The sequence below is a fragment of the Bradyrhizobium barranii subsp. apii genome (assembly GCF_011516635.5).
Lineage (GTDB): Bacteria > Pseudomonadota > Alphaproteobacteria > Rhizobiales > Xanthobacteraceae > Bradyrhizobium > Bradyrhizobium barranii.
The window spans coordinates 7183709-7241379 of record NZ_CP096255.1; the positions used below are offsets into that span (position 1 = coordinate 7183709).

Annotated in this window: 52 protein-coding genes and 1 pseudogene (1 of these 53 cut by a window edge); 25 read left to right on the forward strand and 28 right to left on the reverse strand. The window is 63.7% G+C overall.

Annotation, left to right across the window (positions count from 1 at the left end; translation table 11 throughout):
- The 4 genes from HAP41_RS34480 to HAP41_RS34495 all read right to left on the reverse strand — a co-directional run.
- On the reverse strand, positions 1-43 hold the beginning of the coding sequence (locus HAP41_RS34480; RefSeq protein ID WP_166088906.1) for an FAD-dependent oxidoreductase. It extends 1688 nt beyond the left edge of the window; 43 of the gene's 1731 nt are visible here — the first part of the coding sequence; its start codon is at positions 41-43; its stop codon lies beyond the left edge, outside the window.
- Positions 44-102: 59 nt separating this feature from the next.
- Entirely contained in the window at positions 103-1143 is a 1041-nt protein-coding gene (locus HAP41_RS34485; RefSeq protein WP_248577137.1) for a S1C family serine protease, read from the reverse strand.
- Positions 1144-1226: 83 nt separating this feature from the next.
- Entirely contained in the window at positions 1227-1676 is a 450-nt protein-coding gene (locus HAP41_RS34490) for a hypothetical protein (protein ID WP_166088885.1), read from the reverse strand.
- 7 nt (positions 1677-1683) lie between these two features.
- Positions 1684-3282 carry a GMC family oxidoreductase gene (locus HAP41_RS34495; protein WP_166088872.1) on the reverse strand — a complete coding sequence of 533 codons (1599 nt, stop codon included), beginning with the start codon at positions 3280-3282 and terminating at the stop codon, positions 1684-1686.
- A gap of 201 nt (positions 3283-3483) precedes the next feature.
- Between HAP41_RS34495 and HAP41_RS34500 the strand changes: the two genes are divergently transcribed.
- Positions 3484-4272: a thermonuclease family protein gene (locus HAP41_RS34500; RefSeq protein ID WP_166088847.1), complete on the forward strand. Its 789-nt coding sequence runs from the start codon at positions 3484-3486 to the stop codon at positions 4270-4272.
- A 214-nt stretch (positions 4273-4486) separates the two neighbouring features.
- On the opposite strand, the gene cyoD is transcribed toward HAP41_RS34500, so the two are convergent.
- Genes cyoD through HAP41_RS34520 form a run of 4 tightly spaced genes read right to left on the reverse strand, consistent with a single transcriptional unit; the run spans position 4487 to position 8337 of the window.
- The gene (gene cyoD, locus HAP41_RS34505; protein ID WP_028150137.1) at positions 4487-4876 is read right to left on the reverse strand and encodes a cytochrome o ubiquinol oxidase subunit IV; all 390 of its coding nucleotides are present in this window, start codon (positions 4874-4876) and stop codon (positions 4487-4489) included.
- Complete coding sequence (locus HAP41_RS34510) at positions 4873-5514, reverse strand: cytochrome (ubi)quinol oxidase subunit III (protein ID WP_028150138.1); 642 nt, start codon at positions 5512-5514, stop codon at positions 4873-4875. The genes cyoD and HAP41_RS34510 overlap by 4 nt, the downstream gene beginning before the upstream one ends.
- Positions 5514-7514, reverse strand: a complete 2001-nt coding sequence (gene cyoB, locus HAP41_RS34515) for a cytochrome o ubiquinol oxidase subunit I (RefSeq protein ID WP_166088827.1) — start codon at positions 7512-7514, stop codon at positions 5514-5516. Before cyoB ends, HAP41_RS34510 begins: the two co-directional genes overlap by 1 nt.
- Positions 7504-8337 (reverse strand): cytochrome ubiquinol oxidase subunit II family protein, encoded by an 834-nt coding sequence (locus HAP41_RS34520; protein ID WP_166088820.1) that lies wholly within the window; start codon positions 8335-8337, stop codon positions 7504-7506. The genes cyoB and HAP41_RS34520 overlap by 11 nt, the downstream gene beginning before the upstream one ends.
- Before the next feature lie 233 nt (positions 8338-8570).
- On the opposite strand from HAP41_RS34520, the gene HAP41_RS34525 reads away from it, so the two are divergent.
- The 3 genes from HAP41_RS34525 to HAP41_RS34535 are packed head-to-tail and all read left to right on the forward strand — an operon-like array spanning position 8571 to position 10751.
- Positions 8571-9383: an SDR family NAD(P)-dependent oxidoreductase gene (locus HAP41_RS34525; RefSeq protein ID WP_166088797.1), complete on the forward strand. Its 813-nt coding sequence runs from the start codon at positions 8571-8573 to the stop codon at positions 9381-9383.
- Between the two features lie 11 nt (positions 9384-9394).
- Positions 9395-9949 (forward strand): carboxymuconolactone decarboxylase family protein, encoded by a 555-nt coding sequence (locus tag HAP41_RS34530; RefSeq protein WP_166088760.1) that lies wholly within the window; start codon positions 9395-9397, stop codon positions 9947-9949.
- 1 nt (position 9950) lies between these two features.
- Positions 9951-10751, forward strand: coding sequence for an SDR family NAD(P)-dependent oxidoreductase (locus tag HAP41_RS34535; protein ID WP_166088753.1), 801 nt, complete (start codon positions 9951-9953; stop codon positions 10749-10751).
- A gap of 46 nt (positions 10752-10797) precedes the next feature.
- On the opposite strand, the gene HAP41_RS34540 is transcribed toward HAP41_RS34535, so the two are convergent.
- Positions 10798-12138, reverse strand: coding sequence for a PQQ-dependent sugar dehydrogenase (locus HAP41_RS34540; protein ID WP_166088724.1), 1341 nt, complete (start codon positions 12136-12138; stop codon positions 10798-10800).
- 236 nt (positions 12139-12374) lie between these two features.
- On the opposite strand from HAP41_RS34540, the gene HAP41_RS34545 reads away from it, so the two are divergent.
- The 3 genes from HAP41_RS34545 (at position 12375) to HAP41_RS34555 (ending at position 14927) form a co-directional block, all read left to right on the forward strand.
- Positions 12375-13565 (forward strand): urate hydroxylase PuuD, encoded by a 1191-nt coding sequence (locus tag HAP41_RS34545; protein WP_166088717.1) that lies wholly within the window; start codon positions 12375-12377, stop codon positions 13563-13565.
- A 152-nt stretch (positions 13566-13717) separates the two neighbouring features.
- Positions 13718-14575 carry a VOC family protein gene (locus HAP41_RS34550; RefSeq protein ID WP_166088708.1) on the forward strand — a complete coding sequence of 286 codons (858 nt, stop codon included), beginning with the start codon at positions 13718-13720 and terminating at the stop codon, positions 14573-14575.
- A 79-nt stretch (positions 14576-14654) separates the two neighbouring features.
- A complete protein-coding gene (locus HAP41_RS34555; protein WP_166088680.1) occupies positions 14655-14927 on the forward strand; it encodes a hypothetical protein in 273 nt (90 codons plus the stop codon).
- A gap of 158 nt (positions 14928-15085) precedes the next feature.
- Here the strand turns inward: HAP41_RS34555 and HAP41_RS34560 are convergent, their stop codons facing one another.
- The 5 genes from HAP41_RS34560 to tnpA form a co-directional block, all read right to left on the reverse strand.
- Positions 15086-16060 (reverse strand): Bug family tripartite tricarboxylate transporter substrate binding protein, encoded by a 975-nt coding sequence (locus HAP41_RS34560; protein WP_166088670.1) that lies wholly within the window; start codon positions 16058-16060, stop codon positions 15086-15088.
- A 433-nt stretch (positions 16061-16493) separates the two neighbouring features.
- Positions 16494-17096 (reverse strand): plasmid pRiA4b ORF-3 family protein, encoded by a 603-nt coding sequence (locus HAP41_RS34565; protein WP_166055583.1) that lies wholly within the window; start codon positions 17094-17096, stop codon positions 16494-16496.
- Positions 17093-18658 (reverse strand): IS66 family transposase, encoded by a 1566-nt coding sequence (tnpC, locus tag HAP41_RS34570; RefSeq protein WP_166086948.1) that lies wholly within the window; start codon positions 18656-18658, stop codon positions 17093-17095. The genes HAP41_RS34565 and tnpC overlap by 4 nt, the downstream gene beginning before the upstream one ends.
- 51 nt (positions 18659-18709) lie before the next feature.
- Complete coding sequence (gene tnpB / locus HAP41_RS34575; protein WP_166065968.1) at positions 18710-19063, reverse strand: IS66 family insertion sequence element accessory protein TnpB; 354 nt, start codon at positions 19061-19063, stop codon at positions 18710-18712.
- Positions 19057-19479, reverse strand: a complete 423-nt coding sequence (gene tnpA, locus HAP41_RS34580; RefSeq protein WP_166055731.1) for an IS66-like element accessory protein TnpA — start codon at positions 19477-19479, stop codon at positions 19057-19059. Before tnpA ends, tnpB begins: the two co-directional genes overlap by 7 nt.
- 126 nt (positions 19480-19605) lie before the next feature.
- Here tnpA and HAP41_RS34585 point away from each other — a divergent pair, with 126 nt between their 5' ends.
- The 3 genes from HAP41_RS34585 (at position 19606) to HAP41_RS34590 (ending at position 22256) form a co-directional block, all read left to right on the forward strand.
- Positions 19606-20277 (forward strand): hypothetical protein, encoded by a 672-nt coding sequence (locus tag HAP41_RS34585; protein ID WP_166088630.1) that lies wholly within the window; start codon positions 19606-19608, stop codon positions 20275-20277.
- A 29-nt stretch (positions 20278-20306) separates the two neighbouring features.
- Positions 20307-20696 (forward strand): HGGxSTG domain-containing protein, encoded by a 390-nt coding sequence (locus tag HAP41_RS50425; protein ID WP_321576689.1) that lies wholly within the window; start codon positions 20307-20309, stop codon positions 20694-20696.
- Positions 20697-20867: 171 nt separating this feature from the next.
- Entirely contained in the window at positions 20868-22256 is a 1389-nt protein-coding gene (locus tag HAP41_RS34590) for a hypothetical protein (RefSeq protein ID WP_063984876.1), read from the forward strand.
- A 476-nt stretch (positions 22257-22732) separates the two neighbouring features.
- Here HAP41_RS34590 and HAP41_RS34595 read toward each other — a convergent pair whose 3' ends face one another.
- From HAP41_RS34595 to HAP41_RS34605, 3 genes are read right to left on the reverse strand one after another with little or no spacing between them, the layout of a single operon-like run.
- Positions 22733-23839 carry an FUSC family protein gene (locus HAP41_RS34595; protein WP_166088615.1) on the reverse strand — a complete coding sequence of 369 codons (1107 nt, stop codon included), beginning with the start codon at positions 23837-23839 and terminating at the stop codon, positions 22733-22735.
- A gap of 17 nt (positions 23840-23856) precedes the next feature.
- Complete coding sequence (locus tag HAP41_RS34600; protein ID WP_166088612.1) at positions 23857-24351, reverse strand: HlyD family secretion protein; 495 nt, start codon at positions 24349-24351, stop codon at positions 23857-23859.
- Positions 24317-24961: an HlyD family secretion protein gene (locus tag HAP41_RS34605; RefSeq protein WP_166088594.1), complete on the reverse strand. Its 645-nt coding sequence runs from the start codon at positions 24959-24961 to the stop codon at positions 24317-24319. Before HAP41_RS34605 ends, HAP41_RS34600 begins: the two co-directional genes overlap by 35 nt.
- Positions 24962-25068: 107 nt before the next feature.
- On the opposite strand from HAP41_RS34605, the gene HAP41_RS34610 reads away from it, so the two are divergent.
- The 4 genes and pseudogenes from HAP41_RS34610 (at position 25069) to HAP41_RS34625 (ending at position 30200) form a co-directional block, all read left to right on the forward strand.
- On the forward strand, positions 25069-25938 hold the full coding sequence (locus tag HAP41_RS34610; protein WP_166088569.1) for a LysR family transcriptional regulator: 870 nt from the start codon (positions 25069-25071) through the stop codon (positions 25936-25938).
- A gap of 142 nt (positions 25939-26080) precedes the next feature.
- Complete coding sequence (locus tag HAP41_RS34615) at positions 26081-26398, forward strand: SdpI family protein (protein ID WP_166088553.1); 318 nt, start codon at positions 26081-26083, stop codon at positions 26396-26398.
- Between the two features lie 293 nt (positions 26399-26691).
- Positions 26692-27527, forward strand: a pseudogene (locus HAP41_RS34620) (IS5 family transposase).
- 135 nt (positions 27528-27662) lie between these two features.
- Positions 27663-30200, forward strand: a complete 2538-nt coding sequence (locus tag HAP41_RS34625; protein WP_166088546.1) for a hypothetical protein — start codon at positions 27663-27665, stop codon at positions 30198-30200.
- A gap of 190 nt (positions 30201-30390) precedes the next feature.
- On the opposite strand, the gene HAP41_RS34630 is transcribed toward HAP41_RS34625, so the two are convergent.
- From HAP41_RS34630 to HAP41_RS34640, 3 genes are all read right to left on the reverse strand, one after another.
- Entirely contained in the window at positions 30391-33549 is a 3159-nt protein-coding gene (locus HAP41_RS34630) for an efflux RND transporter permease subunit (protein WP_166088539.1), read from the reverse strand.
- 1 nt (position 33550) lies between these two features.
- Complete coding sequence (locus HAP41_RS34635) at positions 33551-34771, reverse strand: efflux RND transporter periplasmic adaptor subunit (RefSeq protein WP_166088528.1); 1221 nt, start codon at positions 34769-34771, stop codon at positions 33551-33553.
- A gap of 408 nt (positions 34772-35179) precedes the next feature.
- The gene (locus HAP41_RS34640; protein ID WP_166088524.1) at positions 35180-35548 is read right to left on the reverse strand and encodes a hypothetical protein; all 369 of its coding nucleotides are present in this window, start codon (positions 35546-35548) and stop codon (positions 35180-35182) included.
- 58 nt (positions 35549-35606) lie between these two features.
- On the opposite strand from HAP41_RS34640, the gene HAP41_RS34645 reads away from it, so the two are divergent.
- The 10 genes from HAP41_RS34645 to HAP41_RS34690 all read left to right on the forward strand — a co-directional run bounded on the left by HAP41_RS34645 (position 35607) and on the right by HAP41_RS34690 (position 47595).
- The gene (locus HAP41_RS34645) at positions 35607-36851 is read left to right on the forward strand and encodes an MFS transporter (RefSeq protein ID WP_166088518.1); all 1245 of its coding nucleotides are present in this window, start codon (positions 35607-35609) and stop codon (positions 36849-36851) included.
- Between the two features lie 282 nt (positions 36852-37133).
- The gene (locus tag HAP41_RS34650; protein ID WP_166088503.1) at positions 37134-37898 is read left to right on the forward strand and encodes an outer membrane protein; all 765 of its coding nucleotides are present in this window, start codon (positions 37134-37136) and stop codon (positions 37896-37898) included.
- A gap of 178 nt (positions 37899-38076) precedes the next feature.
- Complete coding sequence (locus HAP41_RS34655) at positions 38077-39270, forward strand: M20/M25/M40 family metallo-hydrolase (protein ID WP_166088500.1); 1194 nt, start codon at positions 38077-38079, stop codon at positions 39268-39270.
- A 90-nt stretch (positions 39271-39360) separates the two neighbouring features.
- Entirely contained in the window at positions 39361-40122 is a 762-nt protein-coding gene (locus HAP41_RS34660; protein ID WP_206706250.1) for an alpha/beta fold hydrolase, read from the forward strand.
- A gap of 163 nt (positions 40123-40285) precedes the next feature.
- Positions 40286-41374, forward strand: a complete 1089-nt coding sequence (locus HAP41_RS34665; RefSeq protein WP_166088486.1) for a mandelate racemase/muconate lactonizing enzyme family protein — start codon at positions 40286-40288, stop codon at positions 41372-41374.
- Positions 41375-41603: 229 nt separating this feature from the next.
- Positions 41604-42752: an amidohydrolase gene (locus HAP41_RS34670; protein WP_071916026.1), complete on the forward strand. Its 1149-nt coding sequence runs from the start codon at positions 41604-41606 to the stop codon at positions 42750-42752.
- A 294-nt stretch (positions 42753-43046) separates the two neighbouring features.
- Entirely contained in the window at positions 43047-44474 is a 1428-nt protein-coding gene (locus tag HAP41_RS34675; protein WP_166088480.1) for a sodium:solute symporter family protein, read from the forward strand.
- Complete coding sequence (locus HAP41_RS34680) at positions 44471-45685, forward strand: sialidase family protein (protein WP_166088478.1); 1215 nt, start codon at positions 44471-44473, stop codon at positions 45683-45685. The genes HAP41_RS34675 and HAP41_RS34680 overlap by 4 nt, the downstream gene beginning before the upstream one ends.
- 4 nt (positions 45686-45689) lie before the next feature.
- Positions 45690-46370: an SDR family NAD(P)-dependent oxidoreductase gene (locus HAP41_RS34685; protein ID WP_166088475.1), complete on the forward strand. Its 681-nt coding sequence runs from the start codon at positions 45690-45692 to the stop codon at positions 46368-46370.
- A 37-nt stretch (positions 46371-46407) separates the two neighbouring features.
- Complete coding sequence (locus tag HAP41_RS34690; protein WP_166088473.1) at positions 46408-47595, forward strand: caspase family protein; 1188 nt, start codon at positions 46408-46410, stop codon at positions 47593-47595.
- Between the two features lie 94 nt (positions 47596-47689).
- Here HAP41_RS34690 and HAP41_RS34695 read toward each other — a convergent pair whose 3' ends face one another.
- The 4 genes from HAP41_RS34695 to HAP41_RS34710 all read right to left on the reverse strand — a co-directional run bounded on the left by HAP41_RS34695 (position 47690) and on the right by HAP41_RS34710 (position 52642).
- Positions 47690-48622 (reverse strand): dihydrodipicolinate synthase family protein, encoded by a 933-nt coding sequence (locus HAP41_RS34695; protein ID WP_166088471.1) that lies wholly within the window; start codon positions 48620-48622, stop codon positions 47690-47692.
- 93 nt (positions 48623-48715) lie between these two features.
- The gene (locus tag HAP41_RS34700) at positions 48716-50074 is read right to left on the reverse strand and encodes an ABC transporter substrate-binding protein (RefSeq protein ID WP_166088469.1); all 1359 of its coding nucleotides are present in this window, start codon (positions 50072-50074) and stop codon (positions 48716-48718) included.
- Positions 50075-50287: 213 nt separating this feature from the next.
- Positions 50288-51343, reverse strand: a complete 1056-nt coding sequence (locus HAP41_RS34705; protein WP_166088427.1) for a LacI family DNA-binding transcriptional regulator — start codon at positions 51341-51343, stop codon at positions 50288-50290.
- A gap of 105 nt (positions 51344-51448) precedes the next feature.
- The gene (locus HAP41_RS34710) at positions 51449-52642 is read right to left on the reverse strand and encodes a CaiB/BaiF CoA transferase family protein (protein ID WP_166088423.1); all 1194 of its coding nucleotides are present in this window, start codon (positions 52640-52642) and stop codon (positions 51449-51451) included.
- 172 nt (positions 52643-52814) lie between these two features.
- Here HAP41_RS34710 and HAP41_RS34715 point away from each other — a divergent pair, with 172 nt between their 5' ends.
- Complete coding sequence (locus HAP41_RS34715; RefSeq protein ID WP_166088393.1) at positions 52815-53702, forward strand: VOC family protein; 888 nt, start codon at positions 52815-52817, stop codon at positions 53700-53702.
- A gap of 54 nt (positions 53703-53756) precedes the next feature.
- Here HAP41_RS34715 and HAP41_RS34720 read toward each other — a convergent pair whose 3' ends face one another.
- The 4 genes from HAP41_RS34720 to HAP41_RS34735 all read right to left on the reverse strand — a co-directional run bounded on the left by HAP41_RS34720 (position 53757) and on the right by HAP41_RS34735 (position 57645).
- Entirely contained in the window at positions 53757-54041 is a 285-nt protein-coding gene (locus HAP41_RS34720; RefSeq protein ID WP_135215059.1) for a hypothetical protein, read from the reverse strand.
- Positions 54042-54239: 198 nt separating this feature from the next.
- Positions 54240-55004 carry an ATP-binding protein gene (locus HAP41_RS34725; RefSeq protein ID WP_248577138.1) on the reverse strand — a complete coding sequence of 255 codons (765 nt, stop codon included), beginning with the start codon at positions 55002-55004 and terminating at the stop codon, positions 54240-54242.
- Between the two features lie 26 nt (positions 55005-55030).
- A complete protein-coding gene (locus HAP41_RS34730; protein WP_248577139.1) occupies positions 55031-56722 on the reverse strand; it encodes a DAHL domain-containing protein in 1692 nt (563 codons plus the stop codon).
- Between the two features lie 14 nt (positions 56723-56736).
- Positions 56737-57645: a cytochrome-c peroxidase gene (locus HAP41_RS34735; RefSeq protein ID WP_224580660.1), complete on the reverse strand. Its 909-nt coding sequence runs from the start codon at positions 57643-57645 to the stop codon at positions 56737-56739.
- Positions 57646-57671: the final 26 nt, after the last annotated feature.

Here is a 57671-nt window from a genome sequence, read left to right on the forward strand (position 1 = left end):
CGCCGACGACAATGACATCGTAGGTCTCATGCGCCGGCATCATGCGGCAAGGGTCCGGGAACGAGGCATGACACCGTCATACCTCGCCCGGAGGCACCAACGCTAGCGCGCCGGCTTGCGCTCGATCGGGTCGATATCGATCGCCCGCAAGCGGCCGAGCCGCAGCACGTCCATGGCGAGCCGCCGGCCGATCCGGTCGCGGTCGAGCACGCGGATCAGATCATCGACGCCGTTGATATCGACACCATCGAGCTTGATGACGACGTCGCCGGGCAACAGGCCCGCCTTCGTCGCCGGTCCGTCCGGCTCGATCTGCATCAAGAGCGCGCCCATCTTGTTGTCGACGCCGGCCAGTACCGCGTGCCGCCGCGGGACCGGTGCAGTCTGCCCGGCGACGCCGATAAAGGCGCGGCGGACATAGCCGTGGCGGATGATCTCCGACAGCACGAACTGCGCGGTGTTGCTGGCGACCGCGAAGCAGATGCCTTGCGCGCCGTTAATGATGGCGGTGTTGATGCCGATCACCTCGGCATTCGACGACACCAGCGGACCGCCGGAATTGCCGGGGTTGAGCGCGGCATCGGTCTGGATCACGTCCTCGATCGTGCGCCCGCTCACCGAGCGGATCGAGCGCCCCAGCGCCGAGACCACGCCCGCGGTCACGGTCGATTCGAAGCCGAGCGGATTGCCGATCGCGATCACGAGCTGGCCGCGGCGCAGGGTCTTGGAGTTGCCGAGCGCGGCATAGGGCAAGTCGCGCACGCCGTTGGCGCGGAGCAGCGCCAGATCGGTGTCGGGATCGACGCCGAGCACCCGGGCCTCACCGACGTTACCCTCGACGTCCCGCAGCCGGATCTCCTTGGAGGAACCGACCACGTGGCTGTTGGTGAGGACGAGCCCGTCCGGCGAGATGACGATGCCGGAGCCGAGTCCGCCGCGCTCGCGGCCGTTCGGCACCTTTGGCCCGGTCTCGACGCGCACGACGGCGGGACCGACACGGTCGGTCACGTCGATCACGGCATTGGAATAGGCGTCCAGCAGGGCCCGGTCGTCGACCGGAGCAGACGCTGTCGCTCGCGATGACGCGGCGTCATCGACGATGTCTGAGGTAAAATCCGCATGGCAAGAGTCCTTGAGGCTCACACAGATGGTGGCCTGTTCCTGCCAGCGCAAGGGACCCGCCTGGGGCGCAAGGCTGGGCTGCCAGCGCTTGACGACCAAGGTGGCTAGGGCGCCCGCCGCAGCGTGCCCGCCCTCGCCTTGACCGGGTCGAGCAGCGACCAGTCGCCGTCCGGGAGCACGTAACCCTTGGGGAACGGCGCGCGCAGCTCGAGCCCGAGCGAGCGCAGCACCCGATCGTCGCGGTAATAGCATTGCAGGACGACGCGGACGAGCGTTGCGGCAGCCGCGCCGCCGGAACTACGAAACTCCTGCGCCACCGCATCGCGCCTGGCGGCACCGAGCTCGGCGAGCGGTTGCCCTGCGAGCCGGGCCAGATGGTCCAGCGCCGCCGCCACCAATTTGGTGTCGCGGCCCAGCGTCGTCAGGATGTCGGTCTGGACCGCGGGATCGTCGGCGCCGGGCACCTTGTACTCATCGCTGGCGGGCACGATCATCGCAGCAATGGTGCGGAGATCGTTGCATTGGGCGCGGGTGAGTTGATTGTCTGCGGACATGACGGCCTCAGTCGAACAAGTTTGCGAGGCGCTGCTTCATCTGGTCGGCGATGTAGAGCGCGAGGGCCTGGATGGTAGACGTCGGGTTAACGCCGCCCGAGGTGACGAAGATGCTGCCGTCGACGATGAAGAGATTTTTCACGTCGTGCGTGCGGCCCCATTCGTTGACGACGGAGCGTTCGAGGTCGGTGCCCATCCGCGCGGTGCCGAGCAGATGCCAGCCGCCCCACGGGATCGGCGAGTTGACGCAGATGTCGGTCGCCCCCGCCATTTCCAGAACCTCGCGGCCGCGGGCAAGCGCATGCTCCATCATCTTCCGGCTGTTCTCGCTGATCGTGTAGTCGATCTTCGGCGCTGGAATGCCGTGGCTGTCCTGCAGGACAGGATCGAGCGTGACGCGATTGTGCTCTTCCGGCAGGTCCTCGCAGATCGCGGAGAATCCCAGCCGATGGCCATTGAGCTTGCGGAAGACGCGGTGATGATCCGCGCCCCACGGCAAAATGCCCCTCTGCTCGCTCACGACAGCCTCGAACACCGGCCCTGCCCCGCGCACGAACTGGACGCCGTAGCCGCGCACGAAGCCGCGCGACAGGTCGGTGTCATACCATTCCTTGCTCCACAGGCAGGTCGGCGGCGCGCGGTTGCTGTCGGTCGGCTCCTTCACATAGCCGTAGATCTGCGCATAGGGATGGAACATCAGGTTCTTGCCGACGAGGCCCGACGAATTGGCAAGACCGTGCGGGAAGCGGTTGGATGCCGAGTTGAGCAGCAGCCGCGGCGTGCCGACGCCGTTGCAGGCGATGATGACGACATGCGCCGGCTGGAACTGCTCGACGCCGTCCTTGTCGTAATAGACCACGCCCGAGGCCATGCCGTTCTCGTCGGTGGTGATCTCCCGCACCCGGCAATGCGTGCGCAGCTCGACGCCGGCGCGGATCGCGTGCGGCCAATAGGTAATGTCGGTCGAGGATTTTGCGCCTTGGGCGCAGGCCGGCGTGCAATGGCCGAGATTGATGCAACGCGCGCGGCCCTCATAGTCCGTGGTCGCGACTGTCGTGTCCGACGGCCACCAGTGCCAGCCGAGCTCGTTCATGGCCTTGCCGATGATGGCGCCGGACAATCCCATCGGCTGCTGCGGCATCGGCGGATGCGTCAGCGGCGACAGCGGATCGCCCGATAGCCCAGACGTGCCCATGATGCGGTCGTTCTCTTCGAAGAACGGCGTCAGCGCGTCGTAGTCGATCGGCCAGTCGTCGGCGACACCGTCGAGCGTCTTCACCTTGAAGTCGGAGGGATGCAGCCGCGGCCAGTGCGCGGTGTACATCACCGTCGAGCCGCCGACCGCGTTGTAGTTGACGACCTTGATCGGCGAATTGTCGTCGTTGATCGGATAGTCCTCGGGCCGGCCGCGGACATTCGGGCTCGACGACCACTCCCCGTAGAACTTGGCCTCCCAGTCGCGGCCCGTGCTGGGATATTCCGCCGGGTTCATCCAGCCGCCCTGCTCCAGGCAGAGGATGTGCATCTTGGTCTCGGCCAGCGACCACGCGATCGCGGCACCTGAAGCGCCGGCGCCGATGATCAGGACGTCCACGGGGTCTTTCATCGAACTTTCTTCCTCCCGCCCTCGCCGCTTCAAGGGCGATTCGGTCTACGCAGGTTTTTGATCGTGCCGAACGATAGGGGCAGACCGGCCGGTCAGTAAAGGCTGGCCCGCGAATGTCGCGCTTCGCAGGGCGCAGACCATTGGTATCGCGACCTCCGGATGCTAGGAACGAGGCGCCAGAGCAATCGATAGCGAGACGTTATGTCCCTTAGGAATTCATTTGCCGCCGCCCGCGCCTTCGCGCTTGTTTCGTTTCTCGCTCTCTCCGGGTTTCTGGCCTCTTCCGGGCCGGCCTCCGCGCTGACGGCGGCGGCGACCGTCCGGGACGCCAATTCGATCCAGCTCGGCGACGTCACCTACCGCCTCGACGGCGTCGACGCGCCCGAGCTGGACCAGGTCTGCATCGACGATCACGCCGATCCCTGGACCTGCGGCATCGAGGCCCGCGACCAGTTGGCGAAGCTGATCAACAAACGCAGCGTGCGTTGTGACGATGTCGGGCCGGAAAAGAGCTTCGGCAAACGGCACCGGGCGATCTGCACCGCCGAGGGCGACAAGGTCTCGTTGAATGAGCAGCTGGTCAAGCTTGGCTATGCCATCGCCCGCGAGCCGATCAAGGCGAACGTCAAGGCTGCCGCGGCCGATGCCAAAACCGCGTCAGCCGGCATCTGGAAGGGCTGCTTTGTTGCACCGCAAGAATTCCGCATGGGCAAGAAGGACGGCACGCTGCTCGGCGCCGCCTGCCGCGCCGACCGCGACAAGGAAATCCGCGCGGCGCTGTTTCCGGAGGAGCTGACCATGCCGCCGAGTTGCAGCATCAAGGGCAAGCTCGCCGTGCGCGCCCGTGTCACCGGCAATATCGGCATCTATCACTTGAGGGGCTGCCCGAGCTATCCAGCGACCACCAAGCCGGACCGCTGGTTCTGCTCGGAGGACGACGCGCAGGCCGCCGGCTTCCGCAAGGCCTACAATTGCCGCCGGCCGAAATGAGGAAGCCCGTCACGAGCATGTGAGCGGTAGCCGGAGACAGTATTGATCCGGAATTGAACTCTCTCGGTGGTTGCTACATCTAATATGTACGCAAGCGCTTTGCGCGAGCGTTCCTTGGCAGCAATCCGGCTTCGGTCCGATTGCTTTGCTCGGGCGTTTCCTCCCTAGACTTGGGCCGCTTGTCACAACAAGCGGCTCTTCTTTTTTGTGCGCCCTATTTCCGCATCGGCATGATCTGGTCCATCGGCGGCATGTTCGCGTTCAGATGGCCCATGATCCAGACGGTGCCGCCGACGACCAGGAAGACGACCAGAAGGCCGAAGGCGAGCGCCAGCACGTTGTTGGTGTTGTCAGGCCCCGTCGTGATGTGCAGGAAGAACACGAGGTGCACGCCCATCTGCGCGATCGCCAGCACGATCAGAGCGACGGGGATGGATGGCTGCCAGACCAGGTCGGTTCCGGCGATGAAGAATGACGTTGCCGTGAGCAATAGCGCGAGGCCGAGACCAACGACGTAGCCGAGCACCCGCTCGCCGACGCTGTGTTGCTCTTCCTCGCCCGGTGCGAGATCGTGTCCGGTCCGCACATGCGTCTGATCGCTCATACGGCACTCCCAAGCAGGTAGACGACGGAGAAGACCCCGACCCAGACGATGTCGAGCGCATGCCAGAACAGCGCAAAGCACATCATCCGGCGCAGGACGTCGGCGCGAAAGCCTTTTGCAAAGACCTGGGCCATCATGGTGAGCAGCCACAATATGCCGGCCGAGACGTGCAGGCCGTGGCAGCCCACCAGAGAGAAGAACGAGGTCAGGAACGCACTGCGCGACGGGCCATAGCCGCGTGCGACGAGGTCGGCGAATTCGCGGAACTCGATGGTGAGAAAGATCAGTCCGAGCACGCAGGTCACGGTCATGCCGAGATAGAACCAGAACCGGTTGCGCACGTCGGCAGCAATACTGGCCATGCCGCAGGTGAAGCTCGACAGCAGCAGGCAGACCGTCTCGATCGCGACGTTCCTCTGCTCGAAGATCTCCGAGCCGCTGGGGCCGCCGGCGGTCTGGCCGGACAGCACCGCATAGGCCGCGAAGAAGCAGGAGAACATCACGATATCGGAGAGCAGGAAGACCCAGAAGCCGTAGGCGGTCACAATGCGCTTCGATGCCGGGCCGGGGTGCTCGACGACGAGCCCGATGTGGTGGGGGTCGGCATGCGCGCGGCCGGCGGTCGCCGTCATCGACATCAGAGCGCTCCCGCCATGCTGACGAGGCTGCGCCGTTCCTCGAGATTGATACGGTCGATCGCTGCGACCTCGTCGGCCGGAATGACGTATTCGTCATGGTCGCGCCAGGCGAACACGACGAAGGTCGCGAATGCGCCGATGCCGCCCAGGATCACCATCCACCAGATGTGCCAGATCAGCGCGAAGCCCATGATGGTGGCGAAGAACGCGCACACGAAGCCGGTCGGCGAGTTCCTGGGCATCTCGATATCCTGATACTCCGGCCGATCATGCTCGAGCTGCTGCTGCTTGGCATGGGCCTTCTGATCCCAATAAGCATCCTCGCCGCGCACATCCGGATAGAAGGCGAAGTTGAACACGGGCGGCGGCGACGAGGTCGCCCATTCCAGCGAACGGCCGTCCCAGGGATCGCCGGTGCGGTCGCGCAGGGCCTCGCGGTTGCGGATGCTGACCACGAGCTGCACGATCTGGCAGATCACGCCGATCGACAGCACCGCCATGCCGGCGGCGGCCACAAACATCCATGGCCGCCAGTCCGCGACGTCGTAGTGCTGCATGCGCCGGGTCATGCCGAGCATGCCGGCGATATAGAGCGGAATGAAGGTGACGTAGAAGCCGAGGAAGGTGAACCAGAACGCCGCCTTGCCCCAGCGCTCGTCGAGACGAAAGCCGAACGCTTTTGGGAACCAGTATTCGAAGCCGGCGAAGGCGCCGAACAGCACGCCGCCGATGATGACGTTATGGAAGTGCGCCACCAGGAACATGCTGTTGTGGAGCATGAAGTCGGCCGGGGGCACCGCGACCAGCACGCCCGTCAGCCCGCCGATGATGAAGGTGACCATGAACCCGACCGCCCACAGCATCGGCGTCGCAAAACGGATGCGGCCGCCATACATCGTGAACAGCCAGTTGTAGATCTTCACGCCCGTCGGAATCGCGATGATCATGCTGGCGATGCCGAAGATGGCGTTGACGTCGGGGCCGGCGCCCATCGTGAAGAAATGGTGCAGCCAGACCATGAAGGAGATGACGCAGATCGCCATGGTCGCGAGCACCATCGAGCGGTAGCCGAACAGCGCCTTGCCCGAGAAGGTCGACACCACCTCAGAGAAGATGCCGAAGGCCGGCAATACGAGGATATAGACCTCCGGGTGCCCCCAGGCCCAGATCAGGTTCATGAACATCATGACGTTGCCGCCGGCTTCATTGGTGAAGAAGTGAAAGCCGAGGTAACGGTCGAGCAGCAGCATCGCCAGCGTGGCAGTGAGGATCGGGAACGCCGCGACGATCAGGAGGTTCGAGGCCAGCGTGGTCCAGCAGAACATCGGCATGCGCAGATAGTTCATGCCCTTGGTGCGCAGCTTCAGCACGGTGGTGACGAGGTTGATGCCGGCGACCAGCGTGCCGACGCCGGAGATTTGCAAAGACCACGCGTAATAGTCGACGCCGACGCCCGGCGAATAGGACAGTTCCGACAGCGGCGGAAAGGCGAGCCAGCCGGTGCGCGCGAACTCGCCGACCACGAGCGAGATATTGACCAGCAGCGCGCCGGTCGCGGTCAGCCAGAAGCCGACGGAATTGAGCGTCGGGAAAGCAACGTCGCGCACGCCGAGTTGAAGCGGCACGATCAGGTTCATCAGCCCGATCACGAACGGCATCGCCGTGAAGAAGATCATGATGGTGCCGTGCGCCGAGAAGATCTGGTTGTAGTGCTCCGGCGGGAGATAGCCTTGTGACTGGTAAGCGACCGCTTGCTGGAGCCGCATCATGATGGCGTCGCTGCCGCCGCGCAGCAGCATGACCGAAGCGAGCAGGATGTACATCACGCCGATGCGCTTGTGATCGACGCTGGTGATCCATTCGTGCCAGAGATACGGCAAATGCCCTTTCACGACGACCCAGATCAGCACGCCGAGGATCGCGACCAGCACCACGGCACCCGCGACGAGGGGTATCGGCTGGTCGAACGGAATCGCCGACCAATCGAGCTTACCGAGCATCGTGGCCTCCACTATGCGGCCTGCCGGCATCGGAGAGCAGCTCCGGGCCGGGCCCTGGCGGAATGTGCTGGGTTGCGATCAGGTCGAACAGACGGGGATCGTCCAGGCGAAAGGTCAGCCTGTTCTTCTCGATGCCCTGCTGCATCAGCTTCGTGTAGCTCTCCTCGTTCAGCACGGCATCGGTCTTCGCCGTGGTCGCGACCCAATCCGGGAAGGCGAGCGGCGAGATCACGTTGACGTCGAACATCATGTCGGGAAAGCCGTCGCCGGAGAAATGCGCCGACAGCCCCTGCAGCTTGCCCTCATTGTCGGCACGCAGGTTCAGCTTCGTCACCATGCCGTTCATGGTGTAGATCATGCTGCCAAGCTGCGGGATGAAGAACACGTTCATCACGCTCGACGACGTCAGCTGGAAATTCAGCTCGGCACCGGCCGGCACCGTCAGCGTGTTGACGGTGGCGATGCGCTGGTCCGGATAGATGAAGAGCCATTTCCAGTCGAGCGAGACCGCCTGGATGCGGACCGGACTGCCGGTGCCCGGCACGGGCGCGGCGGGATCGAGCTGGTGCGAGCCGATCCATGCGACGCCGCCGAGCAGGATCACGGTGAGCGCTGGGATCGCCCACACCACCATCTCGACGCGGCCGGAATAGACGAAGTCAGGCTGGTAACGTGCTCTCGGATTGGACGCGCGAAACCAGAACGCAAAGGCCAAGATCGCGAAAATGGTCGGCACCACGATCACGAGCATGATGAAGACGGAATCGACCAGGATGGTGCTGTTGGCGGCAGCCACCGGCCCTTGTGGATCGAGCAGATTCATCGGCAAGCCACTGACGATTGGGAAACCCCAGGCGAGAGCCTAGCGCGGAAAAGCCCCCGCAACAAACGCAAGCTCGGCAGAACAGTTCCGCGATATGCCCGCTTAATCGCGCGCCGTGCCGCCCGGCGGCATGCAATTCCATGCGATGTCAATGACATCTGCGCGGGACCATCGGCCTTCTCTCCTGCCAGGGCGATTGCTAATCTGCACGAAAATAATTGGGATGAAACGACATGCAGGGCCCCGAGGACGATGCCGGCCTCGCCGGCAAGGTGGCGCTGATCAGCGGCGGTGGCGCCGCTGGCGACGGCATCGGCAACGGCCGCGCTGCAGCAATTCTGTTGGCCCGCGCCGGCGCAAAAGTGCTGGTGGCCGATCGCGACCTCAGGCTCGCCGAGCGCACGGTGGAGATGATCATGGCCGAGGGCGGCACGGCAGCAGCACATGGCGGCGACGTCACCAGCGAAGCCGATTGCAAGACACTGGTCGAGGCAGCGCTCGACCGCTGGGGCCGGCTCGATTTCCTCGACAACAATGTCGGCATCGGCAGCCGCGGCAGCGTGGTCGACGAGACGCCCGAGCAGTATCGCCGCGTCATGCAGGTCAACGTCGAGACCTTGTTCCTGCTCTCCAAGCACGCGATCCCCGCGATGATCAAGACCGCCAAGGGCGGCGCGATCGTCAATATCTCCTCGATCTCGGCGCTGCGGCCGCGCGGGCTCACGACCTACACGACCTCAAAAGCTGCGATCATCGGCCTGACCCGCGCGATGGCGGTCGATCACGGTCGCGACAACATCCGCGTCAACTGCATCTGCCCCGGACCGATGTACACGCCGATGGTCTATGCCCGCGGCATGAGCGAGCAGGCCCGCGCGAACCGCGCCAGGGCTTCCCTGCTCAAGACCGAAGGCACCGGCTGGGACGTCGGCCACGCCGTCAAATTCCTGCTCAGCAACTTCGCGCGCTACATCACCGGCCAGGTGCTGGTGGTCGACGGCGGCGTGACGCTGCAAGCGCCGGAACGTGAATCACAGGAACACTGAAAGGAACACGGATGGCCCGCCTGCCCTATCTCGAGGCCGACCAGGTCGCGCCCGACTATCGCGACATGCTCAAGCGCAACACCAACCTGCACAAGCTGCTGGTCAACTCGCCGGAGATGGCGCGCGCCTTCAACGGCATCGGCGGCTATATCCGCTTCAAGAGCAAGCTCGACCCGCGGCTGCGGGAGCTCGCGATCCTCCAGGTCGGCTGGATGGAGAAATCGGAATACGAATTCACCCACCATGTGAAGATCGGCAAGGAGTTCGGCGTCACCGACGAGGACATCGCAGGCCTGATGGCGGAGACCGAGGGCACGCCGTCGAAGCTGGAGCCGCTCGCCAGGGCGATCCTGAAAGGCGCCCGCGAGATGGTGCGCGAGCTCGCGATGTCGGATGGCACTTTCGCCGAGATCAGGCAGCATCTCTCCGACGAGCACATGGTCGACCTCGTACTCACCATCGCCTTCTATTGTGGTGTGGTGCGCGTGCTCGCCACTATGAAGATCGACAACGAACCGTATTACAAAGAGGTACTCCAGCAGTACCCGATCCCGGGAGTGAAGTGACATGCGCTTGAAGGACAAGGTCGCGATCGTCGTCGGCGCCGGCCAGAGCCCCGGTGAAGGCATGGGCAACGGCCGCGCCACCGCGCTGACCTTCGCGCGCGAGGGCGCGAAGGTGCTGTGCGTCGACCATCACCTGGAATCGGCGCAGGAAACCGTCGATCTGATCGTAGCGGAACAAGGCACCGCCGCGGCCTTCAGGGCCGACGTGACCAAATCCGCGGACATCAAGGCGATGGTCGCGGATGCGCAGGCGCGCTGGGGCCGCATCGACGTGCTGCACAACAATGTCGGCGTCAGCCTGTCCGGGGGCGATGCCGAGCTGCTTCAGATCACCGAAGAGGCGTTCGACCGGGTCGTCGCCATCAACCTGAAGAGCTGCATTCTCGCCGCGAAGGAAGTGATCCCGATCATGCGCGCGCAAGGAAGCGGGGCCATCATCAACATCTCCTCAATGGCCGCGATCACGACCTATCCTTACGTCGCCTACAAGGCGACGAAGTCGGCGATGATCGCCTTCACCGAGCAGCTCGCCTACCAGAACGCCGAATACGGCATCCGCGCCAACGTCATCCTGCCCGGCCTGATGAACACGCCGATGGCCGTCGACACCCGCGCCCGCGAATGGTCCAAGCCCCGCGCTGAAGTCGAAGCCGAGCGCGACAGCAAGGTGCCGCTGCGCAGGAAGATGGGCACCGGCTGGGACGTCGCGAACGCAGCGCTGTTTCTGGCGTCGGACGAGGCGAATTTCATCACGGGCGTGACGCTGCCGGTGGATGGTGGCGCGAGTGTGAGACGGGGGTAATTCGAGCGCGCTGCTTACCCTCCCCTGGAGGGGGAGGGTAACAGCGTCACTGCGGCGCGCGCGTCGCCCGCCAGATGGTGCCATTGCCGTCCTCCGACACCAGCAGCGATCCATCCTTCGCCACGGCGACACCAACCGGCCTTCCCCAGACCTCCGTGTCACTCACGACAAACCCCGTGACGAAATCCTCGTACTCGCCGGTGGGCTTGCCGTCCTTCATCCTGATACGGATCACCTTGTAGCCGGTGCGCTTGGAGCGGTTCCAGGAGCCGTGCTCAGCGGCGAAGGCATCGCCTTGATAGTCGGACGGAAACTGCGTGCCCTGATAGAAAGTCATGCCGAGCGAAGCCGAGTGCGGCTGGATCAGCACGTCGGGCACCGTCACCTTGTCCTTGAGATCCGGCCGCGCGCCGGCGTGACGCGGATCTTCGTTGCCGCCGATATAGAACCACGGCCAGCCGTAGAACGCGCCCTCCTTCACGCTGGTGACGTAATCGGGCACGAGATCGTCGCCGAGCCCGTCGCGCTCATTGGTCGAGCACCAGGGCAGCCCGCTCTGCGGCTCGATCGCAAGACCGACGCAATTGCGGATGCCGGTGGCATAAATCTTCCGGTCCTTGCCGTCAGGCGTGAAGGCCATCACGGTGGCGCGCTCGAGCTCACTGGCCCAGGCCGCGCCGAGCGGCTGCGTCTTCGACCAGCCATCCAATCCGCCCGGCGGCGTCCCCATGCCCTCGGCGACGTTGCTGAGCGAGCCGACCGAGACCAGCATGCGCTTGTTGTCGGGCGTGAAGACGATGTCGCGGGTGGAATGGCTGCCGTCCTGCGGCAGGCTTGCCACGATCGTCTCCGCCCTGCCGCGCGCCTTGAGATCGCCGGCCTGATAGGGAAACCGGACGACGCTGTCGGTGTTGGCGATATAGACCCATTGCGGATTGTCGCCGTTCGGAAAGAAGGCGATGCCGAACGGCCGTCTCAATCCGCTGGCAAACACCTCGTTGGTCGCGGCCTTGCCGCCATCCCCGGCGCGCAGCACGCGGATGGCGTCGGCCCGCGTCTCCGCGACGAAGACATCGCCGTTCGGCGCAACCCTCACGATGCGCGGCGCGCGCAAGCCTTCGGCGAACAGCTCGATCTTGAAACCCGTCGGCACACGTGGCATGGCCTCCGGCGGCCGCGACGCCACGCGCGCGGTGCTCGCAACCGACCGTGTCGCGCCGGGCCTGACGAGATCCTGCGGCCGGATCAACCTGACCGTGCCGGGCTTGTCGGCCTGCCAATCGCCATAGGCGTCCTTGCCCTGCAGAACCGGATCGGCCTGCGCGCAGGCAGCAGCCGCGACCAGCAATCCCGCAGCCGTTGCTGCGGACGAGATCCTGCTTTTCACGTCGTCTTCCTCCCAGCCTGCGCGTCCTGAACGTCGACGCTTATAGGTCCGCAAATGTTCTGCGGCAGTACAAACACCTGCCGAATCCCACGTCAGCTCATGCCCGCACGATGTGCATCAGCCGGAGCCCATCGTACTGGAAAATGCGGCAGATCGGTGCGACACATTGTAAGGGCGCGACCGCCGGTTGCGGTCATCAAAGCTGCGGCATCCAGGTCGCAATTGATGGGGTGATCATGTGGGGATCCATCATATCGGAATGGGCGAGCCTGCTGCTGCGCTGGCTGCACGTGGTCGCGGCGATCGCCTGGATCGGCAGTTCCTTCTACTTCATCGCCCTCGATCTCAGCCTGAAGCCGAAGACTGACCTGCCGGACGGCGTGCAGGGCGAGGCCTGGCAGGTCCATGGCGGCGGCTTCTACCGGATCATGAAATATCTGGTGGCTCCGAGCCAGATGCCGGAGGAGCTGACCTGGTTCAAATGGGAGGCCTACACCACCTGGCTGTCCGGCTTCGCGCTGATGGTGGTGGTGTACTATCTCGATGCCGACCTGTTCCTGGTCGACAAGTCGATTCTCGACCTCTCACCGATCCAGGCCGGGCTGTTCAGCTTCTGCAGCCTGGCGCTGGCATGGCTGCTCTATGAGGCGGCCTGCCGCACCGGGCTCGCGCAGCGTGAGCTGCCCTTTGCCATCGGCGGCTATCTGTTCCTGGTCGCGCTCACTTACGCCTTCACCCACGTCCTGAGCGGTCGCGGCGCCTTCAACCAGATCGGGGCGATCATCGGCACCATCATGGTCGCCAACGTCTTTGCACTGATCATCCCGAACCAGAAGAAGATCGTGGCCAGCCTGATCGCGGGACAGGCGCCCGATCCGAAGCTCGGCAAGACCAGCAAGGAGCGCTCGGTTCACAACAACTACCTGACCCTGCCCGTCGTCGTGCTGATGATCAGCAATCACTATCCTCTGCTCTACGCGACGCGCTTCAACTGGATCATCGTCGCGATCATTCTGGCGCTCGGCCCCGTGATCCGCCACTTCTTCAACGAGCGGCACGCGGGGCGCAAATCGCCGTGGTGGGTTTGGGGTGTCGCCGCGTTGGGCGTGATCGCGATCCTCCTGCTCTCCGCCGCAGGCCCACGCGAGATCAGGACGGGCGCGCTGTCGGCACTGCCAACGCGCGCCAATGTCGAGGAGATCGTGATGTCCCGTTGCAGCATGTGCCACGCGGCCGAGCCGGTCTGGGCCGGCATCGTGACCGCGCCCAAGGGCATCTTGCTCGACGCGCCCGAGCACATCCATCGCAACATCCGCCTGATCGGCCGCGTGGCGGCGTGGTCCAATGCGATGCCGCCGGGCAACATCACCGACATGACCAGCGAGGAGCGCGCCATCCTCGCCGCCTATATCGAGCAGGCGCAGTGACGCCATCACGCGTCGATACCGCATTTCGCGAAATGAAATTCCGCATCTAGCGCCGATTTGAAAATGACTTGATCGCCTATCCGGCGTAGACAGGGCCAGCGGCCGCCGGCGCGGTCCAGGTCGTAATTTGCATTTGCTGCGGGGAAAGAACAGTGGCCCTCAAGAACATCATCGGTATCGACCACGCCGTGGTCATGGTTCGGGACCTCGACAAGGCCGCCGAAAACTACAGGCAGCTCGGTTTCACCCTGTCGCCGCGCGGCACCCACAGCGCGCATATGGGCACCGGCAATTACACCATCATGTTCGACCCCGACTATATGGAGCTGCTCGGCGTGCTGGTGGCGACCGAGCACAACGCACCTGCCCACGCCTTCGTCGACAGGCACGGCGAGGGCATCGAGCGCATCGCCTTCACGGCGGTAGACAGCGCAGCAGGCGCCGAGGAGATCCGTGCGCGCGGCCTGACGCCGATCGGCCCGACCGATTTCGAACGGCCGGTGACGCTGCCCGATGGCACGATCTCGGCGGCAAAATTCCGCACCTTCATGTGGCCGACCGCGGAGGCGCCCGGCGGCGTGCGCATCTTCGCCTGCCAGCACAAGACCCGCGAGACGGTGTGGATTCCTGAATTGATGAAGCACGCCAATGCGGCGAAGCGGATCAAGCAGACGCTGATCGCAACGTCCGAGCCCGCGCAGGATGCGGCGCATCTCGGCCGCCTGATCGACCGCGAACCGAAGGCGGAAGCCGATGGTGCAGTCGCCGTGCCGTCCGGCGGCGACCGCGCCGACTTCGTCTATCTGACGCTGGGGCAGCTCGGCAAACGCTATCCCGGCGTGCCGCTAACTGGTCTTTCCGCGCGCGGCGGCGCGGCCCTGGTCCTCATCAGCGGCGATCTCGAAGCCACCGAGAAGGCGTTGGGTCCGGCTGCGTTGCACAGCGGAGCTGCGATCTGCGTGCCGCCGGCCAAGGCCAACGGCACCCTGCTCGCCTTCGTTGCCGGCTGATTTTAACTAATTCTTTAACGTGCGTTTACCCGGCGGCACTAGGACTTTCGGGCCTTCCACGCCGCCCGAGGCCAAGCGCATGTTCAAAGAGGAATCGCCGATCGCCTACGACGCGCCGGCCGAACTGAAGAAGTGGCCGTCGCTGAAAGGCGAGAGACAGAAGGACCGGGGTCCGCCCTATCTCGTCTACAACGGCACGCTCGCCGACTGCGTTCGCGTGCTCATGGACAAGCCGATCAAGGGCATCTCGCTCTACGACATCATGACGAAGCCGCAAGCAGCGTTCGAGACCGTGCTGTCGCCCGGCGATGCCGCCGAGATCGCGATGCGCAAGGATTTTCCCAAGGACTAGTTCAAGGCCTGGTTCGAGGCCGGTTTTCCCTGCTGCTTTAATGAGGATTCCGTCGGCGCATCGAGGAAGACGACCGGCGCGAAGGCCCGCGCCGTGCGCCTCGCATCGAGCGAGCGCTGATCCGCTACCGCAAGCAGATCCTCTCGCCGCGACGCCCCCTACTCCGCCTTGATGTTCGCGGCCGCGACGACCTCGGCAAGCTCCGTCGTCTCCTTCGCGATCTTCGCGGCGTAGTCGACCGGGCTGAGCACACTCACGACGCCTTGCGACTCAAGCCGCTCCTGCACCGCCGGATCCTTGGCGGCGGCGACGATCTCACGGTGCAGCGTCTCGCGGATCGGCGCGGACACGGCCTTCGGCACGAAGAAGCCGACCCAGAACGAGATGTCGAAGCCGGGATAGCCGGCCTCCGCGACGGTCGGCACATCAGGCAGCGCCGGCAGCCGCTCGGCCGATGACACCGCGAGCGCGCGCAGCTTGCCGGCCTTCACCAGCGGGACGGCGGACAAGGGATCGAACACCGCCAGGACCTCCTGCGCGAGGATGCCGACCTCGGACGCCGCGCCGCCGCGATAGGGCACGTGGATCAGCTTGATGCCAGCCTTCTGGCTGAGCAGCTCCATGGCGAGATGGGCGAGGTTGCCGTTGCCGCCCGAGCCGTAAGCGAGCGCGCCGGGCGCGGCCTTCGCCGCCGCGACCAGATCGGCGACGGTGTTGATGTTGGCCGTCTTGGGATTCTCGGGATTGACCACGAGAACCAGCGGCGCCGAGATGACGGTGGTGAGCGGCGCAAAGTCCCCTTGCGGATCGTAGCGGGCGTCCTTGAACAGCGTCTTGTTGAGCGTGATGGTGGACGAGTTGCAGGCGAGGATGGTGTAGCCGTCCGCGTCCGCGCGCGCCACGCCCTCGGCTGCGATCATGCCGTTGGCGCCGGCGCGGTTCTCGACCACGAAGGGTTGGTCTAGCTTGTTGCGCAGCCGGTCGCCGACAATGCGCGCGACCACATCGACCGGGCCGCCCGCGCTGAAGCCGACCATGATCTTGACCGGACGCGTCGGATATTTCTGCGCGAGAGCCTCGGTCGTCACGCACAATCCGGCGACAATCGCCAGCAGGCGAAGCGTTCGTTGCATTCGTTCTCTCCCCGGACCCGCGCCGCCGCTTTTGCATGGTGCGGCGCCTCTGGAGATCATGATTAGCGGTCGCGCCGGATTTCGCAATCGCGTTTGCACGCCGGCATTCCGTCGCGCGGCACGCGAGAGCCGCATCCAAACAAAAAATGCGAAAACAACCCCATGCACAGTAGCCGGCCCCTGTCAGGACAAGGACTTGCGCAGGACTGGTGACTTCGGATACCGCGAAATTAAATTTGACACGTCGGGCAAAACACCGGCATGATGGCATCATCGCAACAATCGCCAGCGTCCACGCCGCCCGCTCCACGGGCGCCTCGCCGCGATCGCGCGCAAGCCTCTCATCGACATCTCAAAATTGGTAACCGCGCGCAGCACGCGAGCGGTCGTTCGTAAGCGTAGCTCTGCGGCCCTTTTGAATGGCGCTTGACGCCTATTTTGTTCGCGTGGCGCGTCGCCGCGGCTTCCTTGTGTCGGACAACGCGTTGACGGCGGCTTCGAGTGCCTTCCGGTCGACGACGTTGGGATCGAACCGCTCCGGGCCCCAGAGGCGCATGTGTCCGTGCTCGGGATGGGCGGGGTCGCTGATGGCGGCGAGGTATTCGGCATAGCCTGGCGCACCGCCGACGTCTTCCGGAGGACAACGACCGGCGGCCTCGAGCAGGAAGGGAAGCCCCTCCGTCGTGGTGTTCTCGAACCATTTTTCGAGCTTGATCACATGGTCCCAGCTGTCGCCGAAGTCATAGAGATAGTGGATCGTCTTGGCGCCGGTCTCGCGAACGATATCGCACAGCCGCGCTTTGCGGGCATCCATGGGCTGGTGACCGTAATCATTGTCGGGGTCGGGAATCCCCCAATGTGCCTCACCAGCAAAGAACTCGAAGAGGTGACTGTTCGTCCAGCCGAATGCCTCCTGAAGCGTCAGATGCAGCCGATCAAGGCGCAGGGTGACGGGTACGACAAGGCGACGCATCACCTCCGGCTTCACATCCTTGAGGGTCACCTTGATCCGGACCGCGGTCGTGTTCAGGCTCATGCCGCCAGCCTCGGATCGCGTGTATGCATCGTATAGGTCGACGCCCAGGGAAGCAGTTCGTCCAGTCGCGCTGCAGGCCAACCATTGACGAGCTTGGCGAGAACGTCAGCGAGCCAGTGCTCGGCACTGAAGCCATTGAGCTTACAGGTCTCAATGAGCGAAGCCAGCAATGCCCAATTCCCGGCGCCTTCGTCGCAACCGGCAAAAAGAGAGTTCTTGGCGTTGAGCTTGATCGGTCGCATCGCACGCTCGACAGCATTCGTGTCCATTTCGATGCGCCCATCATCAAGATAGAGCGTCAGGCCGTCCCAATGACGTAGTGCATAGCGCAAAGCCTTCGCCGTGTCGCTCTTCTGCGCAAGGTGATCGAGCTTGGCCTCAAACCACTGCTTCAAGGCTGCAACCAGAGGCCGGGTATGCGCTTGTCGGCCAGCACGGCGCTCGTCCGCAGATCGGCCGCGGAGGGCCTTCTCGACCGCGTAAAGCTGGGCGATGCGCTCAAGAGCCTCGCGGGCAACCGGAGCTGGCGCAGGCGCAGCCTCCCGCTCGATCTTCACAAACTGGCGCCGCAGATGCGACCAGCAGAAGGCGAGCGTCCCGGACAGGGCGTCCGCACGCGTCTCTCGGGTCATGGTCTTGTAAGCCTGATAGCCGTCGCAGTGGATGATGCCGCGATAGCCCTCCAGCAGCCGCAAGCCATGAACGGCGCCGCGGCCCGGTGCATAGGCATAGACTACCCCAGGCGGATCAGGTCCGGCCCAAGGCCTGTCATCGCGTGACAGCGCCCAGAAGTAGCCGGTTTTTGTTCTGCCGCGCCCCGGATCCAGCACCGGCGCCGGGGTCTCATCGACACAGAGCTTCGAGGAGGCGAGCAGAAGCTGGCGCAGACGATGCCACACGGGCTTCAATTCCTGGGCGGCATAGCCGACCCAGAAGGCGAGCGTGGAACGATCCAGCGCTATTCCGTGCGTCGCCAGCATCTGCGCCTGGCGGTAAAGCGGCAAATGCCAGTGATACTTGGCATCGATCACATGCGCGACCAGCCGCTCGGTGGGCAATCCTCCCCTGATCAATCGCTCGGGAGCCGCGTGCTGCAGGACGACGCCATGACAGGCGCGGCAGGCCAGCTTGGGACGGCGGGTGATGATGACGCGATACTGCGCCGGAACGACGTCGAGCCTCTGGCTCTCATCCTGACCAATCTCGAAGAGGTTGCCCTTACAAGACGGGCAGCAGCTCTCGGCCGGCATCATAGTCTCGATGACGCGCGGCAAATGCTCCGGCAGCTGACCACGGTTGGCTCTGCGCGCGGCAGCTCTCTTCTCGCCTGTTTTGGGATTGGCACGATTCTCGGCGGCTTCGAGAGCCGCAACGGCCTGATCGATATCCTCCAGAACAAGCTGCAGCTGATCAGCGTCCAGCTTTTCCGAGGACCGACCGAACTGCGCATCTTTCGCAAGCTTGAGCAACCGCTCGAGCCGGGCGCAGCGATCCAGCAGAGCCGCGGCAAAGGCACGCAACTCGGCTGGATCGCTCGGTAGCTCATCAGGCAAATCACTCATTGGCCCGAGCTTGCCATGCTTCGCGTCACGATGCAGCGATGATTTGCATTTTTACGCAAGCGCTTTCGGCTGCGGGATCCGAGGCGCGTGCATGCGCGTCCAATCCATGCCGGCCAGCAGTGCTGACAGCTGGGCCCCATTCATCCGCATCACACCGGCCACGATGGGTGGCCATTTGAAGCCGCTGCCATCGAGCCGCTTCCAGTACATCACAAGGCCGCTGCCATCCCAGACGACGATCTTCACCCGATCGGCGCGCTTCGCACGGAACACCACCGCCACGCCCTTCATCGGGTCATGGCCCAGCGTATCCTTCGCCAGCAGCGCCAAGCCCTCTGCACCCTTCCTGAAGTCCACAGGTTGCGTCGCCACGTAGATCATGAGGCTCGCCGGCATCGTCAGCATGAACGTGTCCGTCGCAGCGCAATGAACACATCGCTCAACGCAGCAAGGCCAGGCGCCCCGCGCACCTCCACGCGCGCGCCCTGGAACTCAACCGTAACAATGGCTGCTTCCGGCGAACCGGAGGGCTCTGCGGCCGCAGGCAACGCTAATTCCGACACCACCGGCACGAACGACAGCGTGTCCGCCGACGCCGGCAATACCAACTGGCCCAAACGCGCCCGGCGCCGCCAATCATGCACCTGCTGGGGCCGGCAGCCATGGCGACGAGCGACGTCTGTTACAACCGCCCCCGGTTCGAGGCTTTCCGCCGCAATCTGCGCCTTCAAATCATCCGGCCAGCGCTTTCGACCTGCGCCAGCGAACACTTCAATACGCGGTGACAACGGTCGTCTTATGTCGTCAGAATGGTCGTCCATTGTGAGCACCCTTCCAGAAGATGACTCTTCTAACGGTGCTCTCAAGACTCCGCACAAACAATCAGACGGGCCTCGGCGCTACGCTTACGGTCGTTCGCGCACCTGCGCCGGTAAAGGACACGACACATGACGACATCCCCAGATCGCCACACCACGCCGCCGGTTGCAGCAACCGATCGCAGCGACCCGGCTGCGAGCCCGCGCGTCAAACTCTACAGGCGGCGCATTGCCATCGACCATCCCGACCCGAAAACCGGCGAACGGCTGCTGGCCGACGCGCTCGGTGCCGTCGACCGTGACGCGTTGCAAGGCATCTTGAAGCAATTGGTGAAAGCCAGCGTGATTGCGCAGAAGCCGGACGAGGCCAATCTCGCCTTCATGATCTCGATGATGAAGAGCATCGCGCCGAGGGACTCCATCGAGGCCATGCTGGCGGCGCAGATGGTCTCCATTCACGTCCTGGCGATGCGCTGCGCCCATCGCCTCGCCTTCGCCGACGACATCCCGCGGCAGGACAGCGCCTCACGCGCGCTCGCCAAGCTGGCGCGAATCTTTCCGGCCCAGGTCGAGGCGCTCAACCGGTACCGCAACAATGGCGAGCGGGCGATCACGGTGGAGAGTCTGACGGTGCAGGATGGCGCAGGAGCCGCCGCGAGCCACGCCGTACAGCACGCGGACATGCTCGTAACGGAGCAAGACACCGGGGACACAGCGATGTTAGCAGGATCGAGCTCGCCTCGCGAAGCCGGCGAAGGCGAACATGAACCGGTCGTTGCCGCACAAGGCGCCACCGCGTGAGCGGCGATCACACCCGCAACACGGCTGCGATGCAGGCGAGTCCGCGCTGCGGCGCCAGGACACGCACCGGCACCGCCTGCCTCGCGCCGGCGGTGCACGGCAAGACCCGCTGTCGCATGCATGGCAGCGCCGCGAGATCAGGCGCACCGAGGGGAAATCAGAATGCGCGGAAGCATGGGCTATTCACGCAAGACCGGATCGCAGAACGAAGGGCGATACGGGCGCTGCTGGCGAGACGCGGAAGCTGCTGCAAGAGCTGGGCTAGGCCGTGTACCCATAAACCCCGCGGCGTGATGCGACGAAGGCTACGCCTGCTTTGCCCCAATAGCGACCAGGTTCGTGCGGCAGCACAAGAGGTCGCGATGGGCCATTCGCGACATTCTAGCGGTGCGCCGACGAATTCCGGTCTACCCCGATAGGCAGACATAACGCATTCGTGAACCTCGCCACAGGGCGACCGCTGTCCTTGCGAATGAACACAAGGGACGGCAGGGGCGACCAACCCTACAGCGGGAAAACTTGCCACAGCGCCTGCCTCGGCTGCATGTCAGGACGTTCGAGGCAGCATTCCCGTTCCGGGGAGGCGCGATATGCTGCAGTTGAAAGACAAGGTCGGACGGTTCGCGACGACAGGGCGCAGCTGCCAAAACTGGAAAAAGGATCAGGAGCTGGTCATTTCGCTGCTCAACAAGATCGCCATTTCCGACGGCGGCGCCGAGAACACGCTTAAACCACAGATGGTCGTGACCGGTTACGCCAGCGACGGCCTTTACAACTCGATTCTGTACTTCCAAAAGAAGAACTTTCCCGGCACGCCTGACGGCTATGTTCGGCCTGCCGGCCCGACATTCAGTCGGCTCGTTGAACTGTCGACGAAGGCGGCTGCCAAGCCCGCCCTGCCAAAGGGCCAATGGGACGCAATCGCGACTCCTTCCGTCGATGCTGCACTTCGCAAAGGCCTCATCGACGATTCAAAGCTGGACTACGCAGAGATCGTTGACATCATCCGGGCTACCGTCGCAGACGGCATGGTCACCGCATTCGAGCTGGACGACCTGACCACCATTGCGAACACCTCCAGAACGCTCTCCCCCACCTCGAAAAAGCTCATCACGCTCTTCGTCGGAGAAGAATACAAGGAGAAGCGCGGGATCGGACCGTACGACCTCAATTCCGACCAGAAAAAACTAGCCGCGGAAATGGTCTGCGATTTCCTGAAAAACACGAGGACGACGTTCTTTCCGAAGCTCGACCCACACCGCGTCGGCATAGGTATTCTCAGGCGCATTGCGAAGCCGAGCCTCATCAATCAAGATCAGGGAAGTCTGTGCGGGCCATCCGCCCTGATGTTCGGCTACGCGTCCGACAAGCCAGGGTCTTACGCGCGGTTCGCGATCGATCTCTATCAGAAGGGGCAGGCGAACCTTGGCCGCCTGCTGATCAAGCCGGGAAAGGATGTGAGGAACTTCACGCCACCCTGGTCGCTGGACCACGTCGATTGGCTGACATGCGCCTCCATACGCGATTCGGAGAACTGGTTCCTCGATTTCGACGACACAGGCAAGATCAGCGATCTTGCGGGTGTCACCCTGCCGAGCGAAATGGAGCAATGGTTTCGCAAGGCAGGATACCGGGACGTGCGGGAGAATACCAACATTTCGCGATACAACAAAGACATCGACGATGTAAACGAAGCCAACCGGCTGCTCGACAGCGGATATCGCGTATGTCTTTTCATAAGCGCCAATATGATCGACTATGACGACCAGTCCGATAAAGGCTCCGCGTTTACAATGCACTGGGTCGTGCTGCGCGAGAAGATACAAGTGATGAACGGGTACGTGAAGGCGAAGGTCTTCTCATATGGCGATGGAGACTACGTGATACCGCATCCGCAGGAAAAAACCGGTGCTGTCAAGCCCCTCGCCGTTCGGGACTTTCTTATGAATTTTTATGGGTACGTTGCTGCCAAGGGGTGACCGGGGCGAGAAGCGCCGAAGGCATCATCATGCTGGTCACGCACGAGATGGCCTTCTTCCGATGTCTCGACCTGCGTCGGCTTCATGAATGCCGGCATCATGGCCGAGGATCGGCACGCCCGAGGAAACCATCCGCCAGCCGCGCAGCGAAACGGCTGAAGGTTCTTGAGCCGGTTTCACGAGGCGCACCGAGGCTTGTACTCGCAGAACGCCCGGCAGTCAGGGCGCGTATGAGGTCCGCTGTGCCCCTGATAGCGGCGCAATAGCGGATCTCAGCAGAGGTCGGCTTTGGGTCAAAAGCAGCGATCAGGGGTAAGCGCGGGGTGTGTCGGGTTTACCTCCGTCAGCTGACACGCTGAGACCTGAAGCACGGTTCGGCTCGACGATCGCATTCGCGATGTCCGGCCGCTTGAGGGGACATACGAAGACTGGTCGGTCGACATTGGGAAGACGGCGGTTAGCCTCCGTCGGAGATGCTACTGGTCTTGAACCAAAGGCCAAGCGAAGGTCGTCAGACACAGCATGGCGGAGCCGATCGCGATGCCAACTAAACGCTCTAGCCCAGGCGTAATATCTGTGATCGGAGCTGGTCCCTGAACTAGGGTGATGAGAAGCCCGAGCGTGAACTGCGTTCCGAGATAGTTGATCTCCCGTCCTGTCTGGATTTGGTAGCCGATCCAGACGCCGGCAGCGAGGGTGAGCACGGTTACCGGCAATCCTGTGCCGAACAGGCCAATAGAGACAAGAGCGACCGCGCTACCAAGCAGGCATCCGAGCGCCCTGTGGGCTATCCTCTCGTAGATCGTAGCATATCGGCGGTTCCCCACCGCGGCCGATGGGACGATCATGATGACGTACGATGTGACCGCAGTTTGTGAGAACTCCTCAATGCCGAACCACCGCCAGATGAGGGGAAGCAAGGCGACGGCCAGCGCCGCGCGCGTACAGTGCTCGAGCAGCAGCCAATTCTCTCGCAGCCAGCTCTCATTCAACACATCACGCAGGCGTCCACACCAGAGCATGTCGTAAGCATGTTGTTCCCTGCGGCTCGGTGTATCCGGGAACAGGCTTGCAACAACAAGGCATGCGCACGTTCCGACCGTAATCTCCGCCACCCGCGTGGCGGCGAAATGCACGACAGAGTCTGGCGAGGCGAGCGCCTCGGTGATGACCATCCCGGCCGTAAGGCCAAAGAACAGCCATGCGTAACTGTAGTTGGTCGCCAGCGACTGAAAGGTGCCGATCCATGACACAAGGAAGAGGAAAACGATTAGCAGCAAAGGGGCGTCCGCTGCGCTGGGCGCAAGCAGGAGCCCCAGCAGTGCTCCACCGGCAGTGCCCACGATTCGCATCAGTCCCCGCCGGAATGTCTCGGCGAGGCTGCCACGTATCACCATGTAGCCGCTGAACGCTGCCCAGGAGAGATCATCAAGGTTGAGAATGGTTGCCGCCGCGACAGCAACCAGCACCGAGATCACGAGTTTTGCTGCGTCTCTGGCGCGCGGGCCGCGAAGCTCGAGCGATTTGAGCTCACGCACCAGGGCTTGCGGTATGGGTCGCAGGGCCGATATCAGGAGCGGCATCGTCAAGATTCTCCCAATCAGTAGATGACCAGGACGCGGGCGTCGACGCCCATGAAGAGTTGGTCGCTCCCAGGAGATTCGAGCAGCGTGAATCGAACTGGAATCCGTCGTTGCAGGCGAATCCAGTTCACCGTTGGAGATACGTAAGGGACAAGTGTCTCGCTTCCTTGCTGGCGACTAATGCCGTGCGCCAGACCTTGGATGCGCGCGCGATAAAGATGCCAGGGATGGCTGTCGAGCCAGATCCAGGCGAGGCCGCCGGGATGGAGGTGTCGTAGATAATATTCCTTGTAATTGGCAACGACGCGCCAGGCGTTTCCATCGACGATCGCAACCGCTGCCTGGCTCGTGGAAACCATGTCGCCAGTTTGAATGGCAAGATGCGTCACGAAACCATCACCGGGCGCCACGACTTTGGTGCAGCCCAAGCGCCATTCGGCGAGAAGACGTGCAGCGTGGGCCGATGAGACGGCAGCCTTATCCAGGCTGAGAGTCTCGTTCTCCTTCTGCAAGGCAGCTTCGGCAGCATGTTGCTGGGCCGCGCTTTGCTCCTCGGTGGTACGAGTCGTGTCGAGGGCCTGCCGCGGAGATCGTACCGGACTGGGCAAGCGGCGTGTCACGGCGCAGGTTTGCCGCAGCGAGCCTCTCGGCAGCACCCGCCGCTTCCTTCTGCGCCTGCAGAACCTGCAACTGCGCCCGGTCGACCGGCAGCTGCGCCTCAGTTCGCGCCTCCTCCGCGCGCGCTTGCTCTACGGCCAATCTGAACGGAACCGGATCGATGGTAAAGAGGAGGGTTCCCCGCTTCACCCATTCGTTGTCTTTCACAAGAACCGCTGCGATCGGACCCGTAACTTCCGGCGTGATCGACAGCACATTGGACGTGACGTATGCGTCGTCCGTATAGGCGAACAGATAGCCCGATATCCACCAGGCTAAGACAGTTGCTGCAACGGCGAGGAGGAACAGCAAGGCGCGCCGGCGGTGCGAAAAAACGCGCGATCGATCGAGTTCGGGTGTCGCGGAAAGCGAAGGTGCAGCAACCGGGAGACGGGGTTCCATGTTCCCAATCGCCGGCTCGGGGATGGACTTGTCTTTCAGACTGACGTTCAGATTCTGGTCCAATTTCGATCGTCCAAGTCAATCGGCGCCCCCGATAGGAGATATTTGATTTCGATAATCGCGCAGTCAAATATATAGGAAGCACGATCTCGATAGCTTTTGGCACTGACATGGAACTGCGCCACATCCGCTATTTCCTCGCGGTTGCCGAGGAGAAAAACTTCACACGCGCCGCTGCGCGCGTTGGAATCGGGCAGCCGCCGCTGAGCCAACAGATCAAGGATCTTGAGGCCGAAGTCGGGGCTGCGCTCTTCCATCGCATTCCCCAGGGTGCTGAACTGACCGAGGCAGGGCGCACTTTTCTAGAGAACGTGCGGGTCATTCCTATGCAGGCGGAGCGCTCCATTCGCGCCGCGCAGAGGGCTGCGCGGGGTCAAATCGGTTCGCTGCGGGTCGGCTTTACCAACTCGGCACCATTTAATCCCGTTGTTACCTCGACAATCCGATCGTTTCGCCGAGCTTATCCCGATGTGGATCTGACGCTGGAGGAAGCAAGCACATCCCGCCTCCTTGCGGGCCTTCGGGAAGGAGAGCTGGACGCGGTGTTCCTGCGCCCCGATGAGGGCGAGGACGATCTACAGTTTCGGCGTCTCTCCAGCGAGCCGATGCTCGTCGTATTGCCCGCAAGCCATCCGGTGGCGAAGTCGACTGAAATCGATCTTATCAGGCTCAAAGGGGATCCGCTCATTCTGACGCCGCGCGGATCGGCCTGGGTTGACACAGTCATCGCGGCCTGTCGGCGGGCGGGCTTCGAGCCGACCCTCGGGCAGTCCGCGCCGCAGATCAGCTCTGTCGTCAGCCTGGTGGCAGCTGAGCTTGGCTTTTCGCTCGTGCCGGCGTCAATGCGCCAGCTTCATGTAACCGGCGTCACCTATCGTGAGGTCAAAGGGGACGCTCCAATCGTGCGCTTGGCTCTGGCGTTCCGGCGTGGCGAGACCTCGAAGATCGTCCGCAACTTCATTGCCCAGGCGGTGGCGTGAAACAGGGGGAGACCTCGGGCAACGCTCAACCTGCTGGCAACCATACGGGAAATAGACGCGACCGGCTCGGCTCAAACAAGCATAGATTGCGGCAGTTCGTCTCACGAGGGGCCAAGTGTGCTTGCCCGGGAAGGCGCAAAATATGTTACCCGCAGATTACGTTTTTGGTCTGGCTGTTGCGTTAGTTGTAACCCTAAACCTCTATTTCGCGCCTCGTATCGAGCGGGACCGCATCGCAATGCAGTGGGGACGCAACGGCGAGCCAACATGGAGCGCCCCAAAATGGTTCGCGATGTGGGGAATGGTTGTCTTCATGGGAGCTGTTCGGCTCTTTATTTGGCTGGTTTCGACCTATGCGCCGCAGAGCGTGCACGGTGTTGAACTAGGAATAGTCATTTTCTCGGTGGTCGCTTTAGCCTCCCATTTGTTCGTTTTGATGAAGGCGAGAGCGGCACACTGAGCTAGGTCGTGAAAGTCGGCTAAGGGCCACGAGCGGTCATCAATGTGGTGTTGTGACGCGGTGGCCTGAGGCGGCCCGAAACTGGTGAAAGCACAACCTTTAGTGTATTGGTATCAGCCGCTCGCGTGGACGCCCCTTGAGCTTGGACGCGCTGTCGTAGGTTGTGCCCCTTGAGAGCGCCGTCCGCGGTTGAGACTAGCCTTCGACTGAGTGTCTGTTCCAAAACATGTTGAGTCGAATGAATCGGTTGTGATTCAAGGTGAGCGGCCTGATTCGATGGGGACGCGCCGCCAATGTGGACTACCGAGAACCGTGCACGCTACGACCGCAGCCGCCTGCGCTATCCGAGCGACTTGACCGACGAGGAGTGGGCGCTGATCGCGCCTCGCATCCCGCCGGCCAAGCGCGGCGGCAACAAGCGTACGGTGGACCTGCGCGAGATTGCCAACGGGCTGATGTACATCCTGAGCACAGGTTGCCAGTGGCGCGCGATCCCCAAGGACCTGCCGCCGCGCTCGACGCTGTATGGCTACTTCGATCTGTGGAGCTGGAACGGCACGCTCGATAAAATTCATCACGCCCTCTATGTCGAATGTCGCGAAAGGGCCGAGCGCGAGGCTTCTCCCACCGCCGCCATCATCGATAGCCAGAGCGTGAAAAGCGCTGAAAAAGGGGGCCTCATGATCTCCATGGCTACGACGCGGGCAAGAAGATCAAGGGCAAGAAGCGGCACATTCTCGTCGACACGCAAGGCCTCTTGATGCACGCCATCGTGCATGCGGCGGACATCCAGGATCGCGACGGCGGCGTGCTCCTGATGGCAACGTTGTTCGGCCTCTATCCCTTTCTTCTGAAGCTCTACGCCGACGGCGGATATCAAGGGCCACATTTCCAGAAGGGGCTGCGTAGCGCTCTGAAGCGCGTGAACCTCGAAATCGTCAAACGCTCCGATCAGGCTCACCGTTTCGTCGTCTTGCCCAAACGCTGGATCGTCGAGCGTACCTTTGCCTGGCTCGGGCGATGCCGAAGACTGTCCAAAGATTGGGAATGCTTCAATCACAGGGCGCTCGCCTTTCTCAAGCTGGCCTCCATCCGACTCATGCTGCGAAAGCTATGCAATCCAAGGTAATCTTTCCGGACAGACTCTGAGTTTCGTTGCCCATGACTGGCTGAGGCGTTCAAGCGTGCACCACGGCTACGGCGAGATACCTGTAACACCAACGATGATCCAGGCAGTACACCTGAACACAGGGGCGACGACGTCATGGATGCGTACAACTATCCGTATATACGGGACAGAGTCGTCATCAATGCCTATGTGCAGAGCTTCTATAATAACTTTGTAGGATCGGGGCCGGTCTTTCTACTTGGGCGAGTTGTGATCCATGAGGTTGACCTCATAGTCGGTCAGAAGCCCCTGATCATCATCGCCGACGAGTATCACGGCAACGGAAAGGGGATTAACGCCAGGGGAGCATACCCCGGCGGGGGTGGCGGCACCGTCATTGTCCGGTGTAAGCGATCAACCGGCGCCTATATCAGCGTGTCTGGTGGTCACGGAGCTGCCGGCGCAACGGGCGCGGATGGCACCGAAGGCGTGCCCGACACCATTATCGAGGGATACTGGATCACGGTCCCCGATCCCTGGCCCATGGAAACCACACATGAGGAATGGGTTCCCGGCGAGATAATTCCCGGCACGCCAGGAAGTCCTCCCAGCATGGGCACCAGCGGCGGAGCAGGAGGAAATGCCGGCACGCTGACCTTCACGACCATGACCGAGGATGGCTTTCCCGCACTTGAAGCGGAGGGCGGTGGCGGTGGTGCGGGCGGTGCCGGAGGGTTCCTGGGTGACGAACAAGCCTCGTCTGGCGCGGACGGAGCTTCGGGCATCTCGTCGACCATCGCTTACACCGTTGCTTCCGAAGAGGAGTTCCTGGCGCTTGTGCGCAGTGATCTTGGCGTTTACGCCAATTACTGGGCCCCGTTCCGTATTGCTGTCGGGGACTATTTTTATCACAGGTACAACTCTCGCGTGACCGATCGTGCAGGCTATCTGACGCTTGCTGCAGGTGAGCTCGCGGCCGCGCTGCAGTTTCAGCCGGACAATGTGGAGGCCCTTCATCTGCAAAGACAGATGGTGGGCTTTCCTGAGCCCGTTGCAGGGACGGACGAGGTGGTGTGGAAGGGTGGCGGCAACAACGCGCTGGGCCTGCCGCGCGAAATGGACCTGTTGCCGCGGTTTGACTACTACATCGCCGCCTATACCGGCTTTGGGTCCCTGACGCTGAGCTTCCTGACCATCGGCACGTCATGGCTTTTGGGCGCGGAGGGAATCGCGGTCATGAGTGAGTTCGCGGCGCAGCAACTCACGGAAGTCCTCGCGGCGCGCGCAAACAGCAGTGACGAGCTCGACATAGCGAAGACCGAACTGAAGAATTCGGCTGACGAAGTCACCTATGCGAAGCAACGGCTCGACAAGGTGACCGCCGAAAATCAGACGGCGCTGCCGGTGATGGCGACCAAGAGTTTCTCTTTCGGCGGATTCCTCGGCACGGTGGCGTCGATCGGCGCGGCGGTGGTGAGCATCGTAGCCGCGATCCCGACAGCGGGCGCGAGCGTCGTCGCGCTTGTGCCGTCATTGGTCGCGCTTTCCAACTCCCTCAGCGACAATGCGGAACCGATCGTAAAGGCTCTGATCGACGACGCAAAGGTCAAGGACGCAGACCTCAAGCAGGTCAAAAAAGCCTACGAGGAAGTGGGCAAGAACGTCGACGCTGTCGTCAAGGGCGGCAAGTCCATCGTGAGCTTCGTGAAGCTGGTGCAAAATCTCAACGCCACCGCGGCGCCCGACAGCTCCAAATATGTCGCGCTGGTCAAACAGGGTGCCGAACTGGCTCACGAACTGATGCTTGCCGGGAGCCGGGCGACCTTGGCCCAGCAGCGCCTTGACGCCGCAACCGCCAAACTTGCGCGGGCCGAAGCGGTGGTTGCATCGGTGAATAAGCTGATATCCGACCTGCTGAACAGGCAGCACACGATTCGGCAAGTTGGACTGGCTGCCATAGACATAGCAGCCTCAAAGGCCCAATCGCTGCAGACACTGGCCTTCCGGGCGCAAAGATCGGTCGAAATATATACGCTCGACGACCAGGAACAGAACGTCTTCCTGGATGCTGGAATGATTAGTCCGGACGTCAGCCGGGCCTTCTACGAAGGCGAAAAGGACGAAGCCGCTCTCGCAAACGCCTTGATCGCGTCCTGGGGCAGCATCCTGAACCCCGTCAATATGCAGCTGTCCTATATCTCCTACTTTGACGCCAGGCCCGACTGGGACACCCATAGGCTCTCGTTCACGGACGGTCCGGAATTAGCATCGCTCCGCAATACACATAGCTTCAGCTTTCGGCTTGAAGCGACGGACCTGCCCGAAAGCCACTTTGAGACCAAGGTCAAGAACGTGCTCGTCTCCTTTGTTGGAGCGCGCAATCAAAGCGGAGAAATCTCATGCGTGGTGCGGCACGGCGCGCAGTATGAGCAGCGTCGACTGGAGGGAACGGTTGAGGTGCAACATCTGGCGCCCCAGACCGTCAATCGCCGGGCGGAAACGACGCGGCTGGACCGCCCCGTCGAGAACACCGACCCACCGATCGATGCTCCTACGTCATTGGCCATCTGGGGCCGCGGCGTGGGCGGAGATTGGGACGTGACGATTGAGCCGCACGAAATCGAAGCGGGCTCGTTGGACTTGAGCGGACTATCGGAAATTCAGGTTTGGATCGATTATCAGTTCACTCGCTAGCAATACCGTTTCGCGGCCAGGCTCTCTGATGCAGTGAAGGACCGCTTTGGGTCATTCGCATCTATCGAGCACTCCTCGGTTTCTGTCAGCTCCCCTGAGAGCCGACATGTGAAGTGCCGGCAGAGCCACCATCAAAAACCTGCCGATTGGCCGGACCGCACTCGCCGCCGTCGGCGCGGATATCAAACAGTCACTCCGCCGCAAAGACCCTTGATTTCTTCCGGTCCAGCTCTTCGACGACGTCCTCTTCCTGAGGATCGCTTCCTGCGTGTGGTTTCGGACTGAACCATTGCGAGACACGGTCCAGATAAAGATAGACAACCGGCGTGGTGAAGAGCGTCAGGACCTGGCTGACCAAGAGACCGCCGACCATGGCGTAGCCGAGCGGTTGACGCAGCTCCGAACCGGTCCCGTGGCCGAGCATCAGCGGCACGCCGCCGAGCACCGCCGCCATCGTGGTCATCAGAATCGGACGGAAGCGCAGCAGGCATGCCCTTCGAATGGCCTCAACCGGCGACAGGCCCTGATCCCGCTCCGCCGCGATCGCGAAGTCGACCAGCATGATGCCGTTCTTCTTGACGATGCCGATCAGCAGGACGAGGCCGATCAACCCGATCAAACTGAAGTCGAAATGGAAGATGAGGAGCGTCGCCAGAGCGCCGACACCGGCCGACGGCAGAGTCGACAGGATCGTCAAGGGGTGAATGTAGCTCTCGTAGAGCACGCCGAGAATGAGATAGACCACGATCAGCGCCGCCACGATCAGCAAAGGCACGGAGGAGAGAGACTCCTGGAATGCCTTCGCCGTGCCTGCGAAAGTCGAGGTGATCGCGGCCGGCACGTTCATCTGCTTTTCCATCGCGTCGATCGCCTGCGTCGCCTGGCCGAGCGCGACGTTGGGCGCGAGGTTGAAGGAGATCGTCACCGCGGGAAACTGTCCCTGATGGTTGATGGCCAGAGGCCGGACCGGAGCCGTGGTCCACTTGGTGAACGCCGACAGCGGCACCTCTCCCCCCGTCGTCGGTGAGCGGAGGTAGATCTGCTCCAGCGTGGACGGATTCTTCTGGAGCGAGGGCAGCACCTCGAGGACGACATAGTAGGTGGACAATTGGGTGAAATAAGTCGCGATTTCCCGCTGCCCGAATGCGTCATACAGGGTCGCGTCGATCACGTCGGGAGTGATCCCGAAACGAGCGGCCTGATTGCGGTCGATCGACAGCGTCAGCGTCGTGCCCGACGTCTGCTGGTCGGACGCGACGTCGCGAAGCTCGGGCATCTCCTTCATCTTCGCGAGCAGCTTCGGGGCCCATGTGTTGAGCTGGTCCATATCGGTCGACTGCAGCGTGAACTGAAATTGCGTCCGGGAGGCCCGGCCGCCGACACGTACGTCCTGCGCCGACTGGAGGTAGAGCCGCGCGCCCTGGACCTTCGCCGTCTGGACCTGCAGACGACGGATGACCTGGTCGGCCGAGTCGGTGCGTTCATCCCGCGGCTTCAACGTAATGTACATCGTGCCGTCGTTGAGCGTATTGCCGCTTCCGCCCATCCGCATCGCCATGTGGTCGATCGCAGGGTCCTTCAGCACGATCGCGCCGATCTCCTGCATGTGCTTCGCCATATCGGCGATCGACACGTCCTGCGACGTTTCGACGATTCCGGTGATCAGCCCGGTATCCTGCTGCGGAAAGAACCCTTTGGGGATGATCACGAAGAGATAGACCGTCAGCGCGATCGTCGCGAAGAACACCATCAAGGTGATGAAGCGGAAACGCAGCACGAGGTCGAGGCCGCGCTCGTAGCCGTTCACGAGGGCCTGGAACATCCGCTCGCTGAGCATATAGAGCCTGCCGTGATGCTCCTCGTCGTGCGATTTGAGGAAGCGCGACGCCATCATCGGCGTCAACGTCAGCGATACCAGGGCCGACACGGCGATCGTCATCGCGAGCGTCACCGAAAATTCGCGGAACAGGCGGCCGATGATGCCGCTCATCAGCAATAGCGGAATCAAGACCGCGATCAGCGAAACGGAGATCGAGATGATCGTGAACCCGATTTCGCTCGCGCCCTTGAGCGCGGCGGCCATCGGCGTCTCGCCCTCCTCGATGTAGCGGGTGATGTTCTCCAGCATCACGATGGCATCGTCGACCACGAAGCCGACCGCGATGGTGAGAGCCATCAGTGACAGATTATCGAGGCTGTAGCCGGCGATCCACATCAGCGCGCAGGCGCCCAGCAACGCAAGCGGCACCGTGATCGACGGAATGATGGTGGCCCAGACGCTGCGCAGGAAGACGAAGATCACCATCACGACGAGGCCGATCGTCAGCAGCAGCGTGAACTGCACGTCCTTCACCGCCGCGCGGATCGTCTGCGTGCGGTCCGACAGCACCGAGACCTTGATGGCCGGCGAGATGCCCGCCTGCAGGTGCGGCAGCTGCTTCATGACGCTGTCGACGGTGTCGATGACGTTGGCGCCCGGCTGCTTGAAGATGACCAGGAAGACGCCGGGCTTGCCGTCAACCCAGCCGTACTGGGTATTGTCCAGCGGCGCACTGACGGCATGGCCGATGTCGCCGACACGGACGGGACTGCCGTTCCGATAGGCGATGACGATGTCGTTCCAGGCCTCGGCCTTGGTGAACTGGTCGTTGGCATAGACGGTGTAGGTGCGGGTGTCTCCGTTGAGGGTCCCCTTGGGATTGTTGACGGTGATCACCGAGAGCGGGGTGCGCACGTCCTCCAGCGACAGGCCCTTGGCCACCAGCTTGGCGGGATCGATCTGGACGCGGATCGACGGCGCCTGCTGTCCACCGACGCTGACCTGGCCGACGCCGCTGATATGGCTGATCGCCTGCGCGAGCTTGGTGTAGGTCTCGTCGGACACCTGCGTCATCGGCAGCGTCGTCGAGGTGGCGCCGAGCGTGAGAATGGGTGAGTCGGCCGGATTGACCTTTCGGTAGGTCGGCGGGGTCGGCATGTTCTTGGGCAATTGCCCGCTCGCGGCATTGATGGCGGCGAGCACGTCGGAGCCGGCACCGTCGATGTTGCGCGAGAGATCGAACTGCAGAACGATCTGGGTCGAGCTGGTCTGGCTCTGCGACGTCATCTCCGAGACGCCGGGAATCAGCGCAAATTGCGATTCAAGCGGCTGCGCGACCGAAGAAGCCATCGTTTCCGGATCCGCGCCGGGAAGGTTGGCGGAGACCTGGATGGTGGGGAAGTCGACTTCCGGCAGCGGCGCCACCGGCAATTGTGGATAGGCGATGATCCCGACGAAGACGATGCCGACCATCAGCAGCGACGTCGCGATGGGAAGGCGAATGAAGGGAGCCGAGATACCGCCAGCCATGTCAGTCAGCCGATCCGGTCTTGGTTCCGCTCGTGGCCGGAGTGGCAGTGGCGCTTGCATCCGCCATCGGCGCAGCCGCAGGCGCTTCCTCGACCAGCGCGCCATCGAACAGGCGTGACTGTCCGGCCACCACGATCCTGTCTCCGACGTTCAGCCCTTCGGAGACCACCGCATTTGCATCGCCACTCTGGCTGACCTTGATCGGCCTCGCGCTAACCTTGCCATTGTCGCCTATCACATAGGCGAACAGACCCGACGGCCCGTGCTGCACGCCATCCTGCGGCACGACGATGACGTCCTTGCGCGTGTCGATCAGCATCCGCGTGGTGACCGACAGGCCGGGCCACAGCGCATTGTCCTTGTTGTCGAAGCGCGCTTTCAGGCTGATGGTCCCGGTGGCCTGGTTCACCGAATTGTCCATGACCACGAGCCTGCCTTGCGACAGTGTCCTGGTTCCGTCCGAGGTCAGCGCCTCGACGGGCACCTCACCGGCGTCAAAGGCCTTGTCGATGGCCTGCAATTGCTCTTCAGGCTCCGTGAACTGCACGGCGATCGGCTGAAGCTGGGCGATGGTGACGATCCCCGTCGTATCCGCGGCATGCACGATGTTGCCGGGGTCAACCAGCCGGAAACCCGTTCGTCCGCTGATCGGCGCCTTGATCGAGGTGTAGCCGAGATTGGTCTGCGCATTGTCGATGGCGGCCTCGTCGCCCTTCACCTGCGCGATCATCTGATCGACCAGGGCCTGCTGGGTATCGAGATTTTGCTGGGTCTCGAATTGCTGCTTCGCGAGCTTCTGAAAGCGCTCCAGGTTCAACCGGTCGTTCCTCAGATTGGCCTCGTCCTGGGCCTTCTTCGCCACCGCCTGCTCGAGAGCCGCGGTAAAGGGGCGTTGATCGATCTCCAGAAGTGGATCGCCCTCCTTCACCATCTGCCCCTGTTTGAAGAACACCTTGATGATCTGACCGTCGACGCGGCTCTTGACCGTCACCGTCTTGAACGGCGAGACGACTCCGAGACCGTAGGCGCGCACGGGAAAGTCGGCCTTCTTCACTACGAACGAGGTGACGGGAATCTTCGCCGCGGCCTGACTGGCAGCGCTTTGGGCGGCCGCTGCGGCTGGCTTGACGCCCCCGAGGAGCTCATACCATACGCCATAGGCCACCGCGGCTATTGCAAGGATTCCAAACAGCGCAACGCTGAGCTTCGGTCGCGTTGACAAATTGATGGCCCTCTAACTGTTTGTACCTGCCTACGGGTGACCCGACTGATTGCAGGTGAAACCGCCGCCTCGGATTGGAAGTATCGCGGACAAAATCCCTGCGTCAAAATGACGATCGCGTGCGAAAATCTGTACAAATTTTCATGTTCGCTCGCTGCAAAACGCAGTCGCGCAATCAAAGCGTCCAACGAAGGAAAGGCAGAAACAAACAGAAACGAAATGGAGAGACGTAAGAGGTCACCGCGGCATCACGCTGAATTGCGCCGGCGCTCGCGAATTTCAGGATCGCTCGCCTCAAGTCAGGCCTTATCATTGAAATTCAGCAAGCGCTGCTTGATGGGAACGAGGCGCGGGATGAAGGCTGATCAACCGAACCACCAGGGAAATGTCGTACCGTTTCGGACGCGATCAGGAAGCGGCAGAGATCCGGTTGATCACGCACGATCCGGCAACATTTTGCGGATGCTCGACCTCTCGAAGTTCGAACACCATCGCCCCGCTGTCGAGAACCGCCCCAGCATGCGTTCCAACATCGCGGCAATGGTTCTGCTCGGGCTTCTCGTATTCATTGCAACAGAGGACTTTTCCAGGCTCGAGCAATCGAACCTTTGCTTCGATAAATCGGAATGCAGGAATTGAACAGCGCTCGTCATCAACTGACGGCGTAACGACGAATCGCAGTTTCAGCGGCAGGCGTGTCGGCCAACCGGCGTTCGCACGGATGTCAGCGATGTCCGGCTTGCCTTCAACGAGGAACGAAGGTCCGGAAGACCCCATTGGCACCGTCCCGCCAATCGTGTAACCCGGCCGAAACCCTCGCCGGGACGGGACGCTGATGAGTGCGGTTGCCACTGATAACGCGGGAGATGGCACCCGCGCGCTGATCTTTGCGCTGCTTGCGCTCGCCTGCGGGCACATGCTCTCGACCTTGCTGCGCACGATTCCCGCCGTCAGCCTCGACCTGATGGCGGCGGATTTCCACATGGAGCCGCAGGCGCTGGCGAGCCTCACCTCGGTCTATCCCTTTGCCTTTGCCGCCGCGCAGATTCCGGTCGGCGCGGCGATGGATCGCTTCGGCGTGCGGCCGGTGTCGCTGAGCCTGCTTATGGGAACCGTGATCGGCGCCATCGCGTCGGGATTCGCGACGGGGCCGGAAAGTTTTGCGGTCGGGCAGGTGATGCTCGGCATCGCGACATCAGGCATGCTGATGTGCCCGATGACGCTGGCGGCCAAGCAATTGTCGGCGGCGCGGTTCGGGCTGTGGTCCGGCGCGATCCTCTCGATCGGCAATATCGGCATGCTGCTGTCGTCGAGCCCGCTCGCTTTCGTGGTCGATCATTACGGCTGGCGTGCCGGGTTCTGGATCTCGGCGCTCGGCGGCGTCCTCGTCGCACTCGCGGTGTTCTTGCTGGTGCCGAGGCAGCCGGCCGAGCACAAGGACGAGTCCTCGCCGCTGTCGCAGATGATCGAGGTGCTCAGGCTCGGACTCTCGCGCCCCCTGCGTGGCCTGATCGCGCTGGCGCTGGTGTCGCTTGCGACTTCGCTGGTGCTGCGCGGACTATGGGGCGGGCCTTGGCTGATGGAGGTCAAGGGACTGACGCGAGTCGAGGCCGGCAACCAGCTCGGCGCATTCACGCTGGCGATGATCGCAGGTCCCCTGTGCATCGGCATGATTGACCGCAGGCTCAGTCGCCGCCGCGAGCTGGTGGCGGGCACGCATATGGTCGGCGCGCTGCTGCTGGCGCTGATGGCGCTGGGGGCGCCGCATTATGCGGTCTCGATGCTCTTCGGCGTGCCCGTGATGCCGCCGCAATATGATCTCGTGCTGTTCGTGCTCATTGGCCTTGCGACCTCCGCCCAGCCGCTGCTGTTCGGCATGTCGCGGCAGTTGGTCGATGCGCAAACCGCGGGCAAGGCGCTCGCGGCGATCAACCTCGCCTTCTTCCTCGGCGCCGCCCTGATGCAATCGATGACAGGCGCGGTGGCGGCATTCGCGGGGCTGCCTGCGGTGCTGCTGTTCATGGCGGCGGCGCTTCTTCTGGGCGCGCTGATCTTCCTGGCCTATACGCGCACGGCTTGAAGCGGCCTCGCACAACAGCGTGGCCGGCTACGCCCAGCCCAGCGCACTGTTATCGACATTCCCGATTCTTCCTGTCGCGCCAGCCTCTGTGAAAAGTCGCAACCTGCAGTGGCCGTTATTTCCACTGTGACCCGGTGGTTACAGCCGTCGCATGACTCGCCGGATATTGTGACCCGATCGCGAAGTCGGACAACTCACCAGATGAAGTCGCTGGCCTGTGCGATGCCGACCCGCACGATGCGCTTCAGGCGCCATTGCCGTTAGTTGAAGGAAGATCCTCGCATGACCACCAAAACCCTTTTCAGCGCCATTGCGCTGGCCGTTTCGACGTGGACCTCGGCCATGGCGGCGGACGTGTCGATGCCGTACAAGGCGGCGCCCGCGGCCCCGGCGTTCTCCTGGACCGGTTGCTATGTCGGCGGCAATGGCGGCGGCGGCCGCGGGGTCAACGAGCAGCAGCCCATCGCCGGGACGACGTTCAATGCCGATCACAACAGCGGCTGGCTCGCTGGTGTGCAGGGCGGCTGCGACTATCAGGTCGGCTCCCTCGTGGTCGGCATCGAAGGCCAGTTCGATTGGGCCGACATGAAGGATACCGCCACGACACTGACTCCGGGCGGCGGCTTCGGCTTCCTGCTGACGACCCGGCTCGATCGCGTCGCCACCGCGACCGGCCGCATCGGCTACGCCTTCGATCGCGTGCTGTTCTATGCCAAGGGCGGCGCCGCCTTCGCCCACTTCAACCATCAGATGACGGAGACCGATTTCGCCGGATTCACGGCTGATTTCAAGGGGTCGCGCGATGTGACGGGATTCGTCGTCGGTGCCGGCCTCGAATATACGCTGCTACCAAACCTGTCGTTGAAGGCCGAATACAATTATTTCGACTTTGGCACGAACGGCTACACCCTGAACTGCTCCGGCAATCCCGGATGCGCCGGCACTCCCTTCTTCCCGGCGAGCGTCCGGCAGAACATGCAAACCGTCATGCTCGGCGTGAATTGGCGATTCAATACGGCTGTCGCCCCGCTCGTCGCGCGATACTGATTTTTGTGCCGAAAGCGTCGGCGGCGCGTCGTGTTCGGCGCGCCGCCGCCAACAGCCGCCGTGGCTTTGATGCGGTCGTCCCTGCCCCGCCCTAAATTCACCGGACTGTCCGAGAGGCCTTGCGAAACACGGCGCAGCGAAGGATGCTGACGCGTACCGTGCATCAAAGGACCATCTCATGCCTGTCGACACCAAAGCCGCCACCGATCGCCTCATGCGCTTCCTCTCCGTCGAGGGCGTCACCGGACAGGAGGCGGCGATCGGGCGCGAGCTCACCGCCGCGCTGAAGGAGAGCGGCGTGCCGGCGAAGGCGATCCGGCTCGACGACGCCAACACCCGCATTCCCGTGCCGACCGAGACCGGCAACCTCATCGTCGACCTGCCCGGCCGCGGCGCGCTGCACAACCAGCCGCGCATCATGTTCATGACCCATATGGACACCGTGCCGCTGTGCGCCGGCGCCAAGCCGAAGAAGTCCGGCCGCAAGATCGTCAACGAGGCCAAGACCGCACTCGGCGGCGACAACCGCTGCGGCTGCGGCGTGCTGGTGACGCTGGCCGCCGAGCTCGAAAAGCAGAAGCTCGATCATCCCCCGATCACGCTGCTGTTCTGCGTGCGCGAGGAGAGCGGGCTCTACGGCGCGCGCCACGTCAAGCTCGACGAGCTCGGCTCGCCGGCGATGGCCTTCAACTATGACGGCGGCTCGGCCTCCAACGTCATCATCGGCGCCGTCGGCGCGGACCGCTGGAATGTCGAGATCTTCGGCCGCGCCTCGCATGCCGGCGTCGCACCGGAACGCGGTATCTCCTCGACCATGATCATGGCGCTCGCGCTCGCCGACGTGAAGTCCGGCGGCTGGTTCGGCAAGGTCGTGAAGGGCAAGAGCCAAGGCACCAGCAATGTCGGCCCCGTCACCGGCGGCGAGGGCCGCCCGGCGGGCGATGCCACCAACGTCGTCACCGACTACGTCCATGTGCGCGGCGAGAGCCGCAGCCACGACGGCAAATTCTTCAAGGAGATCACCAAGGCCTACAAGGCCGCGTTCGAGAAGGCCGCCAAGAAGGTGACGAACGCGCAAGGCAAGTCCGGCAAGGTCAAGTTCAAGGCCGAGACCGACTATTTTCCTTTCCGCATGAAGGACAACCTTCCGGTCGTCAAACGCGCGGTCGAGGCGGTGTCCGCGGTCGGCGGCACCCCGAACGTCCGCACCGCCAATGGCGGCCTCGATGCCAACTGGATGGTCCGCCACGGCGTTCCCACCGTGACCTTCGGTGCCGGCCAGAACGAGGCGCACACGATCGACGAGTGGATCAACCTCGACGAATACGACCGCGCCTGCGCGCTGGCCGTGCAGCTCGCGACGATGCGGTGAGGCGGGTCGCGCGTGAGCTCAGAGAGATCATTTGTCGCCAATGACGGCACCGTCATTGGATATCGGCAACTGGGCTCAGGCCCCGGACTGGTGCTGCTCCATGGCGCGCTGCAGAGCGCAGCGAGCTTTACTGACCTTGGCGCAGCGCTGGCCGACCGCTTCACCGTTCTCATCCCGGACCGCCGCGGTCGTGGTCTGAGCGGACCGTTCCGGCCCGACCACTGCATGGCGACCGAGATCGATGATCTCGGCCGGCTTCTCGCCGAGACGGGCGCACGAAATGTGTTTGCATTGAGCGCCGGAGCCTTGGTTGCCATGCACACCGCGCTCGCCAATCCGGCGATCGCGCGCCTCACGCTTTACGAGCCGCCGCTCGAATTCGGCGGGGTCCAGCCGCGCTACTGGGCCGCTGGCTATGAGGCGGCCCTGGCGAAGGGGGATCTGCCGGGCGCCCTTGTTGCCGTGCTCAAAGGCACCGGCGACAACGAGATCATGACAAGGCTCCCTGCGCCTGTCCTTAAATCGTTCTTCGCCATGATGATGCGGCTCCGTCCCAACGCGGCCGTTGGCAACGGGCCGCCTCTGGCCACGCTCATCCCCACGGTCCACTACGACATCGAGCTGATTGCGGAGAAAGCCGGCGACCTTGACCGCTTCAGGAGCTTGAGCACGGAAACCCTGCTGCTTGGCGGCGATCGGAGCCAGGGCTATCTCGCCACCGCTCTCGATGCTCTCGCCGCGATCCTGCCGAACGCGACGCGCGTTGAATTCAAGGGCGCCGGACACATCGCCGCAGACAACGAAGGCGACCCAATTCGCGTCGCGGCGGAGCTGCGTCGTTTCTTCGCATGACGTCGTCCGCAGGATGGGGAGAGCGCAGCGAAACCCATCGCCGCGATCATGAAGATGATGGGTTTCGCTGCGCTCTACCCATCCTACAGAACTGCCCTGCATCGCCCGCGGTTGCCCGCCGATGCCTGCCGGCCTAGCCTGCAAGGAAAAGCAGGAAGGAAACATGGCACGCATCTCGACAATCGAGACCGGATTCTACCGGATTCCCCTCCCCGTCACGCTGTCCGACTCCACGCATGGCGAGATCGCGGCGTTCGAGCTGATCACCTGCCGCATCCGCGATGCCGACGGCGCCGAGGGCGTCGGCTACACCTACACGGTCGGGCGCAATGGCGGGGCGACTGCCGACATCCTCAAACGCGAGATCCCGCCGCTCATCGAAGGACGCGAGGCCGACGACACCGAAGCGATCTGGCATCACGTCTGGTGGGGCCTGCATTATGGCGGGCGCGGCGGACCGGCGGTGCTGGCGCTGTCCGCGCTCGACATCGCGTTGTGGGACCTGAAGGCGCGGCGCGCGAAATTGCCGCTGTTCCGCCTGCTCGGCGGCTTCGATGCGCACGTGCCCTGCTATGCCGGCGGCATCGACCTCGATCTCTCCGTCGAGGCGCTGCTCGCCCAGACCGACGGCAATCTCGCCAAGGGCTTTCGCGCCATCAAGATGAAGGTCGGCCGACCCGATCTCAAATCCGACGTCGCGCGCGTCGCGGCCATGCGCAAACATCTCGGCGACGGCTTTCCGCTGATGGCGGACGCCAACATGAAATGGACGGTGGAGGACGCGGTCCGCGCCGCCCGCGCCTTCGTCCCCTACGACCTCACCTGGCTCGAGGAGCCTGTTATCCCCGACGACGTCGCGGGCCATGCCCGCATCATGCAGGCCGGCGGCGTGCCGATCGCGGCCGGTGAGAATCTGCGCTCGCTGTGGGAGTTCAAGAACTACATCGTCGCCGGCGCGGTGTCCTACCCCGAGCCTGACGTCACCAATTGCGGCGGCGTGAGTGCGTTCATGAAGATCGCGCGGCTCGCGGAGGCGTTCAATCTCCCGGTCACCAGCCACGGCGCGCACGACATTACGGTGCATTTGCTCGCGGCCTGCCCGAACCGCTCGTATCTGGAAGCGCATGGTTTCGGGCTGGACAAGTATATCGAGCACCCGCTGGTGCTCGCGGACGGCAAGGCGCTGGCGCCGGACCGGCCGGGCCATGGCATCAGCTTCGACTGGAAGGGACTGGCGAAGCTCTCGCCGTAGGGCAATCCGTCATGGCCGAAGCAAGACGTGGATGGCCGGGTCATAGGCGAGCGGAAGCGACGCCGTCCTTCGGACGGCTATGGCGAGCGGAAGCGACGCCGTCCTTCGGACGGCTATGCCCGGCCATGACGATGCTGCTGCACGCGAGGCATTCGCAGGCGCTTGACGGGTCGGCTCAATATTCGGCTATGCTGGCATTAACCGGCCCTCCTTGCGAAAGATCCCCGCCTTGCCCCCCGAACTGCACCAGAAACTGACCCAGTGGCGCCGGCATCTGCATGCGCACCCGGAACTGGGCCTCCACGAGAAGGCCACCTCTGCCTTCGTGCAGGAGAAGCTCACCGAGCTCGGCATTCCCTTCGAAGCGGGCATCGGCGGCCACGGCGTCGTTGCGACGCTGACGCGAGGGGCGGCGCAGGGCCGCGTCGGCCTGCGCGCCGACATGGACGCGCTGCCGATCACCGAGGATACCGGACTGCCCTACGCCTCGACGACATCAGGCGTGATGCATGCCTGCGGCCATGACGGGCACACCGCCTCGCTGCTCGGAGCGGCCGCGCTGCTGGTCGCCGACACCAGCTGGAGCGGCACCGTCGACTTCATCTTCCAGCCGGCCGAGGAAGGACTTGGCGGCGCGCGCGCGATGGTCGGCGCCGGCCTGTTCGACCGCTTTCCGATGACGCGGGTGTTCGGCTTCCACAACTGGCCGGGGCTCGCAGCCGGCACCATTGCGGTCCACGACGGCGTCGTGATGGCCTCCGGCGGACGCGTCAGCATCACCATCGACGGCCATGCCGGACATGCCGGCATGCCGCATCTGACCCGCGATCCCGTCATGGCGGCGGGACACCTGATCGTGGCGCTGCAATCGGTCGTGTCGCGCAGCATCGATCCGCTCGACACCGCCGTGCTCTCGCTGTGTACGCTCGAAGGCGGCACGGCGCGCAACCAGATCGCGGGACGCGTCACCATCGGCGGCACGCTGCGGTATCATCGCGACGCGGTGAAGGACGTCATCCTGGCGCGGATCGGAGAGGTCTGCGCAGGCATTGCAACGACCTTCGGCGTCAAGGTCACGCCCGAAATCGTCATGGGCGTCGGCGTGGTGGTCAACACGCCGGCCGAGGCGGGCCTGGCGCGCCTCGCCGCGGAGAGGGTGCAGACCGAGGTGCGACGCGATCTCGCGCCGAGCATGGCCGGCGAGGATTTTGCCTTCTTCCTCAAGCAGTGCCCCGGCGCCTTCGCCTGGATCGGCAACGGTGAATTGCGCGACGGCGCCGAGCTGCACGGCCCGCGCTACGATTTCAACGACGCGATTTTGCCGGTCGCCTCGAGCTGGATGGCCGAGGTCGCCAAGGTGGCGCTGAAGTCGAACTGACCCCGGAACGTCGGGGCCTCGGATTCCCTGCGCATGACGTCGGCCGTGCGCCGACCGTCCCGCCGCACTGTCCCACCGACACTTTTTTCTTTGGCCTGCAACCCTTTGAACATGCAGCGGCGATGACTGCCCGGGCGGGCGCGTTGCAGCACCGCACCGTCGCGCGCGCTTGACGCGGGACGTGCGGGCAGGAATAATGAAATTAAAGAACAATTGTTCGCATTCCGAACAATCTGCAGCGGGATCAAGCGGGCTCACAACACCGCATCCGCGTCATCAGAGGAAACGTCATCGATGCAAGCCATCCTCAATGGCGACAGCACGCTCATCGTCGCAATGATCGTCGCCTACATCGCCTTCACGTCCTGGCTCACGTTCAGGCTGCGCAGCAGGACCAGCGATCAGTTCATGACGGGCGCACGCGCGATGCCGGCGGTGGTCGTCGGCGTGCTGATGATGTCCGAATTCGTCGGCGCCAAATCGACCGTCGGCACGGCGCAGGAAGCGTTTCAGTCGGGCATAGCGGCGGGGTGGGCCGTGCTCGGCGCCTCGATCGGCTTCCTGCTGTTCGGGTTCCTGATGGTGAAGAAGCTCTACAGTTCCGGCGAATACACCATCTCGGCGGCGATCGCGCAGAAATACGGCAAGTCGACCATGCTCACGGTGTCGGTGATCATGATCTACGCGCTGCTGCTCGTGAACGTCGGCAACTATGTGAGCGGCGCGGCCGCAATCGCCACCGCACTGCATGTCAGCATGCCTGTTGCGATGTGCATCATCGCCGTGGTCAGCACCTTCTACTACGTGTTCGGCGGGCTGAAGGGCGTCGCCTGGGTGACGATCCTGCACAGCGCCATCAAGGTCGTCGGTATCGTCATCATATTCTCGGTTGCGATGTCGCTGACCGGCGGCATCGCGCCGATCCAGGCCAAGCTGCCCGCCTATTACTTCAGCTGGGACGGCAAGATCGGCTTTGCGACCATCTTCGCCTGGACCTTCGGCACCGTCGGCGCGATCTTCTCGACCCAGTTCATCGTGCAGGCGATCTCCTCGACGCCGAGCGCCGACGACGCGCGCAGGGCCACCTTCTATGCGGCGGCGTTCTGCCTGCCGCTCGGATTCCTGCTCGCCCTGATCGGCGTCGCGGCGAAATTCCTCTATCCCGACATGAACAGCCTCTACGCGCTGCCGGTGTTTTTGGAGAAGATGCCCCCGCTGGCCTCGGCTTTCGTGACGACCTCGCTCGTCGCCTCGATCTTCGTCAGCGTCTGCACGGTTGCGCTCGCGATCGCCTCGCTGGTGGTGCGCGACTTCTACGTCCCCTACTGGAAGCCAACGCCGGAGCGGGAGCTGAAGATGACCCGCCTATTCTCGGTGGCGATCGGCATCGCACCGCTGGTCTTCGTCTTCTTCATTCCTGAAATCCTCAAGCTGTCGTTCTTCACGCGCGCGCTGCGCCTGTCGATCACGATCATCGCGATGATGGGATTCTATCTGCCGCTGTTTGCCAGCAACCGCGGCGCCACCGCGGGCCTGATCGGCGCGGCGATCTCGACGACGGCCTGGTACATGCTCGGAAACCCCTTCGGCATCGACAACATGTATGTCGCGGCCGCGACACCGCTGGTGGTGATGGCGGTCGAGCGCCTGGTGATGGGCCGCGCTCCGGCCGCCGCCACGACGCCGCAGCCAAATGCATTGATGGAAAGGACTTCGACATGATCATCGATACCGAGATCGTGACCACCGACATCGGGACCGCCGCCGACGGCGTCGTTCGCCCGGCCGCCGGCGATCCCGACCGGTCCGACGCTTTCATTCCCTCGCCTTGCGTGCAGAACCACGCCGCCAATCTGATGCCGCTCGCGAACGGCGATCTGGCCTGCGTCTGGTTCGGCGGCACGCAGGAGGGCATGTCGGACATCTCGGTCTATTTTTCGCGCCTGCCCCGCGGCGCGACGCAGTGGTCTCCGGCCGAAAAGCTGTCCGACGACAAGGGACGTTCGGAGCAGAACCCGGTGCTGTTTCCCGCACCTGACGGCACGCTGTGGCTGATGTGGACGGCGCAGCTGGCGGGAAACCAGGACACCGCGCTGATCCGCCGCCGCCTCTCCCGCGACAACGGCAAGAGCTGGGGCTCGATCGAGACGCTGTTTCCCGAGCAGCGCGGCCGCGGCACCTTCATCCGCCAGCCGATCGTCGTGCTCGACAATGGCGACTGGCTGCTGCCCGTATTCTATTGCCACAGCACGCCGGGTCGGAAATGGAACGGCGACGAGGACACCAGCGCGGTGAAGATCTCGTCCGATTCCGGCGCGACCTGGCGCGACGTCGACGTCCCCGGCAGCCGCGGCTGCGTGCATATGTGCATCGCGCGCCTCGACGACGGTTCGCTGCTGGCGATGTTCCGCAGCCGCTGGGCGGACAATATCTACCAGAGCAGGTCTTCCGATCACGGCCGCACCTGGTCGGCGCCTGTTGCGACCGTGCTTCCCAACAACAATTCCTCGATCCAGCTCACGCGGCTCGGCAACGGGCATCTCGCGCTCGTCTTCAACGATTCCAGCGCCAGGGACGCGACCGGGCGCCGCCTCTCGCTCTACGACGAGATCGAGGACGATCTGCCGCCGGTGCTCGCCGGCGACGGCAGCAAGGCGGACGGCCGCACCGCGTTCTGGGGGGCGCCGCGGGCGCCGATGACGCTGGCCGTCTCGGCCGACGGCGGACGAAGCTGGACCAGGCGCAATGTCGAGACCGGCGACGGCTATTGCATGACCAACAATTCGCGCGACCAGACCAACCGCGAGCTGTCCTACCCGTCCGTCAAGGAGACCGCCGACGGCGCGCTCCATATGGCGTTCACCTTCCACCGCCGCGCCATCAAATATGTCCGCGTGACCGAGCCATGGGTGACGCGCGCCACGCGGGGCTGAGGTCATGGACCAGAGGCCTCACGCGCTGGTGACGGGCGCAAGCTCGGGGATTGGTGCGGCGATCGTCGAGCAGCTGCTGCGCGACGGCTGGCGCGTCACCGGGATCAGCCGCCGCCTTGCGACGTTCGACCATCCGGCGTTCGATCATTTGCCGCTCGACCTCGATGATGTCGACAGCATTGCCGACGCCTTGGCAGGCTTCACGCCGACCGCGCTGGTTCATGCCGCGGGCCTGCTCAAGGTCGGTGCGCTCGGATCGCTCGACCATGACGACGGCGCGGCGATGTGGCGGCTGCATGTCGACGTCGCCGGGCGCCTCGCCAATGCGCTGGCGCCGCGCCTGCCGAACGGCGGACGCATCGTCTTCATAGGCAGCCGCACCGCATCGGGCGCCGCGGGCCGCGGGCAATATGCCGCGACCAAGGCGGCGCTGGTCGCGCTGGCGCGGTCCTGGGCGCTCGAGCTCGCACCTCGCAGCATCACCGTCAACGTCGTTGCCCCCGCCGCAACCGAGACGCCGATGCTGAAGGATCCCTCGCGCGCCAATGTCACGCCAAAGCTGCCGCCGATCGGCCGCTTCATCCGCCCGGAGGAAGTCGCAGCCGCCGTGGCCTTCCTGCTCTCGACGGAAGCGGCCGCCATCACCGGACAGCAACTCGTCATCTGCGGCGGCAGCTCGCTCTGAGTTCGACCCGTGGCTACTCCAAATCGGTTGTTGGACGATGGATCTCGTTCAAGCAAGCGAGATCCCAGTGGACCGACGCGAATTTGTTTCGGGACTGACCCTTGCGACTGCCGCGGCAGGCCTGATGCCGACCGGCGCCGCGGCGGAAGGCAGGCGCGTCGCGCTGGTTATCGGCAACGGCGCCTACAGGAACGTGCCCACGCTGCTCAATCCGCCAAACGACGCCGGCGACATAGCTGCAGCGCTGAAGCGGCTCGGCTTCTCGGTCCGTCTGGTCACCAATGCCAGCTTCGACGAGATGCGTCGCGGCCTGATCGCATTGGGGCGCGACGCCGCCGGAGCCGATATGGCGACCGTGTATTTCGCGGGCCATGGCATGGAGATCAATGGCGAAAACTGGCTGATCCCGATCGACGCAGAACTGAAGCGGGACACGGACGCGGCAAACGAAGCCATCAGCCTGCAGAGCGTGATGTTGCAGGTTTCCAATACCACGAGCCTTGGCCTCGTCATCCTCGACGCCTGCCGCAATAATCCATTTGCCGCCAGGATAAACCGCACGCTCGCCACCCGGGGGACGCCGACCGGCGGGCTCGGTCGCATCGAGCCCGTCGGCAACGTTCTGGTCGCTTATGCCGCACGAGACGGCACCACGGCGCTTGACGGCGACACGCGCAACAGTCCGTTTGCAGCGGCGCTCCTTCGCAACATCGAGACACCGGGCGTCGAGGTCACGTTCATGTTCCGCAACGTCCGCGACGAAGTGATGGAAGCCACCCGAAACGAGCAGCAGCCGTTCGTCTACGGCTCGCTGTCTCGCAAGGCGATTTACCTGGCCGGGCAACCAAAGGGCGGCGTCGAGGGAGCGGAACCTGTCGCCCCGCTTCCGGCTGTCGCGTCCCCGGCACCGTCAGGCGCGTCGATGTCATCGACGATCGATCCTGCGTTGGTGGGCACCTGGGAGATCACGGTACCGGGCCGCCGCGGACAGTCGCGTTGGATCTGGCAGATCATGAACGACGGCACTTACAAATTCCACGCCGTGCCGCAGCGCTCGGCCCATCCGCACGAAGGCACGATGACTGCTGCAAATGGCCACTGGACCCTGCAAGCCCGGAGGGGCCTTTCGGGTTATAGCGATGGCGGCGCCTACGAGATCCGCGATACACTCGCGGTGATCACGGGCAAGCTGGGCACCGGCGCCTGGAAGCGCAGCGCGGAGTGAGGGCACGAGCCCAGTACGCATCCGATAGATGGTGCCGCTCTGCCGCAGTCACGCGACGATCGCCCCATATCATCGAGATCTGCGAGAGCCATGATCAGCGCGTGGCTGCAATCCTGGCGCGGAACATCTCCTGCCCCTGCATGATCTTGTCGAGCAATGCGTCGAGCGCCCAGAACCGCTCGCGGATGTCGAAGTCGACGGCGCGGCTGCGGACGCATGAGAACGTGCCGAGCCTCTGATGGTACAGTTTCGCCAGCTTGGGATATCCCATCGGCTCGGCCATCGCGGCGAGCGCGAGATAGACGGAGAGATCGTCCGCCAGCGCCGGATGCCGCGCGCTGTCGGTCAAGAGCCATTTGTAGAGATCGGGATGGAAGTTCGTGAACACGCCGGTGAAGCCGGCGGATCCGCTTCTGATGGCGTCGAAGGCGATCGCCGCATTGGCATTGACGATGGCGAGCGAGGAGTTTTTCGTCAGCGCCACGCGACGCTTCACGGTCTCGAGGTCGCAGGACACGTCCTTGAGGATCGCGAAGCGCCCGCTTTCGGCGCAGAACGCCAGTTCGTCGTCAGTCATGAGCCGCCGGAACGGCGCGGGACATTCGTAGAGGCCGAGCGGAAGATCGGCGGGCAGCGCATCGAGCAGATGGCGCAGATTGTCCATGAAGACCGTTCCGCCCTGCCCCTTCGGATCGAACCGGTTCGTCACCAGCACCAGTCCGTCCACACCGGTCGCGGCGATGGAGGTCAGCTCGGTCACTTGATCGTCGCGGGATTCGCTGACATGGCCTGACGCGATGACGGGCACCCGGCCCGCCGCCTGCCGCACGACGAAGCGCGCCAGCGCGACGCGCTCCTCGAGGCTCAAAAACTGCATCTCGCTCGACTGGGCCACGGCGAACAGCGCATCCGCGCCATTGGCGATGTACCATTCGACGAGGTTTTCGAGGCCCGCATAGTCGATCGCGTCGGCTTCGGTGAACGGCGTCAGCATCACCGGAATGATGCCCTTGATGGTTGCAGTCACAAATCGGCTCCCAAGACGTTGAATTCGGTGACAGGCAGGAGCCTGCCGCTCACGCGTCTTGCGACGCGTGAGCGTAGCTGTTCGGGCTGGCGATCAGTTGCCGGCCACTTCCTTGATGCGCGCGATCATGTCGTCGACGGCCTTGTCGACCGGCACCTTGTTGGTGACGATGGCGTTCACGGCCTTCATCCAGACGTTCTCGTTGTTGAGGGTGGTGAACTTGTAGTTCTTGCTCATCTCGTAGCCGCCGACGCCGGCGAAGAACTGGTCGCGCACGGCGCGGCGATGAACGTCGCCGTCCCAGAAGGCGGACTTCTGCGCGGCCGTCTTGACCGGGAACCAGCGACCGAGCGCGCCTTCGACATAGGGCTGGAGGTTCTCGTCGCGCAGCAGGAACGAGACGAACTCCTTGGCGCGGTCCTTGTTCTTGGCCTGCTCGAAGATCAGGCCGACCACCACGGAGGCGCGGGTGTGGACCGGCGTACCATCCGGCTTGTTGGGCCAGACCATGGTGCGGATGCGGTCATTATAGTTCTTCTTGGCTTCGTCGCGCTGCTCGGCGGTGAGCGTCTCGTTGCCGACGTCGTCGAGCCATTTGCCGGGGAGCGAAACCGTCGAATTGTGCGTCATGATCGTCGTCTTGTTGTGGAAGGCGACGTTGTTGTCGGGATCCTTCCAGCTCGTCGCCGATTGCGGCGTGCAGCCTTTCGCGGCGAACTCGACATAGTCCGTCATGGCGGCGACGAGGCCCGCCTTCACCTTGGGATCGTCGACCAGGAGCTTGCCGTTGTCGTCGACCAGCACGACGTTGTAGGCGTCCATGAACACCAGGAACGAGATGAAGCTGTCGGTGGCGTCGACGCCCATCGGATGGCCGACGCCGTAGATGCGCTTGCCGGACGCCTTGCGCACGGCCGGTTGCGCCTTGTCACACCAGAACGACCAATAGCCCTTCCAGTCCTTCGGGATGTCGGTCTCCTTGAGACCTCCCTCCTCCAGCATGTCCTTCCAGTAATGCAGATGCAGCGTCGCCTGCTTCAGCGGGAAGGCGTAATAGGCCTTCGCTTTGGTCTTGTCGTTGTACAGCATGACCGTTTCGAGCGACTGCGGAGAGAACTCGCCCTTGATCGGTGCGAGCACGGAGCCGAGATCGACCAGCTTGCCTTCGGAGGCCCACTTGCCGGCGCCCTGGAAATGGTAGGTGTCCGCATAGGTAACGTCGGGCGGACTGCCGGCATCGAGCGCCGCCACCAGCTTCGGCATCATGTCCTGCGTCGCATATTGCGACAGCTCGACCTTGACCCCGGTCTTGGCCTCGAACTTCTTGATGACGGCGAGCAGCGCGTCTTCCTCGGCCTTGTAGTAGCCCTTGTTCCACCAGACGACGAGCTTCTCCTCGGCGGCTGCCGGGCTCGCCGTTCCCATCATCGGCAAGAGCAGCGAAACCGCCATCGAACAGTTTCTGGCCCACCGCAAAACGCTATTCCGCATTGTCGTTTCCTCTCCGTCTCATCCGGCGAGGGGCCCGCCGGTTGCTCTCATGGCGTTTAAAAACGCGCCCATGTAAGCGCTTACATATCAGGAGTCAAGCGGCCCTTTGAGCGGGAAGCAGCCCTCTTGGCGGGACCAGGCGCGCTATCGAAGAGACGACCGCTCACTGCGGGATCAGGCGCCCCTGGCGTGACCTGCGCTGTCGCGGATTTTCAGAACAGGCACGACTTCGCGGGACTGCGCCTGCGCTTGCCGGCCCGCGATCACGGCGAGGAGCTCGTTGGCCGCGAGGACACCGATCTCCTGATTGTCGACCTTCATCGTCGTAAGCCCCGGAGAAAAGCGCGATGAAATCGCAAGATCATCGAAGCCGGTGATCGAAAAATCCCCGGGCGCGTCGAGGCCGCATTCCCGCGCAGCCATCAACGCACCGAGCGCCAGATTGTCGTTGCCACAAACGATCGCGGTCGGCCGAACGTCGACGGCTTGCGTCATCAATCCGGCAAAGCTGGCCGCGCCGAACTCCAGCGTCGAGGGACCCATCATCAGATCCTGCGCCGCGAGTTCCAAACCCGCGGCCGCGAGCGCTTCGCTGACGCCGCGAAGCCTTTCCTTGACGCGGTCGTTGTTGGTGTCCGGCTGGAAGATGGCGGCAAACCGGCGATGGCCGAGCGACAGCAGATGCTCCGTCATGCGGCTGAACGCGGCGCGATTGTCAAAGCCGATGCACGGATGCGGTGACAGCTTGTTGTAGGAGTATGTCACGACATAGGGAATGCCGCGCGAGTTGAACGCGTCAAAAAGCTCGGGGGGATGATTTTCGCCGACCACGGCAATTGCTTCCACACCGCGCGCAAGCATCGCTTCGGCCTGCCGCAAGCCCTCGTCCGGATCATAGTTCGAGCAACCCAGGAACAGCGTGAAGCCGCGCTCGCTGAAGACGGTCTGCATGCCGCCGATCTGGTGGGCGAAGATTTCGTCGTCCAGGGTCGGGATGATGGCGCCGGCGATATGCGTCCGGCGCGAGGCCAGCGCCCGTCCGGCAGCATTGGGAATCCAGTTCAGCGCGCGTGCGGCGTCCTTGACCCGCTGCCTGACCTCTTCGGAAACCTTGTCGGGCTCGTTGAAGGCGCGCGAGACGGTCGCGGTCGAGACATTGGCCTTGCGGGCGACCTCCTCGAGCTTGACGCGGCCGCTGCCTCCACGCGCTCTCTTTGAACCTGCCACCATCCCCGCCACGTCGGTCGAACGCTTGATCGATCAATACCTTGCCATGGTATTGACGACCACCGGAGTCCTCAATGAAAATCTCCTGGCGTGAGGCGCCCGCGCTTCCTAGACGATCCCGCCCTGCCGAAGCGCCGCGATCGCGGCCACGTCGTAGCCAAGCTCCGTCAGGACGAGGTCGGTATGCTCGCCGAGCGTCGGCGGACGCGATGCGATCTCGCCCGGCGTTTCCGACAACCGGACGGCGGCGCGGGCGACGGGTGCGCGTTTCGGCAGGCCGGGATATTCGACCTCCTGCATGAAGCCGGCGGCGCGAATATGCGGATGGTCCAGCGCCTGTTGCGGGCTGAGGACGGGCCCGGTCGGAATCATCGCCTTGCCCAGCGTGTCGACAGCCTCCTGCGTGGTGCGCTCGGCGCACCAGCGCGCCATCCGCGCGCTGATGACGGGGCCGTTGTTGCCGCGGCTGATGTCGTCGGCAAAGCGCGGATCATTCAGCCACTGCTCCTCCTCACCCATCAGCTTCGCCCAGCGTTTGAACAACGGATGCCCCGTGACCTGGCACAGCACCCAGCCGTCCCTGGTGCGATAGATGTCGGCCGGCGCTGCAGTCTGGCCGAGATTGCCGGTCGGAACACGGTTGACGTTGATGACCGCCTGCTCGATCAGCGTGGCATTGGTGAAGGACAGCGCGGTTGCGAGCAGCGCGCCCTCGACGATCTGCCCGCGTCCGGATTTGCCGCGCTCGATCAGGGCTGCGAGCGTCCCGAACGCGCAATGCAGCGCCGTTCCGAAATCGACCCAGTTCACCGCAGCGCGATATGGCGGGTCGCCGGCACCGGTCATGTACACCGAGCCCGACATGACCTGGCCGACGCCATCGAAGCCGACGCGGTCGGACCAGGGCCCCGGCCCGCCGAACGCGGTCGCGGTCGCGGTCGTCAGGATGATGTCGGGCTTGATCGCCTTCAGCGAGTCGTAGTCGAGCCTCATCGCGCGCAGGGTCTGCGGCGGCAGATTGGCGACGACGACGTCCGCGGTCGCGATCAGGCGGCGCATCACCTCCTGCCCTTCCGGCTTCATCGGATCGAGCGTGATGCACTTCTTGTTGCGGTTGACCTGCAGAAACAGCGCGCCTTCGCCGCCCTCGCCGACCGGCGCCACGAAGCGATCCTCGCTGCCGTCGCGCTTTTCCACGCGGATGACCTCGGCGCCGAATTCGGCCAGCAAGGTCGCGCAATAGGGCCCTGCGATATAGCGCCCGAAATCGAGGACGCGCACGCCCTCCAAAACTCCTCCCATCGATCCCTTCCCATATTCATATGTTCTCGCCAGATTACAGGGACTGGCTGCCACGGCAAGGCGGCAGAGGACATCGTGCCCCTGCCCCCAAGATGTGATCGCCTGACTGTTTCGGCTGGCGGAAATTCTGCTCTAGTATTGCCCCGTCCGTCCCCCCAGCCAGAGCACATCCATGCCGCAACAATTCGATCGATCCGCAGAAGATCTCGGCAACGCGATCCATTTCGAGCACGTCAACATCCAGGTCCCCGACCAGCGCCTCGCCACGCTGTTCTACGTGACCGGGCTTGGACTGACCCGCGATCCCTACCTGATGGTGTCCGACACCAACATGTGGATCAATGCCGGACGGAGCCAGTTTCACCTGCCGAGCGGCAGGCCGCAGGTGCTGCGCGGCCATGTCGGGCTGGTCATCGAGGGCCGCGAGGCGCTGCTGGCGCGGCTCGCGTCGGTCGCGAAGAAGCTCGAGGGCACGGCGTTCGCGTTCGCCGAGCACAACGATCATGTCGAGGCGACCTGTCCGTGGGGCAACCGACTGCGCTGCTACGAACCGGACGCCGCGCGCTTCGGACGCATCGCGCTCGGCATTCCCTATGTCGAGTTCGACGTGCCGGAAGGCACCACAAAGGCAATTTGCGCCTTCTACCCCGAGATCATGGGCATGCCCGCAAGCTTGCGAAACGGCGACGGCCAGGTCGCCGCCGTGAAGACCGGCCGCGACCAGCATCTGTTGTTCCGCGAGACCGATCGGCCCCAGGGCGACTACGACGGCCACCACGTGCAGATGTACATCACCGACTTCTCCGGCCCCTACCGCAAACTCCTGGCGCGCGACCTGATCTCGCGTGAGGACAATCAATACCAGTACCGCTTCTGCGACATCGTCGATCTCGACAGCGGCAGGCATCTCTTCACGGTCGAGCACGAGGTCCGCAGCGCGACCCATCCGATGTTCATGCGGCCGATGGTCAATCGCAATCCGGCGATCAACAACCGCAATTACGCATTCGGCCACGATCAGTCGCTCTGGGCGATGGGGCCGGATCAATACGAGGGATAGGGAGTGGCGAACGCGCGCCTTGCGGCGCGCGCGATCCATGACCTCGGCCGGCCATCAGCAGCCACGGCAGATGATCAGCCGGCGGTCGATCTCCCTGTCGAGCCGCTGCAGCTCCGCGTCTTGGGGCGAGGCTTGCGTCGACCCGGGCACGTCGCTGCGTCGCGGCTGCCGGTGACCGATGGGAGCCTGCCGGGACAGGTCCGCGAACTTCATTGCGTCCACACTGCCAGGCGAGGACATGGTCACAGGCGCGCTTGCGCCTCCGGCAGCCCTGAGGCTGGAAACCGATCCGAACAGAAACGTAGCTGCGACGACGGTCACGCCAAGTCTGATTGACATCATCATTCTCCTATCGCGGTGACGTTGCGACGATGCGCATGCGATGGATAGGAGGTCCCGGCTACTCGACCATTTCGCCCGCGGCGACATCGCGTTACCATTGCAACCGCGATCGCCGATTGTCGTGCGCCAGCTCTGGATTCCTGTTTTGACGCGCTTTCTTCGCGCGCGCCGGTATCCGCTTCGCTCGAAAACGCTCTACCGCGCCACGGCGGCCCGTCTCACGCGTCGTCGCGCGGCCGACGAGGCGACGCTCCGCGCCAGGACGCCGGCGAGCTCCGCCGATATCAGCGGGTGATGAACGAGCTCGGTGATCCCTGACGTCTCCAGCGACGGCACCGCCAGCTCGCGCGTCGATGGGCTCGCCAGAATCATCGGCAAGGCCGGCGCCGCCGCGTGCAATGCCGCCGCCAGCTCGATCGAGGAGCCCCCGGGCATGTGACACACCAGCGCCGCATCGAAGCGCGTTTGCGCGGTGCGGCAGGCAGTGATCGCCTCCGCCAGCCTGGTGAACCCAACCGGCTCATAACCCAGCGCCGCGAGGATTTCCTCATGGCGCAACAGGAGACGGCGGTCGGTGTCGAGCACCAGCACCGTCTCGCCCGCGCCACGGAACGCAAGATCGGGGCTGTGCTGAACCGGCACCGCCTCGTCGGGATCGCCGGATGGCAGCCAGACGTCGAAGCGCGTGCCCGCATCCGGCTCGCTCTGCACGGCGACGGCGCCGCCATATTGCTCCGCGATCTCGCGAACGGTTGCGAGCCCGATGCCGTTGCCGTCCGGGCGCGTCGTGAAGAAGGGCTCGAAGATCCGCTCCAGCGTCGCCTCGTCCATTCCCGGCCCCGGATCGGTGACCGAAATCACGGTGAAGCGGCCGGGGCCGACCTCACTGCGTCCGATCGACAATGGCTGTTGAAGATCGCACACCTTGATGCCGAGTTCGATGCAACCCGGCTCCGTCATCGCCTGAGCCGCATTGTTGCAAAGATTCAGATCACCTGCTGCAACTGGGCGGGCTCGCCCATCACGGTGGCCTCTTCGGCCGACTCGTTCACCTCAAACTGGACGTGCGAAGGCAACGAAGCTGCCAGCAGCGATCTGGTCTCGTCGATCAGGGTCCTGACGCAGACACGCTCCCGCCTGCCCTCGCCGCGGCGGCCGAAGCCGAGAATCTGTTCGACCAGTTCGCGCGCCCGCTCCCCGGCACGGCGGATCTCCGCAAGGCTGCCGGCCGGCCGGCCTCCCGACCGGATTCGCGCCTCGGCGATCTCGGCATAGCCGAGAATCGCGCCGACGATATTGTTGAAGTTGTGGGCGATACCGCTGGCAAAGGTGCCGAGGGTTTCCATGCGGCGTGCCTGTTGCAGGCTCGCCTGCAAGCGCTCCTTCTCGCCTTCGAGCCGCACCCGGCGGATCGCGTTGCCGATGGCGTCGAACGCCATGCGAAACAACGAGACTTCGGACCAGTATGCGAGCGCCCCGGCCGGCACGGTATCGAAGCCGAGGATTTCATCGCGATGTCCCCGGACCGCCGTCACGCACAGCCAGCCGCCGACGCCGGCGTCCTCGAGCAGGTTCATCGTATCGTCGGGATGGGCGGCCTTGACCTTGGGAATATAAACGATACCGCCTTCGCCACTGTCGAAGCGTGGCGCGAGGCTCAGCGCGCGATCCGGCCAACCCGGCTCGAATGCGATCCCGTCGCGGGACCACCGATAGGTGCTTGTCGTCGTCCCGGTCGCGCCGACGAAATAGGCGCGATCCGCACCGATGCATCCGGCAAGCTGTTGCAGCGCGGTCTCGACGTCAGCGGTGATCCTCTCGCGGCTCGAATCGATGAACCGCATCGAGATGCCGGCCATGACGTGCTCGAACGCCGCACGGCGGCGCAGCGTGACCGCGCGCCGGTGCAATAGCAATCCGAAATAGACCACGCCGCAGAGCAGCAGCAGCGACGTCATGAACTGCAACAGGCGTACCCGGCGCGCCGACGCCCGCGAGGCGAGCTGACGCCTGGTGATCAATGCCAATACGGCATCCTGCTCGCGGTTGTTCGATTCGGCGACGAGCGTCTTCACGATCGTGTCGATGTCGGGCAGAAGGTCATGCAGCATCTCCCCGTGCATCAACAACGCGCGGACCGAATCCATGTCCTGCGGCGGCGTTTGCACGAGCGCCAGCTCTTCCAATCGACCCTGGACCTGACGCGCCACGACGTCCGACGTATCGAGCGTCAGGCGCAGCATCGCTGCCGCCAATGCGGAGGCGGCCGTGACCAGCGCCCGCTGATCCGACTCGGCCAGCTTGTCGCTGAACAGACCGAAATAGGCAAAGGAGTTCTGGAGCAGCGCGTTGCGGCTCTTGAACCGTTCGACCAGGTCCTCCTGCCGGAGGGCGCGTGCCGACAGCACATCGATGGCCCTGGTCTCTTCGGCGTTGAGACCCGGCGTTTCGCGCAGCCGCGTCAGGGCGTCGTCATAGGCATCGGTCATCTGCACCAGCTTGTCATAGTTGCGCGACAGGCCGACGCGCGCAGTCAGCACTTCCCTGGTCATCGCGCGTTCGAACCGGGTGAAGTCGCCAAGCGCCTGGAGCTGACGGTCGTAACGCACCGAATTGAAGTTCAGCCCGTTCAACAACAGCCAGGTCAGCAGGGCGAGCACGCAGGTTACGCCGATCACGGCGGGGGCAAATTTCATGGGGAGCCTCCGACAGTCGCGCCGCGATAGGTGCCGGTCAGACTGTTCAGAAAGGCGACGAGCGCCTTGACCTGCTTCTCCGTCAACGTGGCGTTCAATTGAGCAAAGGCCATCTTGCGAACCGCGTCATCGAGCGTCGGCGCGCTGCCGTCATGGAAATACGGCGGCGTGGTCGCGACGTTGCGCAGGCTCGGCACGCGCAGAATTTTCGGCTCGGGCGATGCGAGCGGGTGGAATATGCCGTGGCGCTGGAACAGATTGCCGCCGACATTGACGCCCTGATGGCAGGACGCGCAGCCCAGCGATTTGAACAATTGGTAGCCGCCCAGCTCGTCCTCCGACAGCGCCGCGGCGTCACCCGCCAGCCAACGATCGAACTTGCCGCCCGGCGTGACCAGCGTGCGCTGGAAGTTCGCGAGCGCGTCGACGACATCGCCGCGCTCCGGGCGGTGGCCGTAAGCCGCGAAGAAGCTCTCGCGCATGTCGGGATCGGCATTGAGCTTCTCTGCGATCTCGACCGAGCTGCTCGCCATGGTGCGCGGGCTTTCCAGCGACGCCCTGGTATCGGCTTCGATGTTGCGTAATTTTCCTTCCCAGCCGAAGCGAAAGCTGAGCGCCGCATTGAAGACGGTGAGCGTGTTGAGCGCGATCGCCGCCCCGTCGGGGCCGACATCGTGCTGCCTCGGGCTCGCGCCGTTCGTCGCGATATCGTGACACGATGCGCAACTGCGTGAATTGTCGTGCGACAGCCTGCGATCGGAGAACAGTCGTTCGCCGAGCTTGACCTTCAGCAGATTGATTGCCGGCGGTGCCGGAATGGGCGTGATGGGCTCATCCTTGCGGACCGACACGAAGGCAGATGGGGACTGCGACGGTGCCGGAGAGACCTTCAGAGAGCACGGCACCAGTGCGCAAATCACGATCGCGCAAC

Bases quoted from the DNA above. Each gene is read 5' to 3' on its own strand.
- HAP41_RS34490 (WP_166088885.1), bottom strand. From the start codon at position 1,676: ATGTCCGCAGACAATCAACTCACCCGCGCCCAATGCAACGATCTCCGC.
- HAP41_RS34495 (WP_166088872.1), bottom strand. From the start codon at position 3,282: ATGAAAGACCCCGTGGACGTCCTGATCATCGGCGCCGGCGCTTCAGGT.
- HAP41_RS34500 (WP_166088847.1), top strand. From the start codon at position 3,484: ATGTCCCTTAGGAATTCATTTGCCGCCGCCCGCGCCTTCGCGCTTGTT.
- cyoD (WP_028150137.1), bottom strand. From the start codon at position 4,876: ATGAGCGATCAGACGCATGTGCGGACCGGACACGATCTCGCACCGGGC.
- HAP41_RS34510 (WP_028150138.1), bottom strand. From the start codon at position 5,514: ATGTCGATGACGGCGACCGCCGGCCGCGCGCATGCCGACCCCCACCAC.
- cyoB (WP_166088827.1), bottom strand. From the start codon at position 7,514: ATGCTCGGTAAGCTCGATTGGTCGGCGATTCCGTTCGACCAGCCGATA.
- HAP41_RS34520 (WP_166088820.1), bottom strand. From the start codon at position 8,337: ATGAATCTGCTCGATCCACAAGGGCCGGTGGCTGCCGCCAACAGCACC.
- HAP41_RS34525 (WP_166088797.1), top strand. From the start codon at position 8,571: ATGCAGGGCCCCGAGGACGATGCCGGCCTCGCCGGCAAGGTGGCGCTG.
- HAP41_RS34530 (WP_166088760.1), top strand. From the start codon at position 9,395: ATGGCCCGCCTGCCCTATCTCGAGGCCGACCAGGTCGCGCCCGACTAT.
- HAP41_RS34535 (WP_166088753.1), top strand. From the start codon at position 9,951: ATGCGCTTGAAGGACAAGGTCGCGATCGTCGTCGGCGCCGGCCAGAGC.
- HAP41_RS34545 (WP_166088717.1), top strand. From the start codon at position 12,375: ATGTGGGGATCCATCATATCGGAATGGGCGAGCCTGCTGCTGCGCTGG.
- HAP41_RS34555 (WP_166088680.1), top strand. From the start codon at position 14,655: ATGTTCAAAGAGGAATCGCCGATCGCCTACGACGCGCCGGCCGAACTG.
- HAP41_RS34560 (WP_166088670.1), bottom strand. From the start codon at position 16,060: ATGCAACGAACGCTTCGCCTGCTGGCGATTGTCGCCGGATTGTGCGTG.
- HAP41_RS34565 (WP_166055583.1), bottom strand. From the start codon at position 17,096: ATGAGCCTGAACACGACCGCGGTCCGGATCAAGGTGACCCTCAAGGAT.
- tnpC (WP_166086948.1), bottom strand. From the start codon at position 18,658: ATGAGTGATTTGCCTGATGAGCTACCGAGCGATCCAGCCGAGTTGCGT.
- tnpB (WP_166065968.1), bottom strand. From the start codon at position 19,063: ATGCTGACGATGCCGGCGAGCCTCATGATCTACGTGGCGACGCAACCT.
- tnpA (WP_166055731.1), bottom strand. From the start codon at position 19,479: ATGGACGACCATTCTGACGACATAAGACGACCGTTGTCACCGCGTATT.
- HAP41_RS34585 (WP_166088630.1), top strand. From the start codon at position 19,606: ATGACGACATCCCCAGATCGCCACACCACGCCGCCGGTTGCAGCAACC.
- HAP41_RS50425 (WP_321576689.1), top strand. From the start codon at position 20,307: ATGCAGGCGAGTCCGCGCTGCGGCGCCAGGACACGCACCGGCACCGCC.
- HAP41_RS34590 (WP_063984876.1), top strand. From the start codon at position 20,868: ATGCTGCAGTTGAAAGACAAGGTCGGACGGTTCGCGACGACAGGGCGC.
- HAP41_RS34595 (WP_166088615.1), bottom strand. From the start codon at position 23,839: ATGCCGCTCCTGATATCGGCCCTGCGACCCATACCGCAAGCCCTGGTG.
- HAP41_RS34610 (WP_166088569.1), top strand. From the start codon at position 25,069: ATGGAACTGCGCCACATCCGCTATTTCCTCGCGGTTGCCGAGGAGAAA.
- HAP41_RS34615 (WP_166088553.1), top strand. From the start codon at position 26,081: ATGTTACCCGCAGATTACGTTTTTGGTCTGGCTGTTGCGTTAGTTGTA.
- HAP41_RS34625 (WP_166088546.1), top strand. From the start codon at position 27,663: ATGGATGCGTACAACTATCCGTATATACGGGACAGAGTCGTCATCAAT.
- HAP41_RS34630 (WP_166088539.1), bottom strand. From the start codon at position 33,549: ATGGCTGGCGGTATCTCGGCTCCCTTCATTCGCCTTCCCATCGCGACG.
- HAP41_RS34640 (WP_166088524.1), bottom strand. From the start codon at position 35,548: ATGGGGTCTTCCGGACCTTCGTTCCTCGTTGAAGGCAAGCCGGACATC.
- HAP41_RS34645 (WP_166088518.1), top strand. From the start codon at position 35,607: ATGAGTGCGGTTGCCACTGATAACGCGGGAGATGGCACCCGCGCGCTG.
- HAP41_RS34650 (WP_166088503.1), top strand. From the start codon at position 37,134: ATGACCACCAAAACCCTTTTCAGCGCCATTGCGCTGGCCGTTTCGACG.
- HAP41_RS34655 (WP_166088500.1), top strand. From the start codon at position 38,077: ATGCCTGTCGACACCAAAGCCGCCACCGATCGCCTCATGCGCTTCCTC.
- HAP41_RS34665 (WP_166088486.1), top strand. From the start codon at position 40,286: ATGGCACGCATCTCGACAATCGAGACCGGATTCTACCGGATTCCCCTC.
- HAP41_RS34675 (WP_166088480.1), top strand. From the start codon at position 43,047: ATGCAAGCCATCCTCAATGGCGACAGCACGCTCATCGTCGCAATGATC.
- HAP41_RS34680 (WP_166088478.1), top strand. From the start codon at position 44,471: ATGATCATCGATACCGAGATCGTGACCACCGACATCGGGACCGCCGCC.
- HAP41_RS34685 (WP_166088475.1), top strand. From the start codon at position 45,690: ATGGACCAGAGGCCTCACGCGCTGGTGACGGGCGCAAGCTCGGGGATT.
- HAP41_RS34690 (WP_166088473.1), top strand. From the start codon at position 46,408: ATGGATCTCGTTCAAGCAAGCGAGATCCCAGTGGACCGACGCGAATTT.
- HAP41_RS34700 (WP_166088469.1), bottom strand. From the start codon at position 50,074: ATGGCGGTTTCGCTGCTCTTGCCGATGATGGGAACGGCGAGCCCGGCA.
- HAP41_RS34705 (WP_166088427.1), bottom strand. From the start codon at position 51,343: ATGGTGGCAGGTTCAAAGAGAGCGCGTGGAGGCAGCGGCCGCGTCAAG.
- HAP41_RS34710 (WP_166088423.1), bottom strand. From the start codon at position 52,642: ATGGGAGGAGTTTTGGAGGGCGTGCGCGTCCTCGATTTCGGGCGCTAT.
- HAP41_RS34715 (WP_166088393.1), top strand. From the start codon at position 52,815: ATGCCGCAACAATTCGATCGATCCGCAGAAGATCTCGGCAACGCGATC.
- HAP41_RS34720 (WP_135215059.1), bottom strand. From the start codon at position 54,041: ATGTCAATCAGACTTGGCGTGACCGTCGTCGCAGCTACGTTTCTGTTC.
- HAP41_RS34725 (WP_248577138.1), bottom strand. From the start codon at position 55,004: ATGACGGAGCCGGGTTGCATCGAACTCGGCATCAAGGTGTGCGATCTT.